The organism is Caballeronia sp. HLA56, from assembly GCF_054655155.1.
Map to the genome: position 1 here is coordinate 1,142,842 of NZ_BAAHOB010000005.1, position 57,671 is coordinate 1,200,512.

The window sequence follows — 57,671 nt, forward strand, 5'->3', positions numbered from 1 at the left end:
CGAAAAGGGCGATGCAAGCGAGTGGTGGAAGCGCAATAGCGGCGTCTACCATTTGACCGCATCGGGCTCCACGTCGTGGCACGGTTTCGCGGAAGCCATCTTCCGTTTCTCGGACCTCGACAGGAAGCCGAAGGTCAACCCAATTCCGGCGTCGGCTTATCCGGTTCCGGCGGTTCGTCCTTCGAATTCGCGGATGTCGAACGAGAAATTGCTGCAAACGTTCGGCCTGAAGGCGCCGGAGTGGGATCGGGCGTTGCAGCTTTCGCTTGGTCAGTAAGGGATTCGGGAAGGTCTGCTCATGCTGACGAAGACTCCTGTCTGGGTTGGTCATACCGTCGCGCGTCGCGCTATGTTCGCGCTCATTCGTAACGAACCGAGCGCCTTGTCGCAACGTGGCTGAGGTAAACGGAGTCGGCATTGTTGTCGTGTTCTACCATCCCGACACTGACTGCGTCATGCGCGCCAACCGGTTTGCCCGCTTCGGTAACTGTGTTGTCGTGGATAACACCGAAGTGCTCCGTACGGCTGACGAGCTCCGGCTCGACTCCCGAGTAATGTATTTACCGAATGGAGCGAATCTCGGCATCGCCACGGGAATCAATCGTGGTGTCGCGCGTTTGCTCGAACTCGGCTGCACGCGCGCCTTGATCTTCGATCAGGACAGCGAGCCGTCCGACGAACTGCTCGCCGGCCTGCCGATGCTCGTCGAGCGTGAGGTGAGCGCAGGGCGCCGCGTCGCGCTCATCGGTCCAGCTTATGACGACGCGCGGCTCGGCGGTACGGCACCATTCGTGCGGTTCCGGTTTCCCGCACTTGAACGAGTCGCGCCAGCGGGGACCGAATTGATTCCCGTCGATTTTCTGATCTCCTCGGGCTCGTGCATTAACCTTGCGTCTTGGCATGACATTGGACCGATGGAAGATGCGCTTTTCATCGATTTCGTCGATCTCGAATGGTGCGTGCGCGCGCGTGCGCGTGGCTACGAAGTACTTGGCTCGCCGACCTTGCATTTGAGCCATTCACTGGGCGGCGAACCGGTTCGCATATTCGGGCGTGCTTATCCGAGTCATAGTCCGTTGCGCCATTACTATCTGTTCCGCAACGCGACGGCGCTGATGTGCCGCGGATACATGCCATGGACATGGAAGTGGACAGAACTGGTGAAGCTGCCGGTTCGGCTGGTGATTTACGGAGGCTGGCTCAAACCGCGCGGGCAGCATCTCCTGATGGCGCTTCGCGGCATGTGGCATGGACTCACCGGTAAGCTGGGCGCGTTCGACCGGTCCTGAAGACCGTGCGTGGGGCGCGGTCGTTATATGAACAATGAATCTCGTTGAAAGGCAGCAATGTTTAGACTAAGTATTGAAGACCTGATGAGAAGCCTGAGCTCGTGGAGACTCTGGACACTTCTGGGCTGGCTGGAAGTCCGTCAGCGCTATGCGCGCTCGCGAGTGGGTCCTTTCTGGCTGACGATCAGCATGGGCGTGATGATCGGTTCCATCGGCATTGTGTACGGCACGTTGTTCGGGCAGTCGATGGAAGATTACTTGCCGTTCCTCTCGGTGAGCCTGGTGATGTGGGGCACGTTTGCAACGACCGTGACCGAAGGCGGGATGGCCTATATCAGCAGCGGCCAGTTCATTCGACAAGCTTACACACCGAAACTGATCTTCGTGCTGCAAGTGGTCTGGCGCAATCTGGTGATCCTTGCGCATAACTTCGTCATCGTCGTGATCCTGCTTGTCGTGTTCGGCGTGAAGAGTTGGGAAACCTTGCCCGTATTTCTGCCTGCGCTCGTGGTCTACATCCTGAATGCCATGTGGATCGCGATGGTGGTCGGCCTGCTTTCCGCGCGTTTTCGCGATCTTCCGCAGATCATCAACGCGCTGATTCAGATCGCCTTCTATATCACGCCGATCATATTTCGTCCGACTTCGCTTAGCCGCTTCACCTTTCTCGTCGAGTGGAACCCGCTCGCTTATCTGATCGACCTGGTGCGCGCGCCGTTGATCGGCCAGTTTCCCAGTCCGCTGACGTGGGGAGTCTGCCTTGGCATGGCCGCGGTCGGCTGGTTGCTGGCGCTTTCATTGACCGGCCGTTACCTCAAGCGCATTCCATACTGGGTTTAACAACATGGCATTCATCGAACTCAAGGGCGCGACGCTCGACCTGCCCATTTACGACGTCCGCGGCCGCTCGCTCAAGAAGAAAGTAATGCGCATCGGCCGTAGAAACACCATTGCGGAGGACACTGACGGCGTGATCGTCGTCCGTGCGCTGGACAATGTCGATCTGCGCTTCGAAAAAGGCGATCGCGTCGGTCTCATTGGTCATAACGGCGCGGGCAAATCCACGTTGTTGCGCACCATGGCGGGCATTTACGCGCCGACCACAGGCACCGTTTCCAGCTCGGGCAAGATCGTGCCATTGCTCGACATTAGCCTCGGCATGGATGAAAACTCGACTGGCCTGCAGAACATACGGTTGCGCGGCCTGCTGCTCGGCATGTCCGACAGCGAGATTCGCGAGAAGCAGGAGGCTATCGCGGAGTTTTGCGAATTGGGCGATTACCTCGATTTGCCGCTCCGAACTTATTCGAGCGGCATGCGCGTGCGTCTTGCCTTCGCCGTGTCTACTGCTGTCGACGCCGAAATCCTTTTGCTCGACGAAGTGATGAGCGTAGGCGACGCCTCGTTCTTCCAAAAGGCAAAGGCGCGTCTTTCCGATCTGCATAGCCGTGCCGAGATCGTGGTGCTGGCAATGCACTCGAATCCAGAGATTCGCCGCGTCTGCAACAAGGTCCTCTGGATGGAACGTGGCCGCGTTCGTGCCTTCGGTCCCATGGAGGAAGTGCTGTCCCAATACGAGGCGACTACAGGGCCGCGCACTTAATCCGGTACGACGCTGGCCACGAAGTCAGGCGGCCCGGTGAGGGTCGCCTTCGTCCGACGATAAACTGACGCGAAAGCATCTTTCGTCGTCTTTGCTTCCAGACAACGACCGACGCTCTGTTCAGATTACGCATGCGTGACCACTCGTTCCGGGTTCTGTTAATCGATACGAAGTACAGAAACCCGAATCACTACATCTGCCTGGCGCTCTACAGTGCGCTTCAGCGGCATCCGCACGTCGCCTTCGTCGCGAAGTCAGATCCGCTAGATGCGGTCGCGGTGGCGGCTAAGAATGAGTGCAATCTGCTAATCGCTTTCGACGGCGAGGAACTGGACGAAGTGCTGTGCCAGCGCCTTGCGACGGTATGCGGACGCTCGATTCTCTGGGTGACGGAAGATCCGTACGAGCTGGATGTCAACCTCCGTCATGCGAAGCTGTTCGACCTCGTCTTCACCAATGATTCATCGAGCGTTGCGGCGTACGGAGCGAAAGGGCGGCATCTGCCTCTTGCGGGCGCTGTCGAGTTCCATTCTTTCGAGCTCCAGCCTGCGGATCGTCCCTTGCGTTACGACCTGTTTTTTGCAGGTACGGCCTGGCCGAATCGCAGCGCCTTCGTGCGCTCGATCCTGAGCGAGATGCCTGGCGGCTGGAAGTTCAAACTCGCACTGCCGACCAATCCGCTTTTGCCGCCGCACGGAGTGGACTTACCAGAAAGCACGCTGTCCTGGCGTACTCCTCCGACTGAGTTTGCGCGTTTCGTGAACCGCAGCGCCGTTACGCTGTTGCTCCCGCGCGTGTTCTCGGCATCCGGCGGACGCAGCTATGCGGAAACGCCCCCGCCACGTCTTTTCGAGGCCGCGCTCGCAGGTGGCGTGCAGATGGTGCACGAGTCGTTGCAGGAGGTTTCGCGTTCGTTCGAGCCGGACAAGGAGATCGTCCTCTTCTCTTCCACCGCGGATTTCATCACCAAGGCCGAACGTCTGATCGGCGACCGAGCCTATCGCGATTCGATCGCCGGGGCAGCGCGAGCGCGCGCGCTTGCCGAGCATACCTACGACAAGCGAGTCGAAACCATTCTGAGCGAAGCAGGCCGCATTGTACGCAGCGCGTCGTCCGTTGATATGCGCAGACCGCGCACGCTCATGTTCGTCGTCCACAACGTAGTGAATCGCGGCAATTTTGGCGGCATCGAAGTGTATCTCGAGCGTATTCGCACGAAGCTCGGTCCCGACTGGAAGATCCTGTTCTATCTCGCCGGCGAAGGTACGAAGGCACGCGAGGCGCGCGTATTGTCGGGTGATTACGATGAACTCGCTCGCTATCGCGTAAATGAAGCTTACGGCGCGGACATGCTGAGTTCGCAAGCGCAGGAGCAGGCGTTCCGCCGCGCGCTGCTGGAGCAATCCGTCGATCTCGTGCATTTCCATCATTTCATCGGACATGTGCCTTCGATGGTCTACGTGGCGGCCGAACTAGGCGTGCCGACCGCCTTCACCGCGCACGATTTTTTCCCTGTCTGCCACGAGTTCAACCTGCTCTCGTTCAAGCATGAGTTCTGCGGCGCGCCCGACGTCTCGATCTCCCAGTGCGATGTCTGCCTTTGGCAGAAGCATCGAATCGCTCCTGGTTCGCAGACGCGGCGGCGGGCCTTCTGGAACGACGTGATGCGTCGCTGCGATCTCATCATCTTCAATACGGAATCAACGCGCGACATTTACGCGCGGATGTTGCCCGCAGTGCGGCAACATGAGCGCGCGATCGTCCTGCCGGTGCCCGTTCTCGACGGTCCTGTGCAACGGCGGCAGCGCACGACGTCGGCAAAACTCAAGATCGCGATCCTTGGCAACGTGACCCGGCAGAAAGGCGGTGAGTTGATTGGGCGCGTGATACCCATGCTTGCCGATGCGCCCGTCGAGTTTCACGTGTTCGGTCGCATCGATTTCAGTTACGGGCGTCTTGGCGGCGCGCAGCAGACCAGCAATTTAATTGTGCATGGTCCTTATTCCGCCGATGCGCTTCCCGCTGCGCTGAAAGACTGCGAGGTGTCGCTGCATCTGTCCATCTGGCCGGAAACCTATTGCCTGACGTTGTCGGAAGCATGGCAGCAGGGACTCGTGCCAATAGTCAGCGACATCGGTGCGCTGGGCGAACGGGTCCGACATGGCGTGAACGGACTGAAGATCGCGCCCGAGAGCGAGGGGCAACTCATCGACATCGTGCGGCGTCTGATCGACGAGCCCGAGTTGATCGACACACTGCGCGCCGGAATCTCGGAGCAGTTGTATTCGAGTTTGTCTCCACATGTCGATGCCTTGCGTGATTCCTACGAAGCGATCCTGCGCGCGCCGCAGCCCACCGTCGATGCGGCCGCGAAGATCGAGCACCGTACGCTTGCCGATATGGGCATCGTGCTGCCTTCGACCAAATGGCACGTCGGAGCGAACGAAGGCTCCGGCGTCCAGGAATCGAGGTCGGCGCGGCTAAGGTTCGTGGCGCGCCGACTGGCAGGCCTTTATCGTTCACGGGGCTTGAAAGAGACGCTGAGGCTCGTCGCGAATCGCGTGAGGAGCCGCATATGAACGGCTTATGCCGAGTCTTGGTCTGCGGCGCGTCACCGGACTCGGTGAACAATAACGCCGTATTGCGAGGCTACGTTGCCAACGGTTTTCGTTCGCTCGCCGAGGTGAGCGCCACGCGCGTCTGCTCACTCGAAACTGCCGAGCAAACTGCACGCGACTTCGAGCCTGATCTCATCGTGGCGTTCGGGTCGTGCATGCCTTCGACTTCGCATTATCTGGGCCTCAAGGAGGCGGCGCTCGATCTGGGCGCTTGTCTCGCCTTCTGGCTGCACGACGATCCCTACGAATTCGACCTCTCCTACAAGATCATTCCGCTCGCGGACGTGATCTTCTCGAACGATCGCTGGACGGCTACGCACTATGCGCATCCGCGGGTCTATCATCTGCCGCTTGCCGCAGACCCACGGGCACATGTGCGCGGCTGGAATTCGGAGAAGGCGCACGACGTGTTCTTCTGTGGCGTCGGGTTTCCGAATCGCGTCGCATTGCTGCGGGATTGCGCAAAACCCCTGATGTCTTTTAACGTGTCGGTGTTGGGATCGGAGTGGCCCTCGGATTTGCCTTTCGCGCGGAATCAGCGTGTGCCGAACGCCGAGTTGCCTGACCGTTGCGCGGCTTCACTTGTGACGCTCAACCTTGGAAGACGCTTCAATCTGGCTAATAGTCGATTCAACCTCGAGGCGTCGTCGCCGGGCCCCCGCACATTCGAAGCGGCGGCAGCTAGCACCGTGCAGTGCTTTTTCGTTGAAAGCCTGGAGATCGAGAGTTACTACGAAGAGGGCACTGAAATTCTGCTGTTCGATACCCCGCTCGAACTAGGCCGACATGTCGAGATGCTGCTCGACGACCGCTCGCGTGCAGAGGCTATTGCCAACGCTGCAAGGGAGCGGACCCTGCGGGACCATACTTATGCGAATCGCGCCGCGCGCATGTTTGACCTGATCCGGAAAGGAAGCACGGCGCCTCGCGGTCTGTAAGTGGCGATGAGAAAGGCAAAAGGGTGCGTGGTGTATTCTCCGGTAGTCGAAGCGGTCGCCAACTGTGTTGACGTTTCGCGTCATGATGAATCGTCTGGGAGCTTGTACATGGTGGGGTATTCTCTGCGCAAAAGGGTGTCGGTCGACGGGATGATTGCAGCCGAACTTCTGCTGTCGGAACTGGAGAAGACACCCCAAAGGTCTTTTGATGCAACACAAAGACAGGAACTTGCGAACACTAATGTGCGGCTTCCTGCCTTGAAAACGAATTGCGCTGCAAGCGTTAATCCTCAGTCAGCGAGAGAAAAACACCCTTGGCCACAATGGGTTGACCCAAAGCGACTGATTCGGAACGAGAGAAAAGTACAATCTGGTTAGCGCGGGTGTCATAGACCCCGGTTTTAGCGCAAGGTTACGATCGGTGTGAACCGTTTTTGCCTTGTCCAAACCATTTTCAAAGAACTTCATATATCCACGATGCGTAGGAACTGCATATTCTCCTTCTATGACGAGCACGGCATCGTCGACGATTACGTCATATATTTTCTGACCGAACTCAACAAGTTCTGCGACAAGACCATTCTGTATTCGAACGGCCCGCTGGCCCGCGATTCAGAGGTGGCCTTGCGCGGAGTGGTCGATGAAATCATTTTGCGTCCGAACGAAGGTTTCGACGTGATGGCGTACAAGGAAGGCCTCGAGAAGCTCGATTTCGGCCTCGACAGCGACGTCGAAGAGATTTTGATGGTGAACGACACGTGCTACGGGCCGCTATTTCCGTTCAAAGAAACCTTTGACGAAATGGATTCGCGCAAGTGCGACTTCTGGGGCATCACCGCGCATCTGGAAATGACGCCTAATCCGTTCACTGGAACAGGCGTGCTGCCTTATCACGTGAACGCGAACTGGATTGCCGTGCGCCGCACCATGTTTACGTCGAAGACTTTTCAACAATACTGGAAAGATTTGAGCGCGGGCGCCAGCTACCAGGCCGCGATCATGAGCCATGAAGCGCGCTTCACCGAATACTTCACAAAGCTCGGCTACAAGTGCGAGACCTATCTCGACTCGAAGAAATACGGAACGCATTACCCCGCGATCCTCGACGTCGATGAAACCATGGTCGACCGCAATCCGATCATCAAGCGCCGCGCGTTTTTCCATGACCCGCGCTTTCTCGAGCACAACGGCGGCGATCTTCCGCGCGCGCTCAGCATTATTCGAAAGACTTCGGACTACGACTTTGATCTCATCTGGCGCAATGTGTTGCGCAAGGCGGAATTGCGTAACCTGAACACGAACGCGGCGCTTACGAGCGTGCTGCCCGACGTGCGTTTGAAGCAGGACGAGCCGCTGCCGGATTACGGGCGCATCGCGGCCTGTGTGCACGTTTATTACACGGAGATGCTGGAAGAAATCCTCGCTCTGACGGACACGATTCCCGGCAAGTTCGATTTCATCGCGACGACCGAAACCGAGGCTAAGAAGGCGATCATCGAAAAGACCGTGACAGGTCGCCCGAATGTCAACAAGGTGATCGTTCGCATTGTTGAACAGAACCGCGGACGCGACATGTCGGCGCTTTTCGTCTCATGCCGCGATCTATTCATCGACGATACCTACAGTCTCGTATGCCGTCTGCATACGAAGAAGTCGCCTCAGGTCGCCGCCGGTCGGGGCAATCTGTTCAAGCGTCACATGTTCGAGAATTTGCTGAACAGCCCGGGATTTACTACCAACGTTCTGGACATGTTCCACGACAATCCGTGGATTGGCGTTGCGGTGCCTCCGGTGGTGCATATCTCCTACGGTACGCTCGGACATGCTTGGTATGCGAACCGTGAGAAGGTGGCCGAGGTGGCAAAACTGCTCGACATCAAGGTGCCGTTCGATCCCGATACGCCTGTCGCCGCCTACGGCACGATGTTTTGGTTCCGTCCGAAGGCATTGCGCAAGCTGTTCGAGCATAAATGGAAGTGGACCGACTTCAATGCGGAGCCGCATCATGTCGACGGCGGTCTTGCGCACGCGCTCGAACGCCTTATCTGCTACGCGGCACAGGATGAGCGTTATACAACGCAGCAGATTTTGAGTTCACATCTTGCAGGCTGGAACTATGCGATGCTCGAATACAAGATGCAGAAGTTCGCCGCGCAGTTGCCACTTGCAGACTTCAATTACCACACGCACTTGCTCGAACGTTGGAAGGCGGACGGCTGGCCGTTCGCAACGCAAGGCGGCGGCGGATACACGCCTCCCTTGGTGGGGCAGTCTTCCGTGCGCAAGTCCTGGAACGATCTGATTTTCGCGATCAAGAAATCCATTCTTTTCCGATCGCCGAGAGCTTTCAAAGTGCTGCGGCCGGTATACCGCACCGTCGTGCGCCGCAAACCAGGCGCCTGAGGCACCCTCGCTCTTGCTAACCTCTCGATCTAACGGTAAGACCATCATGCAAACCTGTCTCGTAACTGGCGGAGCCGGCTTCATCGGCTGCGCCATCTCCCCGCTTCTCGTGAAGAGCTTCGATCGCGTCATCGCGCTTGACAACATGCATCCGCAAATTCACGTCACACCGGACCGGCCGGCAAAGCTGCATCCAGATGTCGAGTTCGTCGTCGGAGACGTCACTGAGCGCGACACCTGGGACAAGCTGCTGCCCAACGTCAAGCCCGATGTCGTGATCCACCTCGCGGCCGAAACCGGCACCGGACAGTCGCTTACCGAAGGCACGCGTCACGCAATGGTGAACGTCGTCGGCACCACCCAGATGCTCGATGCCTTCGTGCGTCATGAAGCTATCCCGAAGCGCGTCGTGCTTACGTCGAGCCGTGCGGTGTACGGCGAGGGCGCCTGGCAAGACGCGTCGGGCATGGTCAGCTATCCTGGCCAGCGCACCGCCGAGCAACTCGAAAAGGGTGTCTGGGACTTCCCGGGCCTGAAGTGCCTGCCCTTCGAAGCGACTCGCACCGAGCCCCGGCCGACGAGTATCTATGGCGCGACCAAGCTCACGCAGGAGCAGGTTTTGAGCGCATGGGTGAAGTCGTTCGGCGTGGAGCTCGGCTTGCTGCGCCTGCAAAATGTCTACGGTCCGGGGCAGTCGCTGACTAATCCGTACACGGGGATCGTGTCGCTGTTCGCACAACTGGCTCGTTCCGGGAAAGTCATCCCGCTCTACGAAGACGGCGAGATCGTGCGCGACTTCGTTTTTATCGACGACGTGGCCAGCGCCGTTCACACGATTGCCACGGTGAATCCGTTGCCGTCCAGCACGGCTTACGACATTGGCTCGGGCGAAGCCACGACCATCCGTCAGTTGAGTGAACTCATCCGAAATATCTATCAGGCCCCCGAGCCGGTCGTGAATGGCAAATTCCGCAACGGCGACGTGCGCGCGGCATCCGGCGACATCACGCGTAGCCGCGCGGAACTCAAGTGGGAACCGCAATGGAGCGTGGAGCGCGGCGTCACCACGTTGTGCAAGTGGATCGACGAGACCGTTGCATCCTGAAGCGCGGCCGCGGATCACCATCGATGAAGTTTCGACTCCAGTACCTGCGCGCAGTCGCCGCGTTTCTTGTGGTCATCTGGCATGCGAGCTACCACCTGTGGGCGGTTCGCGGCGACAACGTCATGTTGGCGAAGACGCCGGGTTTGTCGGGTGCATTCGGCGTGACGCTTTTTTTCGTGATCTCCGGCTATCTGATGGCGACGCTCGCCGTGAGGAGCTCGCCCGGCCAGTTCCTGATACATCGCGTCATTCGCATCTATCCGATTTACTGGATAGTGCTTTTCGTCGTTTTCGCCATCAACGTGGCGCTTGGGTTCGGATTCAGTATCGATCCACTTGCGCTCGCGTTGATGCCAGGCGCGGGCCGAAACTACACGCTCGGTGTGGAATGGACCTTGCCATTCGAGCTGTCGTTCTACTTCGTGGTCTTCGTCGTGATGCTTCTGCGCATGACGCGCTTCATTCCGTTGATCGGTATCCTATGGGGGGCATCATTCTCGTACTGATGCCGCTCGTGCCGGGCTTGCAACAAGGGCAGTTTCCGCGCCTATCGCATCTGATCGTCTCCGAGTGGACGTTGCCTTTTGCCATCGGCCTGCTCATTCCTGCCGCAATCAAGCGGGGCTTTACGAGCACGCTGTCCTTCCTGGCGGGAATCGTACTCGTCGCTGTCGCGCTGTTTGCGCAAAGTTACGCGAACTACATCTTGCCGTTTGCGTGCTGGCTGCTTGTCCATTGGTCGGTCGTGCCGCGCGGTAAGGACGACATCCAAAACGAGTTCCGGCCCCTCACGAAGCTGGGCGACTGGAGCTACGCACTGTATTTGTGCCACGTTCCCATTATGATGTGGTTCTTCAGGCTCGCGCCTGCTTCGTGGTCGAACGTCCTTCTGTACTGCCTCGTCGTGCTGTTGTCGCTCGGCGCGTGCGTTGTCCTCGGCTCAATCGACCTTGCGATGTATCGCCGCCTGAAACATTGGGTGGACGCGCGGCGGCCGGCGCCTGTTGCCGCAACGGGCGCGGCATTCGCGATGCTGCTCGTGAGCTATGGCGCGTTCTCGGAAGTGCAGGCCTGGCACAGCGGCGGGTTGGTCTCCCACGCCGACGCGCTAGGGCGCCGGATGGAGCGGGCCAGGCCCCAAACCCAAGCTGAGTTCGTTGCGGCCAGCACAAGTGTCAGTCTCTCAACCGATGACTCCCTCCACGGTTTCGTCGATGGCGTTACGTGCCGGCCCGATGGAACCGTACAGGTACGTGGCTGGGCCGCAGACTCGGCGACGGGCTCCTCAGGCGTTGCAGTCCTCGTGTTTGCCGGCGGGCAGTACTGGGGAAGTGCGGTGCCGGATATGGAACGTCCCGATGTGATGAAGGTACTCAGGTTGCATGCGCTCTTTCAAACCCCAGGTTTCGCTGCGACGTTCAGTCCGCATTCGTGCGACGGTCAGTGTTCCGGGTTCACATCGATCGCAATCAAAGGCAACCGGTATGCGCTATTGCCTTCGAACGGGGCGAACGATGCGAGTTGCATGACGCGGTAAGAAGGATGTCGGCGAGTTTGGCCAGTGTCGCTGACATTACGCTCTCTTTCCTTGTTCCCCAGTTCCCCGAGGGCAGTAATGACGCAAGCGGCTTCAGAGCCAACAACACCGACGGTCGCAGTCATCATTCCGTACTACAACGGATCGAAATGGATCGAGCGGGCTCTGGCGAGTGTTTCTCAGCAGACCGTGCCGCCCGACGAAGTCTGGGTCGTCAACGACGGTTCGAGTGCTGAGGAGCGGCTCACGCTCCACGACATCGGCTCAAGCTATGACATTCGGATAATCGACAAGCCGAACGGGGGACAGGGCTCGGCGAGAAATGCGGGGGTGAATGCTTGCAGTTCGCAGCATCTCTGCTTTCTCGATCAGGACGATTTCTTCTTGCCGAACCATATCGAGGTTCTAATTGGTGAAATCAACGCTGACGAGCAGAGGTTCGGATTTGTTTACGGCGACTGCATGCGGGCCGATGAAGATGGGAATATTGTCCAGCCAAGTATGGTGAAGGAGCATTCGGTTCATCCGAAAACTTCGATAACCGACTTATTGCGCGACGATATGTTTATCCTGCCCTCTGCATCTCTGATCGATCGGAGGGCGTTTCAATCAGTGGGCGGCTTCGACGAACAATTCACAGGTTACGAAGACGACGATCTTTTTATGCGCCTTATCATAAAAGGGTACACGCACCGCTTTGTTGACCGGCCGGTTTATGTCTGGTGCATCCACACAGCCAGCACCTCTCATTCGGTCTTGATGAGCCGCAGCCGAGTTCGTTTCTACAGAAAGCTAAAGGAAGCCTTCCCGGACAATCCCACTGGCAATGGCTATTATTTTAGGGACCTCATCGTTCCAAGACTCGGCCGAGCATTCGTTCTCGACGCCGTGCGAGCGGCAAGGGAGCGGCTTCAATACAGATCCGAGATCAACGCCATATTGCGTGAGTTTGCATCCGACGTCCGTAAAAACCAGCACGTAAGCCGCAGGTTCAAATTTGAATTTGCCATCTTCACTGCGCTGGCCACGTCTCTGCCCGATCGGTTGGCAGGCCTTTTGCGGATGGCGGCTCGCCTTCCACTCATTCGCATGTTGATTATTGGCAAACGCTGAAGCGCATTAAGTTCGTTTTCGCTGAACGTGGCGTCGGTTGAGCCTCCTTGATCGTCTGCGTTTTCTTTCCCGGTCAACTTGTTCCTGTTGACAGTCGAACTGAAGTTCTTCGAAATACGCGCTGGACGATGAGCCTAAGCGGGGGCCTTCGAAAAAAATGGGTCTGCAGTGTTTGGTGAAACACCAGTTTGAACCTGACCTTTAGCTCATTGCCGAAGACGGCGTGCGGCTACGATTATCGACCGAAGTACACCGGTCAAGCGCCAACTCCGAGACTCAAAGATCGCGCGCAGTGAGTGTTCAGTCGCCTTGAGACGAGCGGCTTTCTCAGCGAGCGTTTTTTCTGCCTCGCCCAGCGCGGCTTAACTGGCAACCATTGAGCGGCGGGTTGCGTCGAGAGTTTGATGCACGGCTTCGCATTCACCGTGTAATCGTACACATTCAGTGCGGCTTTCCTCCAGTTGAGCTGTCAAACCTTCAACCTGTGTAAGGGACTCTTGCATCGCGGGGGCTGTGATCGCCGCTTCATCACTGATTCGCAAGACCAGTTCAATCCGCTTTTTATAAGTCGCATTCCGGTCTTCATGAAATCTACTCTTATTAATGCGTAAACGCACGTAGAACTCCCCGTCAGCGGATTCTATCGATTCCACTTCGAGCTGCTTGAGTCTCAGCAGATTCAGGTCGAGCATTAACAACTCGAACGACGCGGGAGTGAATATCCAGCAATGTGCGTCTTGATACTCATCGTGAGGATGCTCGACAAAATCGCGCCATGAATTCAAAACGTGCTCGAGTCGGGGAAAAGGTTCGATGGTGTGAGGGTCGGAAAGCCTGGGAAAAACAATGGACTCCGTCCCGTTGATAACTCTGCGCGATGCGTAGCCGTTCTGGTCAAACACTTGCGCCTGCGTGGGCTTGTCTCGCTGCGCGAAGAATGCTTCGATGACCGAGGCGACTGACGAAACCGAACGAAGGTCGCCCGCCGGGCCTCAGAGTGTTCTTGCTTGCAATGTCCTTTTGCTGCGAGATTCTTACGGGGCAGTGAATCCATGCAAGTGAGAGGCGGCCTTGACGCGCAACGCGATGCGGTCCGGCACGGGAACCGTCGGGGCATCTGAATTAGTCCCGATGTTGCCGGACGGCGCTCACCTCTCGCTTCAAATCGCAAGATGACCTATCCGAGTCGATGCTTGCGCTTGACCAGGGAGCCAGGAAGGGTGGGTGTTCGACCCGAATCCAGCAACCTTTGTAACCGGTGCGGTAGCCTGCCCGCATCGGAATGGATGGCATAATCGATTCGAATTCTTCACCTAACAGGAGTACTTTCAATGAAGCGTATGAACATCCTCATCAGTTCCAGTCGACAGTGGAATCCTGGAGATGAGTTCATCCGCAAAGGTGTCGAACAACTATTGGGTGACATTCTCGGGCCCGACCACAACTGGTTGCTTTGGAATCGTAATCCCGACCTCTTCATGGACCGGTGGACCGATGGTCGGATGCGGACGGATTTTTTGACCAATTCCATGCGCGATCCAGCGCTCGATGTAGTCGACCTTGTAGTTTTCGCTGGAACTCCCGAATGGTTTGGGCAACCAGTTGAGCGAATTTACCGCGCCCTGCTCACGCAGCCGAAAGTTCCGGTCTTGGTGCTGGGCGCCGGTTCTGGCGCCGCCATGCCGCAACTCGCGCCGCATGAGATCGAGGTTCTCGAGCGCGACAACGTTTTTATCTGCACACGAAGCGTAGATTTGGCGGAGTGTCTCAACGCACAACTGTCGAGGCCCAGAGCGGTCCCGCTGCCATGTCCCGCTTTCTACAGCGCGGGCGAGGCGGGGCGCCGTCCTGATCAACACCGCGTTGGTGTCATCGTGCAGAGTTCCGGCACACCCAACCAAAATATCGGCGAAGAGTTGGTGCAGAGCCTGATTTCGGAACTGCGAAATGCCCAAGGCAAAATCGATCTCGATATCGTGAGTCTTTATATCGACGAGCACATGCGGTTTTCGCGATTGAATCTGGGACATCCCTGTATTTATAGCTACGAACCGGATCACTTGCTGACCCAGTTGTCCAGCTATTCAATGATTATTTCGACTCGGTTGCATGGTGCGATTGCGGGACTTTCTGCGGGCGTCCCTTCGATTTTATTAGCCGAGGAAGGAAACTTCAGGCTACGGAGCACGCAAAAGCCGTTTGAAAACATGCTCCCTATTCTTCCCGTTCAGGAAGCTTTCCAGGTCGCAGCCGAAACTTCGCTCGAAGAGACCAACCGGCAGTCAACCGAGTTACTGTCCTTCAAGAAGAGCGCGTATGACCATTTAAGAAGTAGGCTGCGGAGTTTTCTTTCCGATGTAGTTCAAGCCCGCTTATCTTAACCGGCTCTCGTCAAGGATTAGGCTTGTACGGCAGGCAGTGTGGACCGGCATGCGGTTGGAAATAGATTGAGCGCATTGCACAGTGCTCGAATGCATCAATGCCGCTCCGTCGTCCAAGCTTTATCCGTCGGCGCGCTTACTGCAACATGCCGCGCCCAACGTTTATTTCGTCGCACATGAGTCGGCTCGAAGAGTCATGCACGCTTTTTTACGCTTGTTTAACAGAGGCATATAAGTATTATGAGTATTCTGGAAGCGATTCCCGTTGTCGCTGAATTCTTCGCCTCCGAGGAGTCCAACCCCGTTTCGTGGCGCTCCGGGCTTCATTCAGGCAACCTTGGCGATATCGTTTATTCGTTGCCAACGTGTCGGGCGCTCGACATCAACCACCTCATTCTTAACGTATGCGCTGACCCCGGTTTTGGGGGGCGAGTGTTAACTGAAGGCGCTGCCAGAGCACTGGTACCTCTGCTGCTAGCTCAAGGGTTTCTACGGCGCGTAACGATTATCAAGTCAGGTGTACCCTGGGAGTATGCTAGCCCAAGCGATTTGGGGGTCGACTATATTCTCGACTCGTTCCGGGCTAGTTTTACAAATCACCGGTTGCATTTGTTGTACGCTCACGCGGTGCCATTCAACCTGATGGTCGATGGCGCGCAGCCGTGGATCACGCTAGATGAAAAGGCTTCGAAGCCCCGTATAAAAGAGGAGCCCTATATCGTCGTCAGTTTGACAAGTCGATATCGCCGGTACGGTCACGCGTACTATGAATACCTGTTTCGCGATGTACCTGCGGACCGGGTGTTCTTCGTTGGTGTCGGAAACGATCAAATCGAAAGAAGAAATATCGGCGGAACAGTTTTCCAGACATCGAACTTTGCGGACCTGGCTAGCCTACTGGCAAACGCAGCGCTTTTCATTGGAAATCCTTCGTTCGCATATGCCTTGGCGGAAGGGCTCAAGGTGAATCGACTCGTGGAAGTCCCCGAAGATAACAATGTTTATCCACTTGATGGATCGGGATCGCTTCTTCATATGTCCGCTCCCGAAAACGTGCGGGCAAAGATTTTCGACGTATTGCAGTTGGAAAGTCCCCCGCGCCTTGCATTCGAGAACACAATCCCGGGATATGTGGTTGCGAATATGCCGTATGTGCAGCTTTTCTTCGATACCGGATCGGGATTCAACGAGGTCGAGTCCAGATCCATGCCAGTATCAAGGGGGAGACATGATTATAAATTCAATAAGTTTCCGGAGCAGCAGGCCATTCGGACGCTGCGATTCGATCCGCTCAACGAGCATGTTGTCCTACGCGTCAACCAGATCAAATTATCAAGTCAGGCTGGTGAGCAAACGCTCACTGGAACGCCCTTAAATCCCACACATGCTGACGAGTCGGAGCTTTATTTCGCGCACAACGACCCGCAGTTTTTAATCGACATCCCAGAGAGTTTTCAACTCGGGGTTGAAGAAATCATCGTCGACATGGAAGTATTTGCCGTTGGGCCGGCGGAGTCCGCCAACCGACTTTATGCCTCCGCCTTTGGAAAATTGGCTGCCGCGCGAAATCAACTGGCGGCAGACCTTGGCGCACTATCGACAAGTCACGCACATTTGACGGCTGAGCGAGACCAATTGACGACGCAGCGAGCCGAGCTAACAGAAGAGCGACATGCCTTGTTGAGTGAGCGGGATGCACTACGGACGGACCGAGATCAGCTGGCGATCGACCTAGATCGGCTGATGGCAGAACGGGACGGCTTGGCGGCAGAGCGAGACCGTTTGATGGTGGAGCAAGACCGTTTGTTGGTGGAGCAAGGCCGGCTTGTGACGCAAACAGGCGACTGGGCAACCGAAAAGAATCGGTTGCTAGCCGAACGGGATGAGATCTTGAGGAGTCGTTCATGGCGTGTCACAGCCCCGTTACGCTCGGTTTTTCGGCTATTCAAGACTTGACCGGTGATCAGAGCTCGTGCCTGAAAACTGCCCATCGCGGCCAACCTTCCTCGGTCCACCGCTCGAAGTGACCGGGGAAGAAGGAACATGCGTTTGCCTTCGAGACGCGACCGCAGACCGATGAGGACGATAAGCCATCAGGTAATCAAGGGCGATGCGCAGTATGCAGCCTGCGGAACAGTAGGTCACGCTAAAGCACCGTGAAATACATGTTGCGCGATAAGCCGAATGCAGTTGCGGCGTGCTGGCTCGACCATGCGATCCGCACAATCAAGTCAACCACGCCATATCGCTATTGCGGCAGCTTGCTTGACGGCTTCCTGGAACCTGTCCGCATTTTTGTGTGCGAGGCGGTTAGCGGAGTCACCCGCGTGCGTTGGTGAAACGCTCTCCAAACAGGATGGCAAACTGGTTCATCGCGGACGACCAGTCGAACGCCGCGCGTACTGACTTTGCCAGCACGTTGCGCAATGCCAGCCACAGCAGCTTGATGGCGGCCTCGTCATTGGGGAAGTGGCCGCGTGTCTTGATGATCTTGCGTAGTTGCATGTTCAGACTCTCAATGGCGTTTGTGGTGTAGACGACACGGCGTATGTCCGGCGGAAACACGAAAAACGGTGTGACGTTCTCCCACGCCCGTCGCCACGACTGCACGATAGTCGGATACTTCGCACCCCACGGGCCTTCGGCAAAGGCCTCCAGGGCCTGCTGAGCGGCCTGTTCACTCGCGGCGGCATAGACCGGCCGCAGCGCTGCGGCCACGCTCTTGCGGTCCTTGTAGCTGGCGTACTCCAGACTGTTGCGGATCAGATGCACGATGCAGGTCTGCACGGCCGTGCGCGGGTACGCCGTGCCAATCGCCTCAGCCAGTCCCTTCAGGCCGTCGACCACCGCGATCAGGATGTCCTGGCAGCCCCGGGTCTTCAGTTCGTTGAACACTTTCAGCCAGAACTTCGCCCCTTCGGTCTGTTCGATCCACAGGCCGAGCACATCGCGCTGGCCGTCGGCCTGAATGCCCAGCGCCAGATACACCGCCTTGTTGCTCACCACGCCGTCGCCACGGATCTTCACACGCAGCGCGTCGAAGAACACCACCGGGTACATCGGCTCAAGCGGACGGCTTTGCCAGGCGAGCGCTTCAGCCATGACTTCGTCGGTGACCGAGCTGATGAAATCGGGCGAAACCTCGGTGCCATAGGCTTCGGCCAGAAACGCCTGGATCTCGCGCACACTCATGCCGCGCGCGTACATGGCGATGATGCGCTCGTCGAAACCGGTAAAACGGCGCTCGTGTTTCGGAATCAGGATGGGTTCAAAACTGCCGTCACGATCACGCGGCAGATCGACCCTGAGCGGGCCATAATCGGTGATGAGCGTCTTGCCGCTGGCGCCGTTACGTTCGTTGTCCTGGCCGTCGGGTTTCGGCTGCCCCGCCAGGTAGCCCAGATGCATCTTCATCTCGGCGCCCATTGCGCGCTCGATGAGTGCCTTGTTGAACGCCAGCATCAGGTCCTGGACCTCGGTGGGCGTCATCGGGCCTTTGACCAGGTCATCCAGCAGACCTTCCAGAAGGGCAGGCAGCGGCCCTCGGGCCGCTGCCTGAGAAGCGACGGTGCGTTTCTTCTTCATCGGCATATCCATGACTTTTACCTCTCATAATATGCCTCGCCCACAGAATTACGGATAGGTCCGCTTCCTGCTTTCAGCGCATTTCGGCGAAAATGTCGTCTTCCGACAGCCGGCATGCCGCCATGAATATAAAGTTCTGTCACCAAGGACGCAGTTGAACTTCCACTCCGATAACGCAAGCTCGGCCGATTTGATAACCGCATCCGTCGTCGTCTACCGACCGCACCGCGAACTTCTCGAACGTACGCTGCGCACGCTCGATACCGCACTGCATCGCTTGTCCGTCACGAGTGGCACGTCCGCGCCCCTATACCTCATCAACAACGGAACCGACGAAGGCATCGACCTCGCCGACCTCATCCGCCACGTCGACCTGTCGACAACCATCATCGAAGGTCAAGGCAACGTCGGCTACGGTCGCGCCCACAACCTCGCGATCGAGCGCGCAACAAGCCGCTATCACCTGATACTGAACCCCGACATCGAGCTGGACCCCGAAGCGCTCGTACGCGCGCTTGCGTTCCTGGAAGCTCACCCGGAGGCGGGTCTCGTCTCTCCGATGATCATCGACGACACCGGCCACCAACAATTCCTCTGCCGCCGCTTCCCAACCGTCCTCGATCTTTTCGTGCGCGGCTTTCTCCCAGCACGCCTTCGCGCGCCCTTTGAAAACCGCCTGGCCCGTTACGAAATGCGCGACGTCATCAACGACGAAGACATCCTCTGGGACCCGCCCATCGTCAGCGGCTGCTTCATGCTATTCCGCACCGAGGTCCTCAAAAAACTCGGCGGCTTCGACCCGCGCTATTTCCTCTACTTCGAAGACTACGACCTGAGCCTGCGTACCCACGAAATCGCCCGCGTGGCCTACGTGCCCTCGGTACGCGTGCTGCATCATGGCGGCGACGCGGCACGCAAGGGCTTCAAACACATCAAGCTCTTCGTCACATCGGCGTGCAGGTTTTTCAACCGCTTCGGCTGGAAATGGCTATGAGCGAGCGCATCGGCGTGACCGGAGCAAACGGGTTCGTCGGGCGGGCCGTGTCGCGCTTGCTGCTCGATGCGGGCAAAGAGCCTGTAGGCATCGTGCGCGAGGGTGCGGCGGTCGAGCCGGGCGTCACGCCCGTGCACATCGGCTCGCTCGATGCAATCACGCCCGTAGCCTTCGAAAATTGTGCTTCGGTGATTCATCTGGCCGCGCGCGTCCACGTCATGAGCGACGCGGCCACCGACCCGCTCGCCGCCTTTCGCGCAATCAACGTCGATGGCACCCTCAGCGTCGCCGACGCGGCACATCGCGCAGGCGCGCGGCGCTTCGTCTTCGTGAGCAGCATCAAGGCGCTCGCCGAACTGGACGATGGCCGTCCGCTAAAGGAAACCGATACGCCGCATCCACCCGATCCATACGGCGTCTCCAAGTTCGAAGCGGAGATCAGGCTGAAGGAGTTCGGCGCGCGCACCGGCCTGGAAATCTTGATCGCGCGTCCGCCGCTGGTCTATGGCCCCGATGTGCGCGCCAATTTCTTGAGCCTGATGGACGCGATCGCCAAGGGCATGCCGTTGCCCATCGGCGCGGTGGAAGCACGCAGAAGCCTTTGCTACGTGATGAATCTCGCCGATGCGCTCGTCACCTGCGCCACGCATCCGCGCGCCGCGAATCAGCTATTCCACATCACCGACGGCGAAGATCCCGGTGTCGCAGACCTCGCCCGGCGTCTGGGGCATCATCTGCATAAGCCCGCGCGGCTGGTGTCCGTGCCGGTCGGCGCCTTGAAACTGGCAGGCAGACTCACCGGCAAATCGCCTCAAATCGCCCGCCTGACCGGCAGCCTCCAGATCGACTCGACTCACATCCGCGATGTGCTAGGCTGGCGCCCGCCGTACACGCTCGACGAAGGCCTCGCCGCAACGGCGGACTGGTATCGCGCGTATCGTCTGCGGAAAACATAATTCCGAGCTAATTATGTCGAGTTAACGTCCGGTAACAACGGATAAGCCCCGGTAACACGCGCGCCGCGTCGAAGAGGGCATGATTTGTCACAGTCGAAAGAACCTCACCTTGCAATTTCCGGGAAATGACCCAGCCGCTGTCACCTTTTGTCGTCAGTTCTCCATGGATTGCCGCTGCTTTAGTCGCAGCGGGGTCGCTCGCAGCATGCGCCGCGATCCTCTCAGCCTTGCTTCGCACGGGCTTGGCCTGGCGCCTCGCCACCGATATTCCGAACGAACGTTCGCTTCATAGTCGACCGACGCCGCGTGTCGGCGGATGGGGAATCGTTCCTGTTGCCGTCATCGCCATGCTGGTCGCCACGCCCACGCTGTGGCTTGCCGCGCTCTTGACCGCGGTGCTCGCGGCGGTATCGCAAATCGACGATCGTCGCGGCTTGCCCGCCCGCGTGCGCTTCGGCGCGCACGTGGCCGCCGTTGCGCTGCTCATCGCGCTGAATCCCGCGCCGGTGCCTTGGTGGGCGCTGGTTGCCGTCGGCTTCCTCATGGTCTGGCTCGTCAATCTCTACAACTTCATGGACGGCTCCGACGGCCTCGCAGGCGGCATGGCGCTATTCGGTTTCGGCGGTTACGCCGTCGCGGCGCTCTCCGGGCCCGTGCCGCAGATCGATCTAGGCGTCGCGAGCGCGGCGCTCGCCGGTGCCGCAGCGGGCTTCTTGCTATTCAATTTTCATCCAGCTAGGATTTTTCTGGGAGATTCGGGGTCGATTCCCTTAGGATTCTTGGCTGGAGCACTCGGATATTGGGGCTGGCTCAAGGGCACGTGGCCCGTTTGGTTTCCGGCGCTGGTGTTTTCGCCGTTCATCGGCGACGCGTCGGTGACGCTGCTCAAGCGTCTCGCGCGCGGAGAAAGGTTTTGGCAGGCACACCGGGAGCATTACTATCAACGCATGGTTCAAGCCGGCGCCGGCCACGCGCGGACGGCGCTTGCGTGGTATTTGCTGATGCTCGCGGGCGTCGTGCTCGCCATCTCGGCGCTCGCGTGGTCTCCCGCGAGCCAGTGGCTGGCGGTCGCAGTATGGGTGGTCGTTGTCGTGGCGGCAGGCTCAGTCGTCGATGTTTGCTGGCGCCGTCATCAAGCGCTTCACTCCGGACAACCTAGAGGTACACGCGGATGATTCGATACAAAGCTCCTTGGCTTTCCGCCGGAGCCTTCGCGTTCGATCTGTGCGCGGTTGCCGCGACATGGCTCGTCGCCTACATGATCCGCTTCAACGGCGCCGTGCCGCCCGAGTTTCAGCACGGCGCATTCATGGCGCTCATCTGGGTGCTGCCTGTCTACGGCGTCATGTTCCGCGTCTTCGGCCTCTATCGCGGCATGTGGGTGTTCGCGAGTCTGCCCGATCTGATGCGCATCTCGAAGTCGGTCGCCGTCGGCGCGCTCGTCGTCATGATCGGCGCGGTCATGGCGCAACCAACGCCCGTGATTCCTCGCTCGGTGCTGATCGTCGAGCCGCTGTTGCTGTTTCTCGCAATGGGCGGCGCGCGCGCGCTCTATCGTGCGACCAAGGAGTTCTATCTCTATGGCGGGCTCGTCGGGCAGGGCAAGCCTGTGATCGTACTCGGCGCGGGCACTGCGGGCGCCATGCTGGCGCGTGAACTTGCGCGTTCGAGCGAATGGCGTCTGGTCGGCCTGCTCGATGACGATCGCTCGAAGCAAGGCCGCGAAGTGCTCGGCCACAAGGTGCTCGGAAGTTTCGGCGACTTGCAGCAGGTCGCGGAGCAATACAAGACCGATTACGCCATCATCGCGATTCCCTCGGCATCGGCGGAAGAGCAGCGTCGCGTCGCCACGCTGTGCGTGCGCGCGGGCGTGAAGGTCATGGTGCTGCCCGCGCTCAGTCAATTGACGCAAGGCGAGGGCGGTTTCCTGTCGCGCGTGCGGCAGATCGATCTCGAGGATTTGCTCGGCCGCGAGCCCGTCAAAATCGACATGCCGCACGTCGAACAGTTGCTGCACGGTCGTGTGGTGATGGTGACGGGCGCGGGCGGTTCTATCGGCTCGGAACTCTGCCGGCAGATTCTGCGTTTCTCGCCGGCGCAACTCGTCGCCTACGATCTGAGCGAATACGCGATGTATCGCCTGATCGAGGAGTTGCACGAGAAATTCACGGATTGCTCGGTGATTCCGGTCGTCGGCGACGCCAAGGATTCGCTGCTGCTCGATCAGACCATGGCGCGCTTTGCGCCGCATATCGTGTTTCATGCGGCCGCCTACAAGCACGTGCCGCTGATGGAAGAGCAGAACGCCTGGCAAGCCGTGCGCAATAACGTGCTCGGCACGCTGCGCGTCGCGCGCGCGGCGATTCGCCATGACGTGCGCCACTTCGTGTTGATTTCCACCGACAAGGCCGTTAACCCGACCAACGTGATGGGCGCCAGCAAGCGGCTCGCCGAGATGGCGTGTCAGGCCTTGCAGCAGGCCGCGCCGCACACGCAGTTCGAGACGGTGCGCTTCGGCAATGTGCTCGGCAGCGCGGGCAGCGTGATCCCCAAGTTCCAGCAGCAGATTGCGAAGGGCGGCCCGGTCACGGTGACGCATCCGGAAATCACGCGCTTCTTCATGACCATTCCCGAAGCCGCGCAACTCGTGTTGCAGGCATCGAGCATGGGACGTGGCGGCGAGATTTTCATTCTGGATATGGGTCAGCCCGTGAAGATCGTCGATCTGGCGCGCGATCTGATCCGGCTCTACGGTTACAGCGAAGAACAGATTCGCATCGTGTTCACCGGCTTGCGGCCGGGCGAGAAGCTTTACGAGGAACTACTCGCCGACGACGAAACCACCACGCGCACGCCGCATCCCAAACTGCGGATCGCGCAGGCGCGAGGCGTGCCCGAAAACTTCATCGACGAATTGTTGCCGTGGCTCATGCAGCATCGCGTGCTCGCGGATGACGAAGTACGGCGCGATCTGCGTCGCTGGGTGCCGGAGTATCAGACGGTGACCAACCCCACGCTGCAAAGCGTGCCGGTTGCGAAAGTGGCGAAAGTGGCCAACGAGCGCGGCACGTCGCGCTGACGGAGCCAACAGCGCATGACGACTTTCGATGAAGTCCATGCGCTGACCCATGCGGGTTCGTTGTTATCGAGGCACGGCGAGATCGTCGCGTCCTACGATCTCGAAGCCACCGGTAGCGATGCCTCCGGCTTCAAGTCATTACACGACGCGCGGCGCGACATTCTCTGCGCCGTCTCCACGCCCTTCACGGCGAACTATGCAGCCGCGCGCCGCGTTCATCTCATCAACGCGTTCGGTGTGACGCTGGGCGATTCGATCATCGGCCTGTCCGCGCTCTTCGCGATCAAGCGACGCTGGCCGCATCTCACGTTTACGACTTATCGGCCGGCTCATGCGCCAGGCTACGTGAAGCGCTTGTATGAACTGGCCGCGCCGCTCGTCGGGGGCGATGTGATCGATCTGCCGGTGCCGCTCGCAAGCCTGCCCGCCGATGAACCGAAGATCGACCTCGGCAATCATCTCTTCTGGCCGAGCTTCGCCTCGATGCCGATGATCGATTTCTTCATCCGCGCGTTAGGCGTGGACCCGCTAAGCGTAGCGCCGGAAGACAAGCGCAATCGCTGGCTGCGTGATCTGGCCTTGCCCTTGCCCGCGCGTCACGCAGACGACGCGGCGTATGTGCTGTTCTGTCCCAACGCGAGCACGCCAGTGCGCAGCGTGCCGCAGGCGGCGCGTGGGCGCATCGTCGCACGTCTGTGGGACGAATTCGGCTTGCCCGTGTATGGCTTCGGCGCGATCGATCACCCGCACTATCGCGACATCGCGGCGCATTCCAGGGATACGGCGGAATTCATCGCGTGGATCGGACACGCCTGTTATCTGGCGACGCCTGATACCGCCGCGCTGCATATCGCAGCGGGCTTCGACGTGCCGACGACGGCTTTCTTCACGACCATCGGCGCAGCGTTACGCTCGCGCGACTACGCCAACTGTCATGCAGTGGAGTTCGAACTGAGCGAGCTGCAAGGGATTCACGCGAGTGCCCGAGCGCAGGACCTTCGCGCGCTCGAACGTGTGTATGGCGCCTACGACTGGCGCACCATGCCGATCGTCACGACGGCGAGACCGTTTTGCCGCTCGCCTGAAACGCGGGCAAGCGTCCATAGAGCTCCGCCACCCAGTCGATGAAGACGCGCACGCGCCGCGGCTGATGCCGGTTCGCCGCATACAGCACCGACACCACGCGCGCATACGACGGATACTCGTTCAGCACTTCCACGAGCGCGCCGCTTTTCACATAAGGGTCGAGCGTGTAGCTCGAACTCTGGATGAGTCCGAGGCCCGAGACGCCGCACGCAATGTACGAATCGCCGTCGTTCACCGCGATCTTGTGCTTCATCGCGATGGTGCGCGTTTCGTTATCGACGACGAATTCCCAGTTGCGCACGCGCCCCGACTTGTTGAGCACGTAGCCGACCGCGAGATGCTGTTCGAGATCGTCGAGCGTGCGCGGCGTGCCGTACTTCTCGAGATAGCCGGGCGATGCGCACGTGATCTGCGAATACGCGCCAATGCGCTTGGCCACGAGGCCGACATCGCCGACCGCGCCGACGCGCACCACGCAATCCACGGCTTCCTCGACGAGATCGACCGAGCGGTCCGTCAAAAGCAATTCGACGCCGATATCCGGATAGGCCGCGAAGAATTCCGGCAAGGCGGGAATGATGGTGCTCTTCGCCATGACCTGCGGCAGGCTGACCTTGACGTTGCCCTTGGGACTGAGCTTCGAATGCGAGAGCGACGCTTCCATGTCGTCGATCTCGCCCAGCACGCGCACGCAGCGATCGTAGTAAGCCTCGCCGTCTTCGGTGATGCTGATGCTGCGTGTGGTGCGATTGATGAGGCGTGCGCCGAGATGCGCTTCGAGCGCTTGCAGCGTGCGCGATACGCTCGCGGGCGGCAGGCGCAGCGCATCGGCGGCCTTGGAGAAGCTGCCCGCCTCGACGACGCGCGCAAAGACCTTCATGGCGAGAAAGCGATCCATACTCGTCTGCAATCACGGCCGCGCGCGCAAAGATGCAGGCATGCACGGCGGTCGAACTGTTGATCAAGCGGGGATCATACTTTGGAACCCGCCAGCCGCGCAGCAACCGTGGCCGGCGCGCACGATCACGACAGTCCGAGTCCGCGGCACAGCCACCACGAGTAGTGTTCGATCATCCGCTGGAACGGCGCGTGATGACCGTAAGCGATCGAAGAGACGGCGAGCAGCCCGAGGCCCGCCACGAGCGCGCGCGGCATCTTGCGCGGCACGGCAAACACATGGCGCAACAACAGGAAGGCGATGAGGCCGCCGAGCAGCCAGCCAGCCACGACTTCGGCGGGCGTGTGCGCGTCCTGCAGAATACGACTTGCGCCGATCAGCGCCGCGAGCACGAGTCCCGCTGCCGCGCCCAGCAGATACCACGCTCTTCCGAGCCCGCCCGCGAGCAAGCCTGCGGCGACCGTATAGATCGATGCCGCGAGCATGGTGTGCCCGCTGATCATACGAAATTCGATGGCCGGCACTTCGAGGCCGCAGCCTGCATAGAGAATCTTCGAAAGGCCGACCAATCCCATGCCGGCCGTCAGCAGCACGGCCCAGCGAATGGCGAGCCGCATGTCCACCGAGCGCAACCACAGTGCGCAAACGAGTGCGAGCGGCAAAAGAAGCGCCGCGTCGCCGAGATTGGAAAAAATCCAGAGTATTTTCGTTTCCATGCTTTTTTCGTTACCCCGTCCTGGCGCGCATCGGTCCATGCGCTGTTTAAGCTTATGTCGCCATAAAGTCTATGTCGTGTCGGCCGCTTGCTTGCGCCGTCCCGCCATGCGGTATTCCGTCGGCGAGATAGACAGCCGCTTGCGAAAGATCTTCGCGAGGCCGTCGCCACTGCCCGCGCCGCATCGGCGCGCAATCTTGTCCACCGGTAAATCCGTTCCCGCAAGAAGCATGCAACTCGCGTCCAGTCGCGCGCGCAAGAGATACTCAGAAGGCGTGAGCCCGATTTGCGCCTTGAAGCGGCGCAGGAAGTTGCGTTCGCTCATGGCCGCGACGCGCGCCGCATCGGTGATCGAAATCGGCTTCACGTAGTTCTCGCGCATCCAGCGCGCGGCTGCGTCGATCTTCTGGCGCACGCCGCCGCTGTCGGTGTCTTCCAGCACGGTTGCCAGCTTATGCCACGCGCCCGGCAGCGTGCGCTCCGACACTTCGCGCGCTACCGCCGCGCCGTGATCGCGCTTGATGATGGACAACGCCGCCGCGATCGGGCCTTTAGGATCGTCCAGCGTAAGCGTTTGTTCCGCGATGAAAAGTGCGTTCGACAACGCAGGCGACAAGGCCGAGGACAACGCGTCCTGCGCGGGTTCATCGCCGAAATCGAGCGAACGGTTCTGCAGCGTGAGATTCGCCGCCGCCAGAATGTGCGCGCCTTCGCCGATAGCCTTGATGAACGGGATCTTCGGTGCGATACGCCCAAGGCGTTTGCGCAACATGACGTCGTGCCGCGCGTGCCGCGCGCCTTCGCCGCCCGCGATGAAAAGGGCATCGCACTCGTTCATCCAGCGGTTTTCGAGGCTTTCGCTCCAGATGCGCATGGAACAGCTGCTCGCCACGCTCCCGCCTTCACTGGACACGAACATCAGCGAATAGTTCGGCGCCGCAGCGTTCGAGCCCGCATGAGCAGGCAGGCGAACCTGGTTGGCAAGCGAAAAGACTTCGGAAATAGAACTGACTTCGACGAGCGAGAAGTCCTCGAAGATCAGAATGCCGATTCGCTTCGCCATGCTGGCCACATCGGCGGGCGGCGCGTCGGTTTCGGGCGAGCGCACGACCTGCAGCCGGCCCATACCGTTGGCATATACCATCGACTTTCTCCTGTTCATCCCCTGTGTCGTAATCTCCCTGGTGGAGCGAAAAGCAGAGGGAAAACCAAGCTATATGCGTGGCACTATACGCGGCAGGCAGCAAACGCCGTTGCCATCGTCGGATAATGGCGAACTGTTGGCAGATGATTTCGATATTCGGACGATAAGCTGGCATCACTCATGTCGTCTGATGAAATCGGGCGATTGATTCCACTACATATCCCACAACAAGAGGCGGCCGCGAACGCTCCAAGACGCGTCGCAACGCCTCGTGCAACCGACAACCGAGGTGAGCCGATGCTCAAGGTACGCAAGGCGGTATTCCCAGTAGCCGGTCTCGGCACGCGCTTCCTGCCCGCAACGAAGGCGAGTCCGAAGGAAATGCTGCCCGTCGTGGACAAGCCGCTGATTCAGTACGCGGTCGAAGAAGCGATGGCCGCTGGCATCACGGAGATGATCTTCGTGACCGGGCGCAGCAAGCGCGCAATCGAAGACCACTTCGACAAGTCCTATGAAGTCGAAGCCGAACTCGAAGCGCGCGGCAAGGACAAGCTGCTCGAACTCGTGCGCGGCATCTTGCCGAGCCATGTCACCTGCATGTACGTGCGTCAGGCCGAAGCGCTCGGTCTCGGTCACGCCGTGTTGTGCGCGGAAAAGCTCGTCGGCGGCGAACCGTTCGCGGTCGTGCTCGCGGACGACCTGCTCGACGGCAAGCCGCCCGTGCTCTCGCAAATGGTCGATGTGTTCGACCACTATCATTCGTCGGTGATCGGCGTCGAGGAGATCGACCGCAAGGATTCGCGCTCGTATGGCGTGATCGAGGGCAAGCCCTGGGACGACGGTCTCTTCAAGCTCTCGCGCGTGGTCGAAAAGCCGGAACCGGCGCTTGCGCCTTCGAACTTCGGCGTGGTCGGCCGCTATGTGCTGATGCCGCGCGTGTTCGACTTCCTGCGTCAGCAGAAGCCGGGCGCAGGCGGCGAGATTCAACTGACGGACGCCATTGCCGCGTTGCTCGAACAGGAACAGGTGCTCGCGTATCGCTATCACGGCAAGCGTTTCGACTGTGGCAGCAAGCTCGGCTATCTGAAGGCGACGGTCGAATTCGCCCTGCGTCATCCGGAAGTGCGCGATGAATTCGCCGCCTACCTGAACGCGCATTTCGGCAAGCTGGAAGCGGCGCAAGCAGAAGAAGTCCGCACCGATGTGGATGTCGACGACACGAGCGAAGACTCCACGGTCATCGCCTGAAGCATCATCTGTTTCGGTTCGATGAGAACGGCGCGCAGCGATGCGCGCCGTTTTTTTTTGCTGCACGGCTTAGCGGAAGTAAGCCTTCGTGTTCTCGTGCACGTCTTCGCGTGCGAGCAGTTCATCGGGCAGCAGCCATCGATAATCGCTGTGCTGATCGAAGCGGCCGATGGGCACCGTGCCGCTCAGGTTCATCGCGTAGGCAAGCACGATGTAGTGCGTGCCGAAGCCGGGCTCGCCGGCGAAGTTATCGTCGTAGCGATGCTCGAACACGCCATAAAAGCGCGAGGACGAACGCTCGACGCTCGCCACGCCCAGTTCGTTACTGACGACGCGCTTGAACGCGGCATCGAGCGATTCGTCCTTGTCCACGCGCCCGCCCGGCACGAACCACGTGCCCTGTGCGGGTCGATTGCGGCGATGACCGACCAGAACCCGGCGGTTGCCGTCGGTCACGATCAGGTCGATCGAAATGAGCGGCGTGAGCCGGACCACCGTCATGAAATCGTCCACGTTCAGCATTGCTGCTCCATTGGTCTTTGCTTTTAATCGTTATGGATGCTGCTCGCGCGATATGCACGGCGCGCGTTCAGTGTAGCGCGCGAATTCTCGCGACAGGCATGCACGACACTGGCGAAAAGCGCCGAAAGATCGTCCACGTGTGCCACGCGTTTTTTCGCTCGCCAAGGGCTCATTGACCCGTGTATCCGGCGGGCTTCGTGACGTTGGCGCGCATGGCATCGGCGTTATCGGAGACGACGTATATGGGCGCCTCGGTCAGCACGAGCGGCAGGCGTCCGTCGCTGTACTTCATGGCCGATGCATTGCCCATCATGTCGAATACCGTCACCGTGCCGGACTTCGCGGGCGCATCGACGATGAGGCTGTAGTTCGCTCCATGCGACGCATCGAAGCCCTTCGGTCCCGGCCATACCGCATTGCTATGGGTCCAGAGCGCGGTGACCACCTTGCCGCCGTTCAGCCGCTGGAACGCGTAGGCATAGACGCCTTTGGGCGTGCCGTTCACATAGCCGAGTGTGGTCGTGCCGTCGATAAGACGCGTCATGGCGGCCACGGCCATCGCGGCGGGCTTCGGGCTGATCTGCGTCTGCCCGTAGCCGCCTTGCGCATTCACGAGATCGAAGAACACGCCATAGCCCACCTCGGGCGGATCGGCGGAATAGAACACGAAGCTCACGTCCGCGCCTTCGCCAAGCAATATCAGATGCGCGCGCGCCGTCACCGCGCCTTGTGCATAGAGCACGTTCCAGTTCGGCGTCGCCGGGCCGTACTTCGTGTTCAGGTCGTAGCTGATACCTGTCTCGGTGACGAAGAGCTTTGCGCCCGGCTTCACGACTTCGGTCATCGTGCGGCGCAGCTCGCGCATCGCGGCGGGCATCGCTTTCGATACGGTGGAAGCGTCGGCATCGAAACGTTCCGGCGGGTGCGACGGCGACGTGCCCACGTCGTAATAACCATGCGCGCTCACGCCATCCAGATACTTGCCGATGCCAAGCGGCGCCAGACGCTTGAGCCACGTCGTGTTTGAAGCCAGATTCGACAGCGTCAGGCCCATTACGACGGCGTTGGGGTCGCCCGCGTGAATGGCCTCGGCGGTGGCCTTGTACATCGCGACGAGATTGGCGTCCGTGTCGCGCCAGGGCAGACCGCCTTCGTAGTCCGGTTCCCAAGTGACCTGGTAGTAGTTGTGCGCTTGCTGCGGGAACCAGCGCTTTCTCACCGCATTCGATTCCACGCCGACACGTTTCATGTAGGCGCTGTATGCATCGAGCGAGGAAGGCGCGTAGCTGTGCGTGCGCTCGTGCGTGGGGCTCGCCCATGCGGGAATGCCATCGAGCTGGATGAGGCGCAGCAGATCGCCCGGCTTGAAGTAGGGCGCGAGGTTGTCCGCAGCCGCGTTGAAGGTGTTCGGGCCTTTTTCCTCGGTCATGTACCAGTTGCGGTTGTCGTTGACCCAGGTGAGACCTAGCTCGGGATAGAGCGGACGATAACCGTCGCCGGAACAGCAGCTTTGACCCGGCTTGAGATACGCCGCGCCTTGTCCGCCGAAGCGATGCTGATCCGGATGCTCGAACGCCACGGGCGGCAGCGCCGGAGCCACCACCGGCAGCACACCGAACGTGGCGATGCCGGTGGGCCGCGTGCCGCGCGTTGGCAACGCGCTCTTACCCGACTTGAGCGATGCGCTCACCGCGAAGTAACCCGCCGCCTCCGACGTGCAGACGATCGTAGTAGTCGCGGGGCGCGCATCGACGGCAAACTGGCCGCTCGCCTTGACCGTGTTCCATGCGTCGCGGATCTGCCATGTGACGGTATCGGCGCCCTTGGCGCGCGTGGTGATGGCCACGCGCACCGGCGTCTTCAGCGCGAACATGCGCGTGCCGTCGCTGCCGGGCGTGTCCGCTTCGAGCTTATCGCCGCTCACTGACGCCGTTACGGGCGGTGTCGGCGCGCTGCAGCGAAGCGGCGGGGTATCGGCAAGAGCGGTTTGTTGTTCGGCCGCGGCGGACTGCGCGCGGGGCGCTGCCGTCTTGGTCGTGCTCGCATACCAGCAATGTTTTTCGACGCCGGGAGCGGGGTCGTCGAAGGCGCTGTTGTCGCAGCGTGCGCTGCCCGTGAAGGTCTTGATCGCGTGTTGCGCGGGCGTGCCGTACAGCACGCGCGTGGCGCCTTCGAATGTGCAGACGCCGTATTCGGCGGCGCAGGAAATCCACGCGGCGCCGTCGATGATCACCGCGCTGGCGGCAGGCGCCGCTTCCTCGGACGTGGCGTCGTCGCAGCCGGTCATCGACGCAAGGAAGGCGAGCGCAAACGCGAGGCAGCCAACGCGAAGGGCGGTGAAGCGAGGTGCGAGTGGTCCGTTCATCGTTCGCGTGACCTTGGCCGTATGGGAGATATGAGGAGCAAGCCGTGACGCCAAGCGCCGCCGATGCTACGAAACTGAAACGTTTCTCGCGCGCGCGTGGTGCCGCTCGCAAGCGATGATGCCGTCCACTTCTTCATCCGCTGCGTGCGCGCGCGCACGTGCAAGCCCGCTTCGTCCGATGAATACAGGCCACCGGCGTGCGATAGCAGCTTCATCGTGTCGAAAAGACCGATCTTCGAGCACGACCGCGCGCTTATCAGGAGTGAAACACCCAAGGCGTTCCAAATCGTAACGAAGGTCCCGGCCGGCGCGGAAAAGTTGACCGCCGGCGCGGGACCCGGTGCGAAGAATTCGCTGATCAGTCAAATACGCGATTACGCCCATTAATTGTGAATCAGGCATTGCAGATTACAGATTCTTTCAATCGGTCATTCAAAAAAGGGGCTCAGAACAGAAACCGCCGCAAATGACTAATCATTGGCGGATAAGCACGCTGCGCACGTCTAACGTGCACGGTGGTTTGCGGCGAAACGCGGCCTTGCAATGCAGCAGGATAGGTCTTAGGAAATCTTTCAAAAGTTAATTAAATTCGGCTTTTGATTCCCGCGTCCAAAGCGTTTTTGATAATCCGAATTGGCGCGCTCATATAATCCAGGAAATATTATTAGCGTTCCAAAACTTATCTAATTCGAGACAGCTAATTAATCAATTGGAGAATAGGCGCCGGATCGAGGATTAACCAAAAATTTCCGATTCCGATGAAACGTCTGAACAGTCGCCAAGCATGCGATGTTGCACGGATGAATCAGTTTCGACGCTTTCCCGACGAGGGCGCAATCGTCTGTGAGCCGCACAGGGCCGTACGCTAGGGCTTGGCGGGAGTTTCTAAAGCGGTTTCTACGATACGCGAATTCTTTTCAAGCCGGCGCTTTGCATAAAGTTTGTATGATGAATCGCGGTATTTGTTTCATCAGTCTTTGGACGATTGCGCTAAAAGAATTTGGGGATAGATATCAATGTGCGGTCACCCTCACAACCGAACAGATTTTGTGGTTTAAGAGCGAAAATCCGCACCACAAAAAACTTTGTCTGCTTATTATTCACACCAACGGATCGATTCCGCCAACCTCTCGTTCCCATCGGTCACGACAACCCGGCGCAGTTCGGGAAAGTCCTTGATGCAATGCAATGGCCGAGAACGCAAGCCGTACTCCTGGAACAAAAAAGCAGCAGAGGATGACCATGCCTTACGCCACTCTCGAACCCGCAGTGATGGGTTGGATGCCGCCCGCGACGAGACCGTCTCAGACCGAGGTGAAACGCATCGCGATTTTGCTGTTCGACGGATTTTCGCTCCTCGGCGCGGGAATCGTCGCGGAAGTTTTTCACATGGCGAACGAACTGTCGTCGGTGAAAGCGAAGGCCGACTGCAAGTACGACGTGCGCTTTCTCTCGGTGGAGGGCGGCAACGTCGCGTGCTCGTCGTCGGTGCGCGTCTGGACCGACGGTCTCGATGCTCGTCACTACGGCGGTTTCGATGCGCTCTTCGTGGCCGGCGGTCGCGGCGCGGATGAAGCGGCCCGCGACGACCGCATCATCGAATGGGTGCGCCGCGTGAATTCGAAGACCACCGTCGTCAAGGCGATCTCCGAAGGCCGCAAGGTGCTGGAAGCCGCGGGTATCGGCAGCGTGCATCCGGGCCTCAACGACCCGCAGGCGCGCTACGGCAACAGCATGATCCACCTCGTGCGCGACGAACCGTCCGCCGATGGCGGCGATCGCTACGAATCGATGAAGGGCGCGCTCCTGCTTGTCAAGCGCGACCTCGGGCTGGACATCTCGCGCAACGTGGCCGAACGCCTGATGCCGGGGTCCGCCGCCAAGCTCGTGTCCATCCTGGGCGACAGCGGCGCGGCATCCGCGGGCGACAAGATTCGCGCGGCGGCGCGCTGGCTCCAGGACAACTGCGAGCGGCCGATCTCCGTCGTCGATGCGGCTCAGGTCGCCGCGATGAGCGAACGCAACTTTCTGCGCCGCTTCAAGATCGAGATGGGCATCACGCCTTCCGATTATCTGTTGCAGGCACGCCTCGCCGTGACCTGCGCGCTGCTCACCGACTCGGAACTGCCGGTGGACAAGATCGCGCGCAGAAGCGGCATGGGCAACGGCGACCGCCTCGCCAAGATTTTTCGCAAGCGCCTTCTGATCTCTCCGACCGAATATCGGATGCAGAGCCGGCGCGAAGCTAACGGTTGATCCACGCGGACTGGACGCCGGTTCGACAGACCCCGCCTTCTGTGGGGTAGCGGACAAGGATGGCGTTTAGCGTCGAACATTTGGCCGGACCAGATTGGTCCGGGACTCAATCATTCTCGGGCGGCAGATGCTGCGCGTTCGAACTTGCAGGCAGGAGTCCTGATATGAGCAATGATGCACGCACGGAAAGCGAAGTGACGGTGAACGCAGCGAACGCAGAAGCGTCTTCGGCCACGACGGCCGAGGCATGCCGGCGCCTGGTGCCCGTCATTCTCGCCGGCGGCTCGGGCACGCGCCTGTGGCCGATGTCCCGCGAGCAATTCCCGAAGCAACTGATCGGCATCGTTGGCCGCGATTCGCTTTTGCAAGCCACGGTCGGACGCCTCAAGGGCTTCTCCGGCAACTTCAAGGTCGAAGCCGATCCGATCATCGTGTGCGGTGAAGAGCATCGCTTCACGACGGAAGAGCAGACCCGCGAAAGCGGCGTGAACGCACGCATCATCGTCGAACCGGCACGCCGCGACACGGCGCCCGCGCTCACGCTCGCCGCGCTGCAAGCCGTGAAGGGCGGTCAGGACGCGATCATGGTGGCGATGCCCGCCGATCACTCCATCGCCGATTTGCCGGCGCTGCATCGCGCAATCGCGATTGCCGCCGAACACGCTGAGCGCGGCGTGATCGCCACGCTCGGTATTCCGCCGACGCGCCCGGATACGGGCTTCGGTTATATCCGTATCGGTCAGGCGCTCGAAGACGGCGCGCATCAGATCGACCGCTTCGTCGAAAAGCCCGCCGCCGAACTCGCCGCGCAATACGTCGCCGCGGGCACGTACTGGTGGAACAGCGGCATCTTCGTCGTGCGCGCCAGTGTCTGGCTCGCCGCGCTCGAGAAGCTCAACATCGACATGCACTCGGCCTGCTGCGCCGCGATTTCGGAAGGAAAGGACGACGGCAAGTTCATCCGTCCGCAGGCCGCGCAATTCGGCCGCGCGCCGTCCGATTCGATCGACTACGCGGTCATGGAACACATCGGCACGCCGAGCGCGCCGTGCGAAGGCGTGGTGGTGCCGCTCGTCGCGGGCTGGTCGGATCTCGGTTCGTGGGACGCCGTGTGGGACGCGATGGACAAGGACGACTCGGGCAACGTGGCAAGCGGCCGCGTGGTGTTCGAAGGCGCGACCTCGAGCTACGCGCGCTCCGAGGGCGGCCGTCTCGTGGCCTGCGTCGGCACGACCAACATCATCGTCGTGGAAACGGATGACGCCGTGCTCGTGGCCGACCGTTCCCGCGTGCAGGACATCAAGGGTCTCGTCGCGCGTATCCGCGAGCAGCATGCGCCGGAAGCCGACACTCACCGCAAGGTGCGCCGTCCGTGGGGCTTCTACGACTCCATCGAACATGGCGAGCGGTTCCAGGTGAAGCGCATCGTCGTGACGCCGGGCGCGCAGCTCTCGTTGCAGATGCATCACCATCGCGCGGAGCACTGGATCGTCGTGAGCGGCACGGCACTCGTCACGCGTGGCGAAGAGCAGTTCCTGCTCTCGGAAAACGAATCGACCTTCATTCCGCTCGGCGTGCGTCACCGTCTGGAAAACCCGGGCAAGGTACCGCTCGAAATGATCGAAGTGCAGTCCGGCAGTTATCTCGGCGAAGACGACATCGTGCGCTTCGACGATACGTATGGCCGCAGCTGATCGACGGCGCATACGAACAAGGCAGTCTTCTTTGCAGCGGTAACCAACGACATAAAGACCGTTACGCGAAGGGAGGACAAAAGAGGCAGGTGGTGTCAGGCAACAAGCGATTGCGTTCGGGGGAATGACATGCGCGATTTACAAGGATTGCTGGCGCGTCTTTTTGACGTGGCCATGATCGTCGGCGGCGCCGCTGTGGCGTCGCAGATCCGGTTCGAGTACATAGAGGCACACGCCTATTCGGTGGCGTTCGTCGCCTTTGCGGCGGCTTTCTCGCTCGCGCTGTTTCCCGGCTTCGGCGTGTACGAATCGTGGCGCGGCCGTAGCAAGCTCATGCTCGCGTGCCAGGTCTCACTGGGCTGGCTCGTCGTGCAGGGCTGCGCACTTGCGCTGATGTTCTCGCTGCATCGCCTCGACTACGTCTCGCGCCTCTGGTTCGCCTACTGGACCGCGATGTCCGGCGCGCTTCTGATCGCCGGCCGTCTGCTCACCCATGCGGTCCTCGCCAATGTACGCAACGCCGGTCTCAACCTGCACCAGGTGGCGATCGTCGGTTGCGGCAAGCATTGCGATTCCATCGTTAGAAAGATCGACCGCACGACCGACGCCGGCTTTCGCGCCAGCGCCGCGTTCAACGCAACGCCCGGTCAGGGCCGTCTCAACACGCGCGTTCCGGTGTACGAAGACTTCGACGCGTTCGTCGACTACGTGCGTACCCAGAACGTGCATGAAGTCTGGCTCGCCTTGCCGCTCTCGGAAGAACGCACCATCCTTCGTTTCGTGAACGAGTTCCGCAACGACCTCGTCAACGTGCGTTTCATTCCCGACGTGCGCAGCCTCGCGCTCTTCGAAAGCGGTGTGACGGATCTGCTCGGCGAACCCGCCATCAATCTCGTCGCCTCGCCGTTGTCGCCCAGCGCGCTTCTGCAGAAAGAACTCTTCGACCGCGCCTTCGCGCTTGCCGCGATCATCGCCGTCGCTCCCTTGCTGATTGCCTGCGCCATCGCCGTGAAGCTGTCTTCGCGCGGTCCGGTGCTCTTCACGCAACGCCGTAAAGGCGCGGATGGCCGCGTCTTCAACATCTACAAGTTCCGTTCGATGCGCATGCACACGGAACAGGCCGGAGTGCTTCGTCAGGCCACGCGCAATGATCCGCGCGTGACTCGTGTCGGAGCGTTCCTGCGCCGTACCAGCCTCGATGAGCTGCCGCAGTTCTTCAACGTTCTGCGCGGCGACATGTCGGTCGTGGGCCCGCGTCCGCACGCACTCGAACATGACGACCTTTATCAAAAGGTCGTGTCGGGGTACATCCATCGTTACCGGATCAAGCCGGGCATCACCGGCTGGGCCCAGGTCAACGGCTTTCGCGGGGAAACCGACCGCATCGAAAAAATGGAAGGACGCGTCGCTCATGACTTGTACTACCTCGGTAATTGGTCGTTCGGACTCGATATGAGAATCATCGCCGCTACGATCTTCAAGGGACTACGCCACACCAACGCTTACTGATGCAGGGGACGACCTACATGCACAACCAACAACAACCAGGCAGCATCTCCATGGCCGCCAATATCCAAATGTCGAAGTCGTCGGGCTTCCGGCTCAGCAGCCTTGCGGCGGCAGCCACGCTTTGCGTCGTGATGGCAGGCTGCGGTCTCGCACCGGGTATGAAGATGGAGAAGCCCGCGGCTCTCGTCGAGACTTCGACGGACCAGGGCGACCCGGCAACCACGGTCAACATTCCGATCACGCCGATCGATCTCTCGCTCGTGCGCAAGTTGAAGGCCGCGCAACCGTCGGCCACCGACGATCCGAACGCGAGCCTCTATGGCAAGGCGACGCCGTACAAGCTCGGCGTGGGCGACGTGCTGCAGATCACGGTATGGGATCACCCGGAACTCGTGGCCGCGCTCGGCCAACCGGCCCAGCAGACGCGTATCGCGGATGCCGCTCCCGGCTTTATCGTCGATGCCGACGGCAACTTGCAGTTCCCGTATGTGAACCGCACGCTGCACGTCGCGGGCAAGACGGAATCGCAAGTGCAGCGCGAGCTGTACTCGGAGTTGTCGAAGGTTTTCGTGAAGCCGCAGGTGACGGTGCGCGTGGCTTCGTTCCGCGCTTCGCAGGTGTATATCGACGGCGACGTGCGTACGCCAGGCTCGCAACAGATCAACGACATTCCGATGACGTTGACCGAGGCGATCGGACGCGCGGGCGGTTTCGCGACGACGGCGGACCAGAGCCGCGTCACGCTGATCCGCGATGGCGTCACGTATCACATCAACATGGCCAGCATGACCTCGAAGGGCCGCAGCCCGTCGGACATCATGCTCAAGCCGGGCGATGCGCTGCGTATCGATTCGCGCGACGAGAACGGCGTCTACGTGATGGGCGAAGTGACCAAGCCCGCCACCGTGATCCCGATGCGCAACGGCAAGCTGACCTTGTCCGACGCGATCTCGCAAGCCGGCAGCTTCAACGCCGAGACTTCGGATCCGAAGGAGCTGTATGTGATCCGCAATGGCCAGACCGATACGCCTGAAGTCTACAAGCTGGACGCGCGTTCGCCTGTGTCCATGCTGCTTGCGAACAGTTTCGAATTGCAACCGAAGGATGTCGTCTACGTGGATAACAACGGACTCGTCCGTTTCAGCCGCGTGCTTAACCTGTTGCTGCCGGCGATCAATGCAGGCCTGACCGCGGCCGTGATTACAAAGTAAGCCTCAAGACCGGTGCGCAGGGGCGCGCCGGTCCACCTTGTGCGACTTAAAGAAAGAGCGAGCGAGACCATGGCCATGAACTTTGATACACGATACTCGGACGTCTCGACCGGCGACGAGTTGCGATTATCCGACTACCTGGCCGCTGTACTGGGCAACTGGAAGCTCGTGATGACCGTGATGCTCGCGGTGGTCGCACTGGGTGCCGCGTACGCTTTCATCGCGCCGCCGACCTACAAGGCCGACGCGCTGATCCAGGTGGAAGAGTCGAATAACGCGGGCAACGCTCAAGCGAACCCCAACGCATTGCAGGCCGTCTCGCAGATGTTCGACGCGAAGTCGACCACGGCCGCGCAGATCGAACTGCTGCGCTCGCGCCTCGTCGTCGACGACACGGTGCGCCGTCTGCACCTCGACATCAGCGCGCTTCCGCACACCATGCCCTTCGTGGGCGGTTTGGTTGGCAGCGTGTTCAACATGTTCAACATGCCCATTCCCTCGGGCTACCTCTCGCGCTTTGCGTGGGGCAATGAACAGATCGACGTGCCGCTCTTCGACACGCCGAAGGAACTCTACGAAAAGAAGTTCACGCTGGTCGCCGGAGAAAACGGCACCTACGTGCTGAACGATCCGGACGGCGTTTCCATTCTCACGGGCAAGGTCGGTCAGGAAGCCGCAGGCGTGACCGCGTTCGGTCCGGTCAAGCTCAAGGTGGACAAGCTCGAAAGCCCGGCAGGCGTGCAGTTCGAACTGCAACGCTTCTCGACGCTCACGACCATCGACAATCTCCAGAAGCGTCTGACGGTGGCGGAAACGGCGCTGCAATCGGGCATCATCGGTTTGAGCCTCGAAGGCGGCAACCCGAAGGAAATCGCGCAGATCGTCAACAACATCGCTAATCGCTACGTCGCGCAGGACGCCAACAAGCGTTCCGCCGAAGCCGAGAACACGCTGTCGTTCCTCGATCAGCAGTTGCCCATTCTGAAGAAGCAACTGGACGAAGCCGAGCAGAAGTACAACACGTTCCGCAACAAGCAAGGCACGGTCGACCTTTCCGAGGAAAGCCGCCTGCTGCTGCAACAGATCGTCGATAACAAGACCAAGCTCACGGACCTGCAACAGCAACGCGCCGAACTGTCGCTGCGCTTTACGGCCAACCATCCGTCGGTACAGGCGCTCGATGCGCAGATCGCATCGCTCACCGGCGCGCAAACGCGTCTCGGCAAGAACGTCTCGACGCTGCCGGATACCGAGCAGACCGCGCTGCGTTATCTGCGTGACGTGCGTGTCAACACCGAGCTCTACACGAACCTCCTGAACAGCGCGCAGCAACTGCGCATTGCGAAGGCCGGGCAGATCGGCAACGTGCGCGTGGTCGACTATGCGCAAGCGCCGGATGATCCTGTCCGTCCGAAGCGCGTGATCGTGATCCTGATCGCAGCCGGTATCGGCCTCGTGCTCGGCATTCTGATCGCCTTCGTGCGCAAGTCCCTGTACGGCGGTGTCGAACGTCCGGAAGAGATCGAAAAGCAACTTGGCGTGCGTGTGTTCGCCATCGTGCCGCGCAGCACCCAGCAACTGCGTCTGCAACGCAAGGTGGGCATGCGCCGCGAAGGACTGCACGTGCTTGCCGCGCAAGCGCCGGAAGATGCCGCTGTCGAAGGCATTCGCGGCCTGCGCACGTCGCTCAACCTGCAACTGGCCGATGCGCGCAACAACGTGGTGATGCTCACCGGTTCGCGTCCTGAAGCGGGCAAGTCGTTCCTTTCGGTGAATCTGGCGACGCTGGTTGCATCGACGAGAAAGCGCGTGCTTCTGATCGACGGCGACATGCGCCGTGGCGACATTCACTCGCATTTCGGCGTGCGTCATTCGCCGGGTCTGTCGGATGTGCTGATGGGCGCGGACGTGACGAGCGCGATCCTGCACGATGTCCTGCCGGGCGTGGACCTCATCACCAAGGGCTCGCTGCCTTCGCATCCGTCGGAACTGCTGGCAAGCGATCGCCTGGGCGAAGTGCTCGAGCATTTGAAGCAACTGTATGACCTCGTGATCGTCGATACCCCGCCGGTGCTGGCGGTGACCGACGCAACGGTGATCGGCAAGCATGCGGGCACGAGTCTTCTCGTCGTGCGGCATGGCAAGAATCAGGTGCAGGAAATCGGGGAAACGATGAAGCGCCTGCATCACGGCGGCGTGAACATGAAGGGCGTACTGCTCACGGATGTACCGCAATCGAAGATGTTGATGGGCAGCACCTACGCTGGCTATTACGGCTACGAAAGCATCGCAGAATAAAAACCGGACGCCGCCTGTAAGAACAATGACCGGCGCGCACCATGTGCATGGGCGCGCCAACACTCAGACCGCATACGAGAGGTTAAGCATGGACCGCAAAGTCGCTTTGATCACGGGCATCACGGGGCAAGACGGGTCGTACCTGGCCGAATTGCTGCTCGAAAAAGGCTATGAGGTGCACGGCATCAAGCGCCGTAGTTCGCTTTTCAACACTGACCGCATCGATCACCTGTATCGTGATCCGCACGATCCGGACCAGCGTCTGTTTCTGCATCACGGCGACCTTACCGATTCGACGAGCCTCGTGCGTATCATCCAGCGCGTGATGCCCGACGAAATCTATAACCTCGCGGCACAAAGCCACGTTGCAGTGTCGTTCGAGGAACCGGAATACACGGCCAACGCCGACGGTCTCGGGGCGCTGCGTATTCTCGAAGCCATCCGCATTCTCGGCCTCGAAAAGAAGACGCGTTTCTATCAGGCATCGACCTCCGAACTCTATGGTCTCGTGCAGGAAATTCCCCAGCGCGAAACCACGCCGTTCTATCCGCGCAGCCCCTATGCGGTCGCGAAGCTCTACGCCTACTGGATCACGGTGAACTACCGCGAAGCGTATGGCATGTATGCATGCAACGGCATTCTGTTCAACCACGAATCGCCGGTGCGCGGCGAGACTTTCGTCACGCGCAAGATCACGCGCGCCATCGCGCGTATCGCGGTCGGCATGCAGGACGATCTGTACCTCGGCAACATGTCCGCGCTGCGCGACTGGGGCCATGCGCGCGACTACGTCGAGATGCAATGGATGATGCTGCAGCAAGAGCAGCCGGAAGACTTCGTGATTGCAACGGGCGTGCAATACAGCGTGCGTGAATTCGTGCAACAGGCAGCGGCCGAACTCGGCGTACACGTGCGCTTCGAAGGCGAGGGCGTGGATGAAGTGGGTATCGTCGATCGAGTGGAGGGCCGCGAGACGAAGCTGAAGCCGGGTCAGGTGATCGTGCGTGTCGATCCGCGCTACTTCCGTCCGACCGAAGTGGAAACGCTGCTCGGCGATCCGTCGAAGGCGCATGCCAAGCTCGGCTGGCGTCCGCAGACCACCTTCCAGACGCTCGTCAAGGAAATGGTGCGCGCGGACTATCAGATTGCCCGACGCGACGCACTCGTCACGCTCGCCGGTTTCAAGGCCCTGGAACATCACGAGTAAAGCGCATGGACAAGCACGCACGCATTTTCGTGGCGGGACATCGCGGCATGGTGGGCTCGGCGCTGGTGCGCCGGCTCAACAAGGCCGGCTACCGCAACATCGTGACGCGCACGAAGGCGCATCTCGATCTCACCGACCAGGGCGCGGTGAACCTGTTCTTCGAGGAAGAGCATATCGACGTGGTGTTTCTCGCGGCGGCGCGCGTAGGGGGCATCCTCGCGAATTCGACGATGCCCGCCTCGTTCATCTACGAGAACCTAGCGATCCAGACCAACGTGATTCACGCGGCCTGTCGCTGGAACGTGAGCAAGCTCGTGTTCTTCGGTTCGTCGTGCATCTACCCGAAGGCCTGCCCGCAGCCGATCAAGGAAGAATATCTCCTGCAATCGGCGCTTGAGCCGACCAACGAAGCCTATGCGATTGCGAAGATCGCGGGCCTCAAGATGTGCGAGGCGTACAACCGTCAGTACGGCACGAAGTTCGTCTCGGTCATGCCGACGAATCTCTACGGCCCGAACGACAACTACGACCTGAAGAGCAGTCACGTGCTGCCCGCGCTGATTCGCAAGGCGCACGAAGCGAAGCAACGAGGGGATGCGACATTGCCGGTCTGGGGATCGGGCACGCCGCGTCGCGAGTTCCTGCATGTCGACGATCTCGCCGATGCCGCGACCTTCCTCATGGAAAGCGACATCAGCGAAGGCGTATTCAACGTCGGGACAGGTGAAGACCTGACCATCCGCGAACTCGCGCATACGATTTGTCGAGTGGTCGGCTTCGACGGTCAACTCGAGTTCGATGCCAGCAAGCCCGACGGCACGCCGCGCAAGCTGCTCGATGTTTCAAAGCTCGAAGGCATGGGATGGAAGGCGTCGATCGCACTGGAAGAAGGCATCCGCGCGACGTACGGGGACTTCCTCTCGCGTGACGAATCGATGCAAACGCCGGTCGCCGCATAGCCAGCCGCGAACATATCGAATCCTTTCCAAAGGACGCAAAAGAAATGTCAGCATCAGTGACCATTTTTCATAACGTCGTGTGGTCGCGGCATAAAGGCGAAGTTTTGTCCGCGTTGCATAACATCTCGGGGTCCGGCTCTATTCGTTATTCGATGGTGCAGATCGCGGATACGGAGCACGATCGCATCGGCTTTTCCGATGTCGACTATTCGTTCCACCGCTACCCGATGAGAAAGCTATACAGCGGCTGCTATGAAGACGTGCCGACCTGGCGCATGACCATGCGTCTCACTTGGGAAGTGCTCAAGGCGAAGTCCGATCTCGTGGTTTTGCCGGGGTATCACCGTCCGGAATATTGGGCGATGATGGCCGCGTGCATCCTCACCGGAAAGCGCCGCGCCGTGTTCTGCGATTCGACTGCACGTGACAATCCGCGCCGCATGTTGACCTCCATTCCGAAGCGCGTGTTCTTCGCGCTGTGCGATGGTTACTTCGCTTTCGGTACGCGCAGCCGCGAGTATCTGATGTCGCTCGGTGCGAAGCAGGAGAACATTTTCATCCCTTGTCAGGCTGCCGCGCTGCCGCGTTCGTTTTCACCGAAGACGGTGGGTGATGACAGGCTTCTACATCGGCAAGGCAACAAGCCGGTGTTCCTCTATGTCGGACGTCTGTCCGCCGAGAAGGGCATCGATACGCTGGTCGAAGCGTTCAGTACGCTCAAGAAGAGCGTGCCGGATGCCCAGCTGCGTATCGTGGGTACGGGCCCGCTCGGCGACGCGTTGAAGCAACAAGTGAAAGAGGCTGGTCTCGAGGAATCCGTGCAGTTTCTCGGCAGCCTGCAAGACGCGCCGCTGTCGCGCGAGTATTTCAGCGCGACGTGCATGGTGTTGCCGAGCCGGCGTGAACCGTGGGGTCTTGTCACGAACGAAGCATTGAGTCATGGTTGTCCGGTCATCGTCAGCGAAAGCTGCGGCTGCGTGCCGGAACTCGTGGTGGAAGGGGTATCGGGTTACTCCTTCCCTGCGGGCGATGTGGCGGCCTTGCATCGCACGATGCTCAAGTCGCTGGAAGCGTTCGCCGATACGGCGGGCACGGCGAGCCGTTGCACCGATGTGATTCAGCGCTTCGATCCGCCCACGGCGGCTGCCAATATCGCGCGAGGCTGCGCGCTCTTGCTGACCAACTAAGCGGGTGGCAAAAGCGGGACGGTAGATGGAGGAAGACGCACACAGGTAGTGAAGAGACGCTGCCAGACGCGCGGTCCTGCGCGCCTGGTAGCTGGCGCCTTGCCGGACGCGAAAGCCGTTCGGAGCGAAAGGCGCGTTAGTCGGGCGAGGGACCAAATGAGAATACTGATCTACGGGCTGAATTACGCGCCCGAGCTGACGGGAACCGGCAAGTACACGGCAGAGATGGCAGAAGCACTGGCCGCGGGCGGCCACGAAGTGCGCGTCGTCTGCGCGCCGCCATACTACCCGGAGTGGAAGGTCGGCGAGGGGTATCGAAGCTGGCTTCATCGTATCGAGTCGCGCAAGGGCGTGCGTGTATGGCGCGCGCCGCTATGGGTGCCCAAGAAGCCTAGCGGCGCAAAGCGCATGTTGCATCTTGCGTCGTTCGCGCTGGCGTCCATGCCCGCGCTCGCGGCGCACGTGGCGTGGCGTCCGCATATCGTAATGAGCATTGCACCGAGCCTCGCCAACGCGCCTGGCGCACTTGCGTTGGCACGTCTGACCGGCGCGCGTTCATGGCTGCATATCCAGGATTTCGAGGTCGATGCCGCCTTCGATCTCGGCCTGCTCAAGAACGCGCGCGCCAGCCGCATGGCGCTCGGCTTCGAACGCTGGCTGATGAAGCACTTCGACGTGGTCTCGTCGATTTCCGACAAGATGGTCGATCGCGCGGTGAGGAAGGGCGTGGAGCTGACGCGCGTGTTCCATCTGCCCAACTGGGTCGATACCGGCGCGATCTTTCCGCTCGATCGTCCGAGCGAGTTTCGTCGTGAACTCGGGATCGGAGAACATACGGGCGTGGTGCTCTATTCGGGCAACATGGGCGCGAAGCAAGGCCTCGAAGTATTGGCCGATGCCGCCGCCGCACTCGCATCGCGCGATGACATCGTCTTCGTGTTTTGCGGTAACGGCGCGACCAAGGCGGAATTGCAGAAGCGTTGCGCAGGTCTCAAGAACACGCGCTTCATGTGCCTTCAGCCGGTTGAGCGTCTGAACGAACTGCTCAATCTCGCCGATGTCCACGTGCTTCCGCAACGCGGCGATGTCGCCGATCTGGTGATGCCTTCGAAGCTCACCGGCATGTTCGCCAGTTCACGCGCCGTGATTGCCATGGCGCATGGCGGCACGGAACTCTACGAAGCCGTCAATGGACGTGGTGTCGTGATCAAGCCGGAGAGCGCGAAGGACCTGACCGATGCGATAGAAATGCTGATCGGCGACCCGGAGTTGCGGGCTTCGCATGGCGAGCAAGGACGGCTCTTCGCACAAGAACGTCTGTCGCCGGCTTCCGTGTTTGCACGCCTCGAAGACCGCTTGATATCGCTCATCGGCAAGCCGGTTCCGCATGCGGCGCCGGTGCGGATCAAGGAAGCGGCTGCGCGGCCGGCGGAGACGGATATGTTTATCGAGCGTGCGCCTGTCGTCGAGAAGATCGAATAGCAGAGCATCGCGCCGGCTGTTTCACGTGACTTGCAAGGGTTCGTCTTTCATCGAAGACGAACCCTTGTGTTTTTAGTAGGGCGACTTGTAGATGTCTCTGGCGCGCGCGGCATTGGCCGGAGGCTTGAGTCCCGCCGGCGTGGGATAGAGCGTGGCCGCCGCGCCTTGCGGCATCAACATGGCCTTGGCGGTGGCTGCATCGTTTCTTCGACCCGTTGCCCGCAACTGCGCACCGGCACCGGGATTGCCGACATAGCCGTTCTGCTGGGCCAGCAACTTGTCGGTGGGCGAGATGCCCTCAGTGGTCTGCCCGTTCGTGATGGGTCCGCGCTTACCACCTTTGCCGTTGGTCGGCGCGCCATACGGGTCCGAATACGTCGATGGACTTCCTAGCAAGTCCATCTCACCCGCGCCGCCCGCGGCCTGACCGTTGCTCATGGCGGCATCGGCGAAATTGCCTGCATGTGCAAAGGGCGCCGCGGCGAACGCGGTCGCGGCGATGAGCGGTAAAAGCACTACACGTAGCGCGTTTTTCATCGAAATCTCCAAAACGGTAGTGCGAAGTTTCCGCAAGTCGGCAGGTGATTGTCTGGTCGCAAGACCTCATTCGGTGCGCTTCCTGCATCGATTCGGTGAACCCGGATACAACGCTTGCAACGAATAAATCGGACATGAAAACAGGATATGGCGCGGAACCGATCACTACCGCCAAAAGCCCTGCAGATGCGGCCATTCGTGTATTAGCGCACGCGGGCTCGTGCACCCTTCGCCGATAATCAACCTACCGTATGCGCCTGAGCCGCGCTGCATAGGCATGCTTTCCCTGGCAACGGGCGGGCGGCATGCAAGGCATCTCGAGCGATCATGCGTATCAGAAAAGGTAAGACGAGTACGCCTTGAAGCGTACCTAAGGACAAGGCCAAACACGAGTCGCCAGAAAACAAAAGCGCGCTCGATGACAGGCACCGTGCGACAAGCGCTGCACAGCAATGAATCGGCAGTATGCGGGCAGCTGGGCGAGTAGTGAAGCGGAGTGACTGGGGCGGGGGTTCCTAATGGACAGAGCGATCGAAGAGCGTGGCATCGGCGCGGCCAGAAATGGCAACGCTGGCGAGACTGCCACACGGCGCGCGACGGCGTCGGGCAAGGTCATCGACCTGTCGCTCGCGGGTCCCGGCAATTTCGTTGCGAAGCGCGGCTTTCTGACCGAGCTCGTGTGGTTCTTAATCGAAGCATGCTTCATCAATAACAAGCTCATTCCGGTCTCGTTTGTGCGCGTGGCGCTTCTACGCGCATTCGGCGCGCGTATCGGCAACAACTGCCGCATGCCGCATCCCATTCGCGTGAAGGCGCCGTGGAATCTCGAGGTCGGCGACAACTGCTGGTTCGGTGTCGATGCCTGGATCTACAACCAGACCACGATTTGCATCGGCTCCAACGTCTGCATCTCGCAGGGCGCGTTTCTCACTACCGGCTCGCACGACGTGGGCGGCAACATGGACTTGCAGGTCGCACCGATCGTGATCGAAGACGGCGTCTGGATCACTTCGAAATGCGTGGTGCAGATGGGCGTGACCATCGGGCGCTCGGCAGTCGTCACACCGCTTTCCGTCGTACATCGTTCGCTCGATGCGGAAGGCGTGTATGGCGGCAACCCAGTGCGCTTCATCAAAAAACGCTTCCCTGCATGAGTTTTATCACGGTCGCGCGCTTCGTGATCGACGCGGCCCGGTCGTTTTTGAAAGCACAAGACATCTGAGGCACGGAGACAAAGCGCGCGCGGCGTGATGCGGGCATTCGATGCCGCGTATCACGGCGGGCTTTCGTGAACCGACAGCGAAGGAGACTTGCAAGCTCATGCGGAGCCCTGCGGCAGCACACGCGAACAAGCGCGAATAGCGCGTATATGGCGTACAGGGCGCCGTCGGGATCGTTCGAATCCGGCAAGAAGATGCGTCGCCAAGACGAGCGACGACTCGCAACCGGATGCGGCGTTTGGACAACGGGTCAGGGGCGCGGTGCATTGCCGGCAACATGGCACACCGCTTAAGCACGAGTAAGAAGGAGCACGGGGCATGTTCATTGACAGCCGAAGCGTAGAGCAAGGCGCGGTAATCGATACCACGGTCTGCATCGTCGGGGCGGGGGTGGCCGGCATCACGCTGGCGCTCGAACTCGAAAGGCAGGGCATCGACGCGTGCCTCCTGGAAAGCGGCGGGTACAAAGCGGACGACGAAACGCGCGATCTGTATCGCGGCGAGAACGTCGGCGTGCCGTACGAGTTCGCCGACGGTTGCCGCAGCCGCTTTCTCGGCGGCAGCAGCAATTGCTGGGGCGGCTGGTGCCGTCCGCTCGATCCGTGGGATTTCGAAAAGCGCGACTGGGTGAAAGACAGCGGCTGGCCTTTCAGCCTGGACGAGTTGCGCCCTTACTATGCGCGCACGCATCAACTGCTGCAGCTCGGCGAGAATAATTTCGATCCGGCCTACTGGGAAGCGGCGATTCATCGTTCGGATGTCAAGCGTCATCCATTCCCGACGGGCAAGGTGCGCGACACGATCTCGCAGTTCAGCCCGCCGGTGCGCTTCGGCAAGGTGTATCGCAAGCATCTGCTCGATGCGAAGAACGTGCGCGTGATGCTGTACGCGAACGCGATGAACATCGACACCGACACCGACGCACGCACCGTCACGAAGATCGATATCGGCACCATCAGCGGCCGGCGCTTTGCGATTCGCGCGAAGGTCTTCGTGCTCGCGACAGGCGGTATCGAAAACGCGCGTCTGTTGTTGTCGTCGAACAAGGTGCAGAAGGCGGGTCTCGGCAACGGCAACGATCTGGTGGGCCGTTACTTCATGGACCATCCGCGCATCATGTCGGCGAAGGTGAACTTCAAGAAGGAATGGGCGCGCAACAAGCTCTACGACATCAAGTATCACTATCAGAACAAGGCGGTCTCGGCGCACGGTACGTTCATCTCTTCGCAATTCGCGCTCACGCAGTCCGTGCTGGAACGCGAGAAGCTCCTGAACGCGCGCTCGTGGTTCTATTCGGTGTTCCGTGGTGAGAACACCGAGGGTTCCGAGGCGTTGATCCGCGCGAAACAGGCCATGCTCAAGAAGGATCAGCCGGGCTACAGCATGGCGGGCGACCTCATGACCATGATGGCGCATCCCGTCGATACCGCGTGCTTCGGTCTTGCGCGTCTGTTGCAACCGCGTTCGCTCATCACCGAAGTGAAGATTCAGACGATCGTGGAAGCGGAGCCGAATCGCGACAGCCGCGTCACGCTCTCGGCGCAGAAAGACGCGCTCGGAATGAATCGCGTGTCGGTGGACTGGCAAGTGACCGAGCTCGTGAAGCGCACCTTCGATCGCACGGTGACGCTTCTTGCCGAGGAACTGAAGCGCGGCGGCGTGGCCGACGTGGAGCTCGACGAGCCGCTCGAAGGCAAGCCGTGGCCCGCGCAGCTCGAAGGCACATGGCATCACATGGGCACGACGCGCATGCACGACTCGGAAAAGGAAGGCGTGGTCGATCGCAACCTGAAGATTCACGGCATGAGCAACCTGTATGTGGCGGGCAGCTCGGTGTTCCCGACGGTTGGCGCAAACTTCCCGACCATCACGATCGCCGCGATGACCCTGCGTCTCGGTAGCCATCTCGGCCGCATGCTGAAGAACGATGAAAGCACGCCGGCAGCGACGCTCGTCTCTTCGTCCGGCACGCCGCTCAAGGGTATCGTCACCGAGGAAATGCCGATGGCCGCATCGGCCATGCATATGCCGGGTGATCTGAGCAAGGCGTGAGGCAGGGCAGCAGCACCTGAAGCGCAAAACGCCGCCGGTCGTCGAGGACCGGCGGCGTTTCGTTTTGATGCGTGCGAGCGGGCATCGCTATAATCGCCGTCCACACCCGGCTTTTTTAGGTATATCGCTCGTGAAACTGCTTATCGCCCTGACACTTGCCCAGCTCTTGCTCGTAGCCTGCTCGTTCTCCGAAACCGAGGCGCAGAAGGCTGGCCGCTTCACGCGCACCGAGCAATCGCTCGAAGAGGCGCAGCGCAACGCGACCGTCGAATGCAACGACGCGGCGCAATGCGACGCGGCCTGGAAGCTGACGAAGACGTATGTGGAAAAAAGTTCGAAGGAACGTCTGTTGCGCGCAGACGATGTCGCGATCGACACCGACATGCCTTCAGGCTCAGGCAAGCCGGTCTATTCGGCGACGCGCACGGCGAAGGGCAGTGGCGCAACCATCGTGCTATATGCGCAATGCCGCGACATGTACGGCGAAGAGCGCACCGTGGGCTCGGACTACAACGGCTGCGCGGAAAAGATCATCGCCACGCAGAACGGCTTCGTCGATTACCTGAAGGCCAATCTGGTCGCGAAATAAGCACGCATCAACCGGCCTGCCGCTTCAAACGCAAGGCATCGGTCCTGCCGCCGCGCGGTCCCGCCGTGTCGCGCAGCACGCGGACGAGATCCTTCGACATGGCGTCGACATGAAAGCGTTGCATGAAGGTCTTGAACGCTTGCTCGCGCATGGCTTCGACCGCGGCGGTATCCATGCGCAGCCAGGTCGATAACGCATCGGCGGCGCCCTCAACGGTATCGGTCGTCACGATTCCCGCGCCGTCTTCCTTCACTTCGCGCCAGATGTTGACCTTGTCGGAGATCAGCACCGGCAAGCGCGAACCCAGCGCTTCCGCAACCGCAATGCCGAAGTTCTCCTGATGCGAAGGCAGCGCGAAGACATCGCTCGTGCGAAACGCGCCCCACTTCAAATCACCACTTAGCATGCCGGTCCACGTCATGCGAGTCTCGATGCCGAGTTCCTTGGCGAGCGTACGCAGATTCGCGGCGAACTCGCTGTCGTCGGGACCGGCCATCACGAGATGCGCGTTCGTGTCGATATCGCGCACGTTGGCGAACGCCTTCAGCAGCAAGTCGCAGCCTTTTTTCTCGTGAATACGGCCGAGAAACAGAATGGTGCGCTTGCCCGCGAGTTGCGGAAACTTCGCCAGGAACGCTTCGCGCAACGCGGTGGAATCGGCGGGCGGCGGACGCGTGCCGAACGCGACCACTTCCTCATTCGCGCGATACAGTTTGAACGACTCGCGTGCAAGCAGTCGCTCTTCCTGCGTCGTGAACAGCACGCGGCGCGCATCGCGCAGGACGCGATATTCGGCCCACGGCCAATAGAGGCTTTTCTTCAGATGCTTGAGCGGATACGTGCGCTTGAACCACGGATCGAGCATGCCGTGCGGAAACACGTAATAGGGCACGCTGCTGTCGCGCAGAGCCTTCCACGTGCCGTAGCCGTGATACTGCCAGAGACCGTTGACGATCACGGCATCGAAGCGCGCTGCGTGTTCCTTGAGCCACGGCACGAGCTTCGGCGTGAGTCCGTAGAAGCCGCGCGCCGGCCCCAACGCATGAAGACGCAGGGGAAAACTCGCAAGCCACGGTGCATCGGGTGCGTCGAGTGAGACCACTTCGATCTCATGGCCCATCGTCTGCATGCTGATGCCGCTTTGCAGCACGCCTTCGATGGGACCGCCCGCGCGTGGATCGACAGTGGAAAGCAGATGCAGAATCTTCATGGCGTATGAACTGGCTCGTGTCAGGCGGACGGCGCGAAGGTGCTCGCGCCCGGCGGCGAATCGCGCCGGCCGTCGTCATGATGACCATGCGTGAGGCCCGGTGCGTGCGATGCGTGCGTCGGCAAGGCATCGGGCGTGGGCTCGAAAAACGGCTGCATGTCGGGATGCACGGGACCGAAGGGACTTCTGAACGATGGCCGCGGCGCCGCCGTCTCAGCCGCACGCGTGCGCAATGCATGAGCGATGCGCGCATAGGCGGCGACCAGCAGACCGAGCGCGACGCCGAACACGATGCCCGAGAAACGGTTGCCGAGTGGATTGCCGCCCACCGACGTCGCGGGCAGCGAGGCGACCACGAGCAACGCGCGTCCGAGCACCGGCAGATACATCACATCCGGCGCGCGATGCTTCCATGCGCGATACGCCATGGAGCCGCGATAGAGCGCCCACAGCAACGCGATCGGCAACGCAATACCGAACATGATGCCGCCCGCGAAGAACTGATAGACCCAGAAGTTGTGGCCGGCCGCCCATTCCTTGATCGCGTAGAAATCCTTCTTGGTCATCTGACCGGCGAGGTCCGGCAGATACGTCGGCGAATAGCGATAGTCGTGACCGTAACCGAGACCGACCGCGACGGAGAGTGGCGAGGCCATCGTCTGATCGTATTGATCCTTCATCTCGGCAAGGCGCGTGATGGTGGTCGGATCGCGGCCGGACTCCGTGTCTTTCGAGAACGACATGCGTTGCGCCCAGTGCTCGGCAACACTCGGGAAGAACGCGGCAGACGCGGCCACCATCGCGCCGAGAAGCGCCGCGATCATGACCGCGCGCAAGCCGGCCGTGAAGAGATGGCGGATGGACGGCGCGGCAAGCCAGGTCGCATAAATGAACAGCAGGATGGTGCCGACGAGCAGACTGCGCGTCACGCTGAGCAGTTCGATCACGACGGTGCCGAGAAACAGCAGCGCGGTGAACTTGGTGACGCGCCGCGCGATGACGAACTCATGCAGCAACAGTCCTTGCAAGCAGAGGAACGTCACGGAGACGATGCGAAAGCGCACGCTGTCGAGGCCGCCGCCGGTTGCCATGCCGTAGGCGAAGCTGAAGACGAGCGAGGCGATCATCGACCAGTACATTGCGCGTTCGATCTGTTCGAGACGCTGAGAGTCCCACGGACGGCATGCGACGAAATAGCCGAGCAGCATCAGGAGGAACGGCAGAATCACGCGCATGTAGTTGCCGGAGTCGTTGCCCTGCAACACCTGCGTGGCGATACTGCCGACCATGGTGAGCATGAAGAGCGACGTGATGACCGTGCGCAGCCGCGAGCGATAAGCAAAGCGCGGTCCGATCAGCATAAGCGCGATGGCGGCGCCGATGGAAGGCACGGTGAGAAGAATCTGGATGGCCTTGCTGGCTGTCTCGGCGGCCTTGAAGTCGAAAGCGAGCGGCAGCAGGAAGAGCCAGATCCAGACGACGGCGAACTTGTTGCGCATGGCGTTCTCTTTAGATCGCAAAGCTCTTCGAGCTTCATATCCTCGCGGCGTCTGCCGCTGCATACCCGGAAAGCCTGAGTCGCGTTTCGTTTCGTGATGCTGTTGATGGATGCGACGGTTCCGGGAGCCCCGTATTTGTGGGTCGAATATATCAGCGGGTTTTCGAGCATGCCGTCGCGGCGGCGTTTTGCGACTAGCGTTAGGCGCGAAACGACGGACACCCATGTGCGCCGCACCACGCTCGCCGTGAGCGCTTAAAGACATTGTTGCCGAGCGCGCATACGAGATTCGCCGATGTCGGCTAACTGCGCGATTCTGGCGGATCGCAACGATAGTCTGGACCGATTATTGGACAGCCGCGATGCTCGTTGTTCGTGCACGAGCGTGCGTGCGCGCGCCGTCGACGGGACAGTCAAATGCGGCGTCAACTACAACAGAAAGACCTTCGCAGAAGGGGGAAGACATGAGCCTGTTCGGCGTGCCGCGCATTCAGGGAGCGAGTCGCTCGATCGAGCTCGACTTCATCCGGGGTCTCGCGATCATCGCGGTGATGGGATATCACTTCCATTCGTATCCCACGGGTAGCGCGTTTATCGCGGCGATCGAGTATCCGCTCAAGAGCTTCGGGCACGAAGGCGTGAATTTGTTCTTCACGCTGAGCGGCTATCTCGTCGGCGGATTGCTGCTCAAGCAATACGCGCAAGAGGAACGTATCGATGCGGGGCGCTTCATCGTGCGTCGGATCTTCAAGATCTGGCCTGCTTATTACGCGCTGATTCTGTTTCATGTGGTGGCGGGACGGCATCCGACCGATACCTTCCTCGTGCAGAATCTCACGCACATGCAGAACTTCTTTGGTTCGTCGATTGCACAGACCTGGAGTCTTGCCGTCGAAGAGCATTTCTATCTGTTCCTGCCGTTGCTTCTGATCGTGCTGGCGCGGTGGCGTGCGGATTTCAAGACGATTCTTGCCGTACTGGGATCGATCTGCGTGGTGGTGTTGGTTGCACGAAGTATCGCGGTTTATAACGGGCATCTCGAGGAGACCTTCTTCTATACGCAGTACCGCATCGACAGCTTGCTGTTCGGCGTGATGCTCGCGACCGTTCGTTGGCTCAAGCCGAATATCTATCGTTCGATTGCGGCGCAAAAGCACTTGCTGATCGCGATGGTCGTCGGCGTCGTGTTGTGGCTCGTCTTCGGAACGCGCAACGTGGCGCTCGATCAGAGTATCGGCTATACGATCCAGGCGATCGGATTCTGCGCGCTCATCGTGCTGACGCTCGAATATTCGAAGTCGACCAGGCAGAGCATGATTTATCGCGTGATCGGATGGATCGGGGTGTATTCATACGGCATCTATCTTTGGCATTCGCTGGCGCTGGCTCCGGGCGACATGCTCATTCGCCGGGCCGCGGCGCTGCATGTGCCGGCCATTCCCGCTTGGTTCGCAATCATGGGCGCGCAGTTCGCTATTGCCATCGTCGTGGGATACGTGACCACGCGCGCTGTCGAGTTTCCGTTCTTGAGGATTCGGGACGCGCTCTTTCCGGCGAAGCGGAAGGCGGAGGTGCCGGTTTCGGCGGTTGAGCCGCAGGCTTGATCGGCTTACGGGAGCAAGAAAAAAGAAGCCGCCTTTCGTGAGGAAAGGCGGCTTCTGTCGTTGATGCACCGCAAAACGCCATCAAACCGCCTGCCGCAACGTCTCCTTGAATTGCAGAAGCGTATTGCGCTCCAGCAGATGCCCCGATGCGAACGGCGCCACGCGTCGTGCGAGCACATCGTCGAGCGCCTGATTGATCGCAGCGGGCGAAAGCTCGTCGACCACAGGCCCAAGCTCTCCCGTGCGGCAGAACCATCCGATCAAGCCATCCGCCGTGGCAATCACCGGCTTGCCGAAGCGGAACGCCTGCACGAGCACGCCGCTCATGCCGTAGTGCCCTTTGTATCCGAGCCAGACGGCATCGCAGGCCGAGAAGAGATCCAGCTCCATCTCGGCGGGAATGAAGCGGTCGAACACCACGGGCACGGGCGCCTGCAACTTTGCGATTGCCGTTGCGAGCCGAGCGCGCACGTCTTCGTCCTGAGCGCCGGCAATGACGAGCGTCGGCGACTGCGCACTCGGGCGTTGCGCGAGCGCTTCGATCAGTTCGAAAAGGCCCTTGCGTTCGTTGATCGCACCGTAGACGAGCACATGCAGTCCATCGGACAAGCCGAGGCGCTGGCGAGCCGCTGAAGGCTCGGCGGCGCGTGCGTCGGGAAACGGATCGGCGAGATATTCGATCGAGGTCGTGTCGCGAGCGGCGGATACGTTGCGCTTCCACCAGTCCGGCAAGGTCGGGTCGATGGTCAGCAGCGTCTTCATGCCGCCCACGCGAATGGCGCGCGCAAAGAGTCTTCCCTTCACCGCATTCACGAGCGGCCGGCGCGGCGCGCGCACACCCACGAGATGATGATGAAAATTCGAACGCATCGTGATGCCGACCCACGGCGTCTTTCCGAACGGCGAGCGCAGGAACGGCAAAGCGAGCAGGAAGTAATCGACGTAAGGCACCACGACGAGCGCGATGGAACGCCCACGGCTCGCGGTATCGAAGAAATGCTTGAAGTCCTGATGCGCGCGCACGTAGCTGACCGAGTGCAGGCCGCGCCCATGACGCACGGGCGGCGCGACCATCATGACTTCGAGCGCATCGCCGCCTTGCTCCTGAATCTTCTTCACGAGCGGATGCGCCGCGTTGCCAGGCTCGGTCACGATGATGCAGCGATACCCCGCTTCCATGTAAGCGTTCGCGGCCCATTCGGCATAACGCCAGCGATGCCCGCTGAAATTGGGCTCGATGATGAGGACTTGATCTTTCGCCATTGATTTCACCGTTGCATCCGGCAGATGTGAACGCACATTGAGCGCGAGATGGCTCGCGCCACGCCATAACGCCGACGAAACCGACGTTAGCATCGCCACTGCGTACGCAACGGCCAAATTTCAGCGTTTTTCCGCGTACGCCCTGTGTGCGGGGACACGCTTTGAAATTCGTCAACCCGCATTGACACCCATTTCGGGCCGATTTCGACTACGCGTTGTCGTCCGCCGCAACCGCTGCCACGATACTTTTGGCACAGTCGCCTGAAGAAGAAGCGGCGTCACGCGCGCACCCGTCGTCCGGAATGGGAGCGTTGCGCGACGCGCAAGGTGGTCGAGCGCGCCAGGCCTCAAGCGCGAACGCCACGCCAACGAAATAACAGCAGCGCGGGGAATTCGAGTGAGATCTGTCCGGCTACCTTTCATACCGGCGCGCGGGCGTTTCCAGCAGGACGCCGCATTCTGGGTGCTTCTGCAGCAAGTGGTCGTGCGCGGCTTCGTCGCCGTCAAGTTTCTCGCCATCGGCCGGATTCTCGGACCCGAGGCAATCGGCGCGGTCAGCATCGCGCTGCTCGCGGTGGCTATCGCCGAATCCTTGTCCGATACCGGGCTCGCGCAAGCCGTCGTGCAAGGCCGCGATGCGCCCACGCACAACGAACTCGGCGCGGTGTGGTCCACGCTCGCGATGCGCGGCGTGCTCATCGGTCTCTTGCTCGCGGTGCTCGCGCCGTTCATGAGCAGCCAGTTCCATATGAGCGGCTCGATCGGGCTGATCCTGCTTGCAGCCGTGTTGCCGATCGTGCGCGGCGTGGCATCGCCCGCGTATTTCATCGTGACGCGGCAGCGCGGCTTCCAGAAGCTCGCGGGCGTCGAGTGTTCCGCGAGTTTCACGGATTGCGCCGTCGGCCTCATCTGCGCGCTCTCGGGCGCGGGCGCCTACTCGGTGCTGATCGGCCTCGTCGCCGGCGAGATACTCAAGACCACGCTCACCTGGAGCAGCATGTCGCCGCGTCCGCCGCTGCGCTTCTCGGTTGCGGGCATCTCGCATTACGTAGGTTTCAGCCGCTGGATCTGGGCGGGCAGCGTGGTCAATCTGCTGCTCAATCAGTTCGACAAGGTGGTCGTCGCCAAGCTGCTCGGGCCGATGCAACTGGGCGCGTATCAGATGTCGTCGAAGCTCGCGCAGATGCTCCTCGCCGATGCCGCCATCGCCATGTCGCAGTATCTGTTTCCGACATTCTCCGAGCATCACCGGCGCGATACGCAAGGCGCGCGCAAGCTCTTCACGCGTTATCTGCTGATCGCGGGCGTCGGGCTCACGGTGCTCGTGATCGTGCTGCGTCTGGCCGCCGAGCCGCTCTTCAATCTCGTGCTCGGACCGGCATGGCTTTCGGCTGTGCCGCTCTTCCGTATTTTCGTGATCAACATGGCGATCGGCGCGATCATCGCGGTGCTGGTGTCGTGGCTGCGCGCGGTCGGCATGCCTAAGGTGGCGACGCACGCGTCGATCGTGCAGGCCATCGTGCTGTGCGTGACCGTGCCCATCGCGACGCACCTGTGGGGCGTGACGGGTATTGCCTGGGCCATGACGCTCGGTCTCGGCGCCGCGGCGTCATGGATGCTGTTTCGTATCGTCAGGGAGGCTTGAATGCGCATAGTTCACCTCGTACTTGCACCGCGTCTGTCCGGCGCCGAAGTGCTCGCGAAAGATCTGGCGATTCATCAGCAAAAGGGCGGCGAGTCGGTGGCGGTGGCCTCACTCGTGCCGGCGCACGACGATTTCACGGCGCTCAAGGCGGAACTCGTCGCGAATGGCGTGGAGTGTCTGTTCCCGGAGCGCATGTACGGGCGCTTCGGCAAGCTGTGGAATCTGTATCGCACGATCAAGGACGCGCGCGCCGACGTGCTCTTCGCGCACGCGACCATTCCCGCGTTCTACGCGCGCATGCTGCCGCTCAACGTGCCGATCGTCTATGTGATGCACTCGGCTACCAACGACTTCGAGAGCGAAGCCTTCAGGCGCGTCGAGCGTTTGTTGTCGCGGCGGGCGCGCGCGGTGATCGCGGTGTCGCCGGCCAATATCGACGATTATGTGGACGCGGTGGGCCGTCATCCTTCGATGACGCTGATTCCGAATGGCGTCGACATGGCGCGCTTCGGCAAGCGTCCGGCCGGCAGCGTGACGAAGGAAGCGCAGATCGTGCAGATCGGCCGCTATACGTCGGTGAAGAACCAGCTTTCCACGGTGCATGCGTTTCAGCGCGTCGTCGAGAAAGTGCCGTCCGCGCGGCTCTTGTTGTGCGGCGTGATCGAAGATCC

Annotated in this window: 46 protein-coding genes (2 of these 46 only partly in view); 35 read left to right on the forward strand and 11 right to left on the reverse strand. The window is 60.5% G+C overall.

The genetic code is table 11. From position 1 onward, the window contains the following. From rfbD to ACYQ47_RS24995, 11 genes are all read left to right on the forward strand, one after another. A protein-coding gene (gene rfbD / locus ACYQ47_RS24945) for a dTDP-4-dehydrorhamnose reductase (RefSeq protein ID WP_459907401.1) crosses the window boundary here: on the forward strand, positions 1–277 show its final stretch. The gene continues 623 nt to the left of window position 1, outside the view; the window shows 277 of its 900 coding nt (coding positions 624–900); its start codon lies beyond the left edge, outside the window; its stop codon occupies positions 275–277. A 178-nt stretch (positions 278–455) separates the two neighbouring features. Then, positions 456–1,289 (forward strand): glycosyltransferase family 2 protein, encoded by an 834-nt coding sequence (locus ACYQ47_RS24950; RefSeq protein ID WP_459909302.1) that lies wholly within the window; start codon positions 456–458, stop codon positions 1,287–1,289. Between the two features lie 57 nt (positions 1,290–1,346). Further along, positions 1,347–2,129, forward strand: coding sequence for an ABC transporter permease (locus ACYQ47_RS24955; protein WP_459907403.1), 783 nt, complete (start codon positions 1,347–1,349; stop codon positions 2,127–2,129). Positions 2,130–2,133: 4 nt separating this feature from the next. Next, entirely contained in the window at positions 2,134–2,892 is a 759-nt protein-coding gene (locus ACYQ47_RS24960; protein ID WP_459907405.1) for an ABC transporter ATP-binding protein, read from the forward strand. Between the two features lie 131 nt (positions 2,893–3,023). After that, a complete protein-coding gene (locus tag ACYQ47_RS24965; RefSeq protein WP_459907407.1) occupies positions 3,024–5,471 on the forward strand; it encodes a glycosyltransferase family protein in 2,448 nt (815 codons plus the stop codon). Next, entirely contained in the window at positions 5,468–6,448 is a 981-nt protein-coding gene (locus ACYQ47_RS24970; protein ID WP_459907409.1) for a CgeB family protein, read from the forward strand. Before ACYQ47_RS24965 ends, ACYQ47_RS24970 begins: the two co-directional genes overlap by 4 nt. Before the next feature lie 477 nt (positions 6,449–6,925). After that, positions 6,926–8,851: a rhamnan synthesis F family protein gene (locus ACYQ47_RS24975; RefSeq protein WP_459907411.1), complete on the forward strand. Its 1,926-nt coding sequence runs from the start codon at positions 6,926–6,928 to the stop codon at positions 8,849–8,851. Between the two features lie 46 nt (positions 8,852–8,897). Next, a complete protein-coding gene (locus tag ACYQ47_RS24980) occupies positions 8,898–9,956 on the forward strand; it encodes an NAD-dependent epimerase/dehydratase family protein (RefSeq protein ID WP_459907413.1) in 1,059 nt (352 codons plus the stop codon). Between the two features lie 23 nt (positions 9,957–9,979). After that, positions 9,980–10,462 (forward strand): acyltransferase family protein, encoded by a 483-nt coding sequence (locus tag ACYQ47_RS24985; RefSeq protein WP_459907415.1) that lies wholly within the window; start codon positions 9,980–9,982, stop codon positions 10,460–10,462. After that, positions 10,462–11,493 carry an acyltransferase family protein gene (locus tag ACYQ47_RS24990; protein ID WP_459907417.1) on the forward strand — a complete coding sequence of 344 codons (1,032 nt, stop codon included), beginning with the start codon at positions 10,462–10,464 and terminating at the stop codon, positions 11,491–11,493. The genes ACYQ47_RS24985 and ACYQ47_RS24990 overlap by 1 nt, the downstream gene beginning before the upstream one ends. A 78-nt stretch (positions 11,494–11,571) precedes the next feature. Beyond that, complete coding sequence (locus tag ACYQ47_RS24995; protein WP_459907419.1) at positions 11,572–12,606, forward strand: glycosyltransferase family 2 protein; 1,035 nt, start codon at positions 11,572–11,574, stop codon at positions 12,604–12,606. Between the two features lie 362 nt (positions 12,607–12,968). Here ACYQ47_RS24995 and ACYQ47_RS25000 read toward each other — a convergent pair whose 3' ends face one another. Continuing rightward, the gene (locus tag ACYQ47_RS25000) at positions 12,969–13,508 is read right to left on the reverse strand and encodes a hypothetical protein (RefSeq protein WP_459907421.1); all 540 of its coding nucleotides are present in this window, start codon (positions 13,506–13,508) and stop codon (positions 12,969–12,971) included. 429 nt (positions 13,509–13,937) lie between these two features. Here ACYQ47_RS25000 and ACYQ47_RS25005 point away from each other — a divergent pair, with 429 nt between their 5' ends. Together ACYQ47_RS25005 and ACYQ47_RS25010 are read left to right on the forward strand one after the other, a co-directional pair. Beyond that, complete coding sequence (locus ACYQ47_RS25005) at positions 13,938–14,987, forward strand: polysaccharide pyruvyl transferase family protein (RefSeq protein ID WP_459907423.1); 1,050 nt, start codon at positions 13,938–13,940, stop codon at positions 14,985–14,987. 240 nt (positions 14,988–15,227) lie between these two features. Further along, entirely contained in the window at positions 15,228–16,943 is a 1,716-nt protein-coding gene (locus ACYQ47_RS25010) for a hypothetical protein (protein ID WP_459907425.1), read from the forward strand. 363 nt (positions 16,944–17,306) lie between these two features. Here the strand turns inward: ACYQ47_RS25010 and ACYQ47_RS25015 are convergent, their stop codons facing one another. After that, complete coding sequence (locus ACYQ47_RS25015) at positions 17,307–18,578, reverse strand: IS256 family transposase (RefSeq protein ID WP_459909304.1); 1,272 nt, start codon at positions 18,576–18,578, stop codon at positions 17,307–17,309. Between the two features lie 148 nt (positions 18,579–18,726). On the opposite strand from ACYQ47_RS25015, the gene ACYQ47_RS25020 reads away from it, so the two are divergent. The 5 genes from ACYQ47_RS25020 to ACYQ47_RS25040 all read left to right on the forward strand — a co-directional run bounded on the left by ACYQ47_RS25020 (position 18,727) and on the right by ACYQ47_RS25040 (position 24,729). Beyond that, a complete protein-coding gene (locus tag ACYQ47_RS25020) occupies positions 18,727–19,566 on the forward strand; it encodes a glycosyltransferase family 2 protein (protein WP_459907427.1) in 840 nt (279 codons plus the stop codon). After that, positions 19,563–20,522 carry a UDP-glucose 4-epimerase family protein gene (locus ACYQ47_RS25025; protein WP_459907429.1) on the forward strand — a complete coding sequence of 320 codons (960 nt, stop codon included), beginning with the start codon at positions 19,563–19,565 and terminating at the stop codon, positions 20,520–20,522. Before ACYQ47_RS25020 ends, ACYQ47_RS25025 begins: the two co-directional genes overlap by 4 nt. A 125-nt stretch (positions 20,523–20,647) precedes the next feature. Beyond that, positions 20,648–21,697 carry an MraY family glycosyltransferase gene (locus ACYQ47_RS25030; protein WP_459907431.1) on the forward strand — a complete coding sequence of 350 codons (1,050 nt, stop codon included), beginning with the start codon at positions 20,648–20,650 and terminating at the stop codon, positions 21,695–21,697. Then, entirely contained in the window at positions 21,694–23,601 is a 1,908-nt protein-coding gene (locus tag ACYQ47_RS25035) for a polysaccharide biosynthesis protein (protein WP_459907433.1), read from the forward strand. Before ACYQ47_RS25030 ends, ACYQ47_RS25035 begins: the two co-directional genes overlap by 4 nt. A 15-nt stretch (positions 23,602–23,616) precedes the next feature. After that, a complete protein-coding gene (locus ACYQ47_RS25040) occupies positions 23,617–24,729 on the forward strand; it encodes a glycosyltransferase family 9 protein (protein WP_459907435.1) in 1,113 nt (370 codons plus the stop codon). On the opposite strand, the gene ACYQ47_RS25045 is transcribed toward ACYQ47_RS25040, so the two are convergent. From ACYQ47_RS25045 to ACYQ47_RS25055, 3 genes are all read right to left on the reverse strand, one after another. After that, positions 24,653–25,585: a LysR family transcriptional regulator gene (locus ACYQ47_RS25045; protein ID WP_250465414.1), complete on the reverse strand. Its 933-nt coding sequence runs from the start codon at positions 25,583–25,585 to the stop codon at positions 24,653–24,655. The two genes, ACYQ47_RS25040 and ACYQ47_RS25045, sit on opposite strands and share 77 nt — an antisense overlap. 125 nt (positions 25,586–25,710) lie before the next feature. Further along, the gene (locus ACYQ47_RS25050) at positions 25,711–26,301 is read right to left on the reverse strand and encodes a phosphatase PAP2 family protein (protein WP_244826057.1); all 591 of its coding nucleotides are present in this window, start codon (positions 26,299–26,301) and stop codon (positions 25,711–25,713) included. A gap of 69 nt (positions 26,302–26,370) precedes the next feature. Further along, positions 26,371–27,444: a GlxA family transcriptional regulator gene (locus ACYQ47_RS25055; protein WP_309844155.1), complete on the reverse strand. Its 1,074-nt coding sequence runs from the start codon at positions 27,442–27,444 to the stop codon at positions 26,371–26,373. A gap of 297 nt (positions 27,445–27,741) precedes the next feature. Here ACYQ47_RS25055 and galU point away from each other — a divergent pair, with 297 nt between their 5' ends. Further along, positions 27,742–28,692, forward strand: coding sequence for a UTP--glucose-1-phosphate uridylyltransferase GalU (gene galU, locus ACYQ47_RS25060; RefSeq protein ID WP_244826053.1), 951 nt, complete (start codon positions 27,742–27,744; stop codon positions 28,690–28,692). A gap of 69 nt (positions 28,693–28,761) precedes the next feature. Here the strand turns inward: galU and ACYQ47_RS25065 are convergent, their stop codons facing one another. Continuing rightward, on the reverse strand, positions 28,762–29,214 hold the full coding sequence (locus ACYQ47_RS25065; RefSeq protein WP_244826052.1) for a GDP-mannose mannosyl hydrolase: 453 nt from the start codon (positions 29,212–29,214) through the stop codon (positions 28,762–28,764). 169 nt (positions 29,215–29,383) lie between these two features. Beyond that, the gene (locus ACYQ47_RS25070) at positions 29,384–31,579 is read right to left on the reverse strand and encodes a hypothetical protein (protein ID WP_459907439.1); all 2,196 of its coding nucleotides are present in this window, start codon (positions 31,577–31,579) and stop codon (positions 29,384–29,386) included. Positions 31,580–31,675: 96 nt separating this feature from the next. On the opposite strand from ACYQ47_RS25070, the gene ACYQ47_RS25075 reads away from it, so the two are divergent. The 10 genes from ACYQ47_RS25075 (at position 31,676) to ACYQ47_RS25120 (ending at position 45,382) form a co-directional block, all read left to right on the forward strand. Further along, positions 31,676–31,966 carry a hypothetical protein gene (locus ACYQ47_RS25075; protein ID WP_459907441.1) on the forward strand — a complete coding sequence of 97 codons (291 nt, stop codon included), beginning with the start codon at positions 31,676–31,678 and terminating at the stop codon, positions 31,964–31,966. 855 nt (positions 31,967–32,821) lie between these two features. Beyond that, positions 32,822–33,835, forward strand: coding sequence for a GlxA family transcriptional regulator (locus ACYQ47_RS25080; RefSeq protein ID WP_244826049.1), 1,014 nt, complete (start codon positions 32,822–32,824; stop codon positions 33,833–33,835). A gap of 164 nt (positions 33,836–33,999) precedes the next feature. Next, positions 34,000–35,529 carry a mannose-1-phosphate guanylyltransferase/mannose-6-phosphate isomerase gene (locus ACYQ47_RS25085; protein WP_244826048.1) on the forward strand — a complete coding sequence of 510 codons (1,530 nt, stop codon included), beginning with the start codon at positions 34,000–34,002 and terminating at the stop codon, positions 35,527–35,529. Between the two features lie 129 nt (positions 35,530–35,658). After that, positions 35,659–37,038 carry an undecaprenyl-phosphate glucose phosphotransferase gene (locus ACYQ47_RS25090; RefSeq protein WP_250465406.1) on the forward strand — a complete coding sequence of 460 codons (1,380 nt, stop codon included), beginning with the start codon at positions 35,659–35,661 and terminating at the stop codon, positions 37,036–37,038. Positions 37,039–37,088: 50 nt separating this feature from the next. Continuing rightward, positions 37,089–38,249, forward strand: coding sequence for a polysaccharide biosynthesis/export family protein (locus tag ACYQ47_RS25095; protein ID WP_244826045.1), 1,161 nt, complete (start codon positions 37,089–37,091; stop codon positions 38,247–38,249). Positions 38,250–38,318: 69 nt separating this feature from the next. Next, positions 38,319–40,547 carry a polysaccharide biosynthesis tyrosine autokinase gene (locus ACYQ47_RS25100; RefSeq protein WP_250509400.1) on the forward strand — a complete coding sequence of 743 codons (2,229 nt, stop codon included), beginning with the start codon at positions 38,319–38,321 and terminating at the stop codon, positions 40,545–40,547. Between the two features lie 88 nt (positions 40,548–40,635). Next, positions 40,636–41,754: a GDP-mannose 4,6-dehydratase gene (gmd, locus tag ACYQ47_RS25105; RefSeq protein WP_244826041.1), complete on the forward strand. Its 1,119-nt coding sequence runs from the start codon at positions 40,636–40,638 to the stop codon at positions 41,752–41,754. 5 nt (positions 41,755–41,759) lie between these two features. Then, positions 41,760–42,713: a GDP-L-fucose synthase family protein gene (locus ACYQ47_RS25110; RefSeq protein WP_244826040.1), complete on the forward strand. Its 954-nt coding sequence runs from the start codon at positions 41,760–41,762 to the stop codon at positions 42,711–42,713. A 44-nt stretch (positions 42,714–42,757) separates the two neighbouring features. Beyond that, positions 42,758–43,900 carry a glycosyltransferase family 4 protein gene (locus ACYQ47_RS25115; RefSeq protein WP_250465405.1) on the forward strand — a complete coding sequence of 381 codons (1,143 nt, stop codon included), beginning with the start codon at positions 42,758–42,760 and terminating at the stop codon, positions 43,898–43,900. Positions 43,901–44,056: 156 nt separating this feature from the next. Continuing rightward, a complete protein-coding gene (locus tag ACYQ47_RS25120) occupies positions 44,057–45,382 on the forward strand; it encodes a WcaI family glycosyltransferase (protein WP_459907444.1) in 1,326 nt (441 codons plus the stop codon). A 72-nt stretch (positions 45,383–45,454) separates the two neighbouring features. Here the strand turns inward: ACYQ47_RS25120 and ACYQ47_RS25125 are convergent, their stop codons facing one another. Beyond that, positions 45,455–45,919 (reverse strand): hypothetical protein, encoded by a 465-nt coding sequence (locus ACYQ47_RS25125; protein WP_244826037.1) that lies wholly within the window; start codon positions 45,917–45,919, stop codon positions 45,455–45,457. Between the two features lie 518 nt (positions 45,920–46,437). Here ACYQ47_RS25125 and ACYQ47_RS25130 point away from each other — a divergent pair. From ACYQ47_RS25130 to ACYQ47_RS25140, 3 genes are all read left to right on the forward strand, one after another. Next, the gene (locus ACYQ47_RS25130) at positions 46,438–47,073 is read left to right on the forward strand and encodes a DapH/DapD/GlmU-related protein (RefSeq protein ID WP_459907446.1); all 636 of its coding nucleotides are present in this window, start codon (positions 46,438–46,440) and stop codon (positions 47,071–47,073) included. Positions 47,074–47,457: 384 nt separating this feature from the next. Further along, positions 47,458–49,191 (forward strand): FAD-dependent oxidoreductase, encoded by a 1,734-nt coding sequence (locus ACYQ47_RS25135; RefSeq protein ID WP_244826035.1) that lies wholly within the window; start codon positions 47,458–47,460, stop codon positions 49,189–49,191. 130 nt (positions 49,192–49,321) lie between these two features. Beyond that, positions 49,322–49,780, forward strand: coding sequence for a hypothetical protein (locus tag ACYQ47_RS25140; protein WP_244826034.1), 459 nt, complete (start codon positions 49,322–49,324; stop codon positions 49,778–49,780). 7 nt (positions 49,781–49,787) lie between these two features. Here ACYQ47_RS25140 and ACYQ47_RS25145 read toward each other — a convergent pair whose 3' ends face one another. Both ACYQ47_RS25145 and ACYQ47_RS25150 read right to left on the reverse strand, forming a co-directional pair. Next, complete coding sequence (locus tag ACYQ47_RS25145; protein WP_459907449.1) at positions 49,788–50,990, reverse strand: glycosyltransferase; 1,203 nt, start codon at positions 50,988–50,990, stop codon at positions 49,788–49,790. A gap of 20 nt (positions 50,991–51,010) precedes the next feature. After that, entirely contained in the window at positions 51,011–52,489 is a 1,479-nt protein-coding gene (locus ACYQ47_RS25150) for a hypothetical protein (RefSeq protein WP_250465396.1), read from the reverse strand. A 463-nt stretch (positions 52,490–52,952) separates the two neighbouring features. Here ACYQ47_RS25150 and ACYQ47_RS25155 point away from each other — a divergent pair, with 463 nt between their 5' ends. Then, positions 52,953–54,092, forward strand: coding sequence for an acyltransferase family protein (locus tag ACYQ47_RS25155; protein ID WP_459907451.1), 1,140 nt, complete (start codon positions 52,953–52,955; stop codon positions 54,090–54,092). An 81-nt stretch (positions 54,093–54,173) separates the two neighbouring features. On the opposite strand, the gene ACYQ47_RS25160 is transcribed toward ACYQ47_RS25155, so the two are convergent. Further along, on the reverse strand, positions 54,174–55,355 hold the full coding sequence (locus tag ACYQ47_RS25160) for a glycosyltransferase (protein ID WP_459909306.1): 1,182 nt from the start codon (positions 55,353–55,355) through the stop codon (positions 54,174–54,176). Between the two features lie 397 nt (positions 55,356–55,752). Between ACYQ47_RS25160 and ACYQ47_RS25165 the strand changes: the two genes are divergently transcribed. Both ACYQ47_RS25165 and ACYQ47_RS25170 read left to right on the forward strand, forming a co-directional pair. Continuing rightward, on the forward strand, positions 55,753–57,000 hold the full coding sequence (locus tag ACYQ47_RS25165) for an oligosaccharide flippase family protein (RefSeq protein WP_244826027.1): 1,248 nt from the start codon (positions 55,753–55,755) through the stop codon (positions 56,998–57,000). Next, a protein-coding gene (locus ACYQ47_RS25170) for a glycosyltransferase family 4 protein (RefSeq protein ID WP_459907453.1) crosses the window boundary here: on the forward strand, positions 57,001–57,671 show its 5' portion. Its footprint extends 412 nt past the window's final position; 671 of the gene's 1,083 nt are visible here — the first part of the coding sequence; it begins with the start codon at positions 57,001–57,003; the stop codon falls past the right edge of the window.

Excerpts from the sequence above, each read along its gene's own strand:
- ACYQ47_RS24950 (WP_459909302.1), top strand. The coding sequence starts at position 456 with ATGCGCGCCAACCGGTTTGCCCGCTTCGGTAACTGTGTTGTCGTGGAT.
- ACYQ47_RS24955 (WP_459907403.1), top strand. The coding sequence starts at position 1,347 with ATGTTTAGACTAAGTATTGAAGACCTGATGAGAAGCCTGAGCTCGTGG.
- ACYQ47_RS24960 (WP_459907405.1), top strand. The coding sequence starts at position 2,134 with ATGGCATTCATCGAACTCAAGGGCGCGACGCTCGACCTGCCCATTTAC.
- ACYQ47_RS24965 (WP_459907407.1), top strand. The coding sequence starts at position 3,024 with ATGCGTGACCACTCGTTCCGGGTTCTGTTAATCGATACGAAGTACAGA.
- ACYQ47_RS24970 (WP_459907409.1), top strand. The coding sequence starts at position 5,468 with ATGAACGGCTTATGCCGAGTCTTGGTCTGCGGCGCGTCACCGGACTCG.
- ACYQ47_RS24975 (WP_459907411.1), top strand. The coding sequence starts at position 6,926 with ATGCGTAGGAACTGCATATTCTCCTTCTATGACGAGCACGGCATCGTC.
- ACYQ47_RS24980 (WP_459907413.1), top strand. The coding sequence starts at position 8,898 with ATGCAAACCTGTCTCGTAACTGGCGGAGCCGGCTTCATCGGCTGCGCC.
- ACYQ47_RS24985 (WP_459907415.1), top strand. The coding sequence starts at position 9,980 with ATGAAGTTTCGACTCCAGTACCTGCGCGCAGTCGCCGCGTTTCTTGTG.
- ACYQ47_RS24990 (WP_459907417.1), top strand. The coding sequence starts at position 10,462 with ATGCCGCTCGTGCCGGGCTTGCAACAAGGGCAGTTTCCGCGCCTATCG.
- ACYQ47_RS24995 (WP_459907419.1), top strand. The coding sequence starts at position 11,572 with ATGACGCAAGCGGCTTCAGAGCCAACAACACCGACGGTCGCAGTCATC.
- ACYQ47_RS25005 (WP_459907423.1), top strand. The coding sequence starts at position 13,938 with ATGAAGCGTATGAACATCCTCATCAGTTCCAGTCGACAGTGGAATCCT.
- ACYQ47_RS25010 (WP_459907425.1), top strand. The coding sequence starts at position 15,228 with ATGAGTATTCTGGAAGCGATTCCCGTTGTCGCTGAATTCTTCGCCTCC.
- ACYQ47_RS25015 (WP_459909304.1), bottom strand. The coding sequence starts at position 18,578 with ATGCCGATGAAGAAGAAACGCACCGTCGCTTCTCAGGCAGCGGCCCGA.
- ACYQ47_RS25025 (WP_459907429.1), top strand. The coding sequence starts at position 19,563 with ATGAGCGAGCGCATCGGCGTGACCGGAGCAAACGGGTTCGTCGGGCGG.
- ACYQ47_RS25030 (WP_459907431.1), top strand. The coding sequence starts at position 20,648 with ATGACCCAGCCGCTGTCACCTTTTGTCGTCAGTTCTCCATGGATTGCC.
- ACYQ47_RS25035 (WP_459907433.1), top strand. The coding sequence starts at position 21,694 with ATGATTCGATACAAAGCTCCTTGGCTTTCCGCCGGAGCCTTCGCGTTC.
- ACYQ47_RS25040 (WP_459907435.1), top strand. The coding sequence starts at position 23,617 with ATGACGACTTTCGATGAAGTCCATGCGCTGACCCATGCGGGTTCGTTG.
- ACYQ47_RS25045 (WP_250465414.1), bottom strand. The coding sequence starts at position 25,585 with ATGGATCGCTTTCTCGCCATGAAGGTCTTTGCGCGCGTCGTCGAGGCG.
- ACYQ47_RS25050 (WP_244826057.1), bottom strand. The coding sequence starts at position 26,301 with ATGGAAACGAAAATACTCTGGATTTTTTCCAATCTCGGCGACGCGGCG.
- ACYQ47_RS25055 (WP_309844155.1), bottom strand. The coding sequence starts at position 27,444 with ATGGTATATGCCAACGGTATGGGCCGGCTGCAGGTCGTGCGCTCGCCC.
- galU (WP_244826053.1), top strand. The coding sequence starts at position 27,742 with ATGCTCAAGGTACGCAAGGCGGTATTCCCAGTAGCCGGTCTCGGCACG.
- ACYQ47_RS25065 (WP_244826052.1), bottom strand. The coding sequence starts at position 29,214 with ATGCTGAACGTGGACGATTTCATGACGGTGGTCCGGCTCACGCCGCTC.
- ACYQ47_RS25070 (WP_459907439.1), bottom strand. The coding sequence starts at position 31,579 with ATGAACGGACCACTCGCACCTCGCTTCACCGCCCTTCGCGTTGGCTGC.
- ACYQ47_RS25080 (WP_244826049.1), top strand. The coding sequence starts at position 32,822 with ATGCCTTACGCCACTCTCGAACCCGCAGTGATGGGTTGGATGCCGCCC.
- ACYQ47_RS25085 (WP_244826048.1), top strand. The coding sequence starts at position 34,000 with ATGAGCAATGATGCACGCACGGAAAGCGAAGTGACGGTGAACGCAGCG.
- ACYQ47_RS25090 (WP_250465406.1), top strand. The coding sequence starts at position 35,659 with ATGCGCGATTTACAAGGATTGCTGGCGCGTCTTTTTGACGTGGCCATG.
- ACYQ47_RS25095 (WP_244826045.1), top strand. The coding sequence starts at position 37,089 with ATGGCCGCCAATATCCAAATGTCGAAGTCGTCGGGCTTCCGGCTCAGC.
- ACYQ47_RS25100 (WP_250509400.1), top strand. The coding sequence starts at position 38,319 with ATGGCCATGAACTTTGATACACGATACTCGGACGTCTCGACCGGCGAC.
- gmd (WP_244826041.1), top strand. The coding sequence starts at position 40,636 with ATGGACCGCAAAGTCGCTTTGATCACGGGCATCACGGGGCAAGACGGG.
- ACYQ47_RS25110 (WP_244826040.1), top strand. The coding sequence starts at position 41,760 with ATGGACAAGCACGCACGCATTTTCGTGGCGGGACATCGCGGCATGGTG.
- ACYQ47_RS25115 (WP_250465405.1), top strand. The coding sequence starts at position 42,758 with ATGTCAGCATCAGTGACCATTTTTCATAACGTCGTGTGGTCGCGGCAT.
- ACYQ47_RS25120 (WP_459907444.1), top strand. The coding sequence starts at position 44,057 with ATGAGAATACTGATCTACGGGCTGAATTACGCGCCCGAGCTGACGGGA.
- ACYQ47_RS25125 (WP_244826037.1), bottom strand. The coding sequence starts at position 45,919 with ATGAAAAACGCGCTACGTGTAGTGCTTTTACCGCTCATCGCCGCGACC.
- ACYQ47_RS25130 (WP_459907446.1), top strand. The coding sequence starts at position 46,438 with ATGGACAGAGCGATCGAAGAGCGTGGCATCGGCGCGGCCAGAAATGGC.
- ACYQ47_RS25135 (WP_244826035.1), top strand. The coding sequence starts at position 47,458 with ATGTTCATTGACAGCCGAAGCGTAGAGCAAGGCGCGGTAATCGATACC.
- ACYQ47_RS25145 (WP_459907449.1), bottom strand. The coding sequence starts at position 50,990 with ATGAAGATTCTGCATCTGCTTTCCACTGTCGATCCACGCGCGGGCGGT.
- ACYQ47_RS25150 (WP_250465396.1), bottom strand. The coding sequence starts at position 52,489 with ATGCGCAACAAGTTCGCCGTCGTCTGGATCTGGCTCTTCCTGCTGCCG.
- ACYQ47_RS25155 (WP_459907451.1), top strand. The coding sequence starts at position 52,953 with ATGAGCCTGTTCGGCGTGCCGCGCATTCAGGGAGCGAGTCGCTCGATC.
- ACYQ47_RS25160 (WP_459909306.1), bottom strand. The coding sequence starts at position 55,355 with ATGGCGAAAGATCAAGTCCTCATCATCGAGCCCAATTTCAGCGGGCAT.